The sequence below is a fragment of the Tsuneonella suprasediminis genome (assembly GCF_003605755.1).
GTDB lineage: Bacteria > Pseudomonadota > Alphaproteobacteria > Sphingomonadales > Sphingomonadaceae > Tsuneonella > Tsuneonella suprasediminis.
Window position 1 is genome coordinate 1 of the sequence record NZ_RAHJ01000020.1, and the last position, 57671, is coordinate 57671.

General features: G+C 61.8%; 55 protein-coding genes (1 of these 55 running past the window's edge). 23 read left to right on the plus strand and 32 right to left on the minus strand.

The genetic code is table 11. The features are described 5' to 3' along the window. Positions 1-62: 62 nt before the first annotated feature. Positions 63-872: a site-specific integrase gene (locus D6858_RS11980; protein WP_165859702.1), complete on the minus strand. Its 810-nt coding sequence runs from the start codon at positions 870-872 to the stop codon at positions 63-65. Here D6858_RS11980 and D6858_RS11985 point away from each other — a divergent pair. From D6858_RS11985 to D6858_RS11995, 3 genes are read left to right on the plus strand one after another with little or no spacing between them, the layout of a single operon-like run. Continuing rightward, positions 871-1092 carry a nuclear transport factor 2 family protein gene (locus tag D6858_RS11985; RefSeq protein ID WP_120111239.1) on the plus strand — a complete coding sequence of 74 codons (222 nt, stop codon included), beginning with the start codon at positions 871-873 and terminating at the stop codon, positions 1090-1092. The two genes, D6858_RS11980 and D6858_RS11985, sit on opposite strands and share 2 nt — an antisense overlap. Further along, the gene (locus D6858_RS11990; protein WP_240623841.1) at positions 1049-2026 is read left to right on the plus strand and encodes a PepSY-associated TM helix domain-containing protein; all 978 of its coding nucleotides are present in this window, start codon (positions 1049-1051) and stop codon (positions 2024-2026) included. The genes D6858_RS11985 and D6858_RS11990 overlap by 44 nt, the downstream gene beginning before the upstream one ends. A gap of 19 nt (positions 2027-2045) precedes the next feature. Beyond that, positions 2046-2366, plus strand: coding sequence for a DUF3325 family protein (locus D6858_RS11995; RefSeq protein ID WP_120110796.1), 321 nt, complete (start codon positions 2046-2048; stop codon positions 2364-2366). Positions 2367-2469: 103 nt separating this feature from the next. Here the strand turns inward: D6858_RS11995 and lpdA are convergent, their stop codons facing one another. The 5 genes from lpdA to D6858_RS12020 all read right to left on the minus strand — a co-directional run bounded on the left by lpdA (position 2470) and on the right by D6858_RS12020 (position 6905). Next, the gene (gene lpdA, locus D6858_RS12000; RefSeq protein WP_120110798.1) at positions 2470-3882 is read right to left on the minus strand and encodes a dihydrolipoyl dehydrogenase; all 1413 of its coding nucleotides are present in this window, start codon (positions 3880-3882) and stop codon (positions 2470-2472) included. A gap of 281 nt (positions 3883-4163) precedes the next feature. Further along, positions 4164-4505 carry an endonuclease domain-containing protein gene (locus tag D6858_RS12005; RefSeq protein WP_120110801.1) on the minus strand — a complete coding sequence of 114 codons (342 nt, stop codon included), beginning with the start codon at positions 4503-4505 and terminating at the stop codon, positions 4164-4166. Between the two features lie 164 nt (positions 4506-4669). After that, positions 4670-5050, minus strand: a complete 381-nt coding sequence (locus D6858_RS12010) for an acyl-CoA thioesterase (protein WP_120110805.1) — start codon at positions 5048-5050, stop codon at positions 4670-4672. Next, positions 5047-5598, minus strand: coding sequence for a hypothetical protein (locus D6858_RS12015; RefSeq protein ID WP_120110808.1), 552 nt, complete (start codon positions 5596-5598; stop codon positions 5047-5049). Before D6858_RS12015 ends, D6858_RS12010 begins: the two co-directional genes overlap by 4 nt. Next, the gene (locus tag D6858_RS12020; RefSeq protein ID WP_120110810.1) at positions 5595-6905 is read right to left on the minus strand and encodes a pyruvate dehydrogenase complex dihydrolipoamide acetyltransferase; all 1311 of its coding nucleotides are present in this window, start codon (positions 6903-6905) and stop codon (positions 5595-5597) included. The genes D6858_RS12015 and D6858_RS12020 overlap by 4 nt, the downstream gene beginning before the upstream one ends. A gap of 131 nt (positions 6906-7036) precedes the next feature. Between D6858_RS12020 and D6858_RS12025 the strand changes: the two genes are divergently transcribed. Continuing rightward, positions 7037-7489, plus strand: coding sequence for a universal stress protein (locus tag D6858_RS12025; protein ID WP_120110813.1), 453 nt, complete (start codon positions 7037-7039; stop codon positions 7487-7489). A 242-nt stretch (positions 7490-7731) separates the two neighbouring features. On the opposite strand, the gene rnr is transcribed toward D6858_RS12025, so the two are convergent. The 10 genes from rnr to radA form a co-directional block, all read right to left on the minus strand. After that, positions 7732-10056, minus strand: coding sequence for a ribonuclease R (rnr, locus tag D6858_RS12030; protein ID WP_420823834.1), 2325 nt, complete (start codon positions 10054-10056; stop codon positions 7732-7734). Between the two features lie 21 nt (positions 10057-10077). After that, positions 10078-11454, minus strand: coding sequence for a M28 family peptidase (locus D6858_RS12035; protein WP_120110818.1), 1377 nt, complete (start codon positions 11452-11454; stop codon positions 10078-10080). 38 nt (positions 11455-11492) lie between these two features. Continuing rightward, positions 11493-12074 (minus strand): DUF805 domain-containing protein, encoded by a 582-nt coding sequence (locus D6858_RS12040; RefSeq protein WP_120110820.1) that lies wholly within the window; start codon positions 12072-12074, stop codon positions 11493-11495. A gap of 63 nt (positions 12075-12137) precedes the next feature. After that, entirely contained in the window at positions 12138-13682 is a 1545-nt protein-coding gene (locus D6858_RS12045) for an aminoacyl--tRNA ligase-related protein (RefSeq protein WP_120110822.1), read from the minus strand. 99 nt (positions 13683-13781) lie between these two features. After that, positions 13782-14345: a polyhydroxyalkanoate synthesis repressor PhaR gene (gene phaR, locus D6858_RS12050; protein ID WP_120110825.1), complete on the minus strand. Its 564-nt coding sequence runs from the start codon at positions 14343-14345 to the stop codon at positions 13782-13784. Between the two features lie 107 nt (positions 14346-14452). After that, positions 14453-15493: an alanine racemase gene (gene alr / locus D6858_RS12055; RefSeq protein WP_120110828.1), complete on the minus strand. Its 1041-nt coding sequence runs from the start codon at positions 15491-15493 to the stop codon at positions 14453-14455. Continuing rightward, complete coding sequence (locus D6858_RS12060) at positions 15490-17199, minus strand: MFS transporter (protein WP_120110831.1); 1710 nt, start codon at positions 17197-17199, stop codon at positions 15490-15492. Before D6858_RS12060 ends, alr begins: the two co-directional genes overlap by 4 nt. Before the next feature lie 37 nt (positions 17200-17236). Beyond that, on the minus strand, positions 17237-17677 hold the full coding sequence (locus tag D6858_RS12065) for an iron-sulfur cluster assembly scaffold protein (RefSeq protein ID WP_205664940.1): 441 nt from the start codon (positions 17675-17677) through the stop codon (positions 17237-17239). Then, entirely contained in the window at positions 17674-18213 is a 540-nt protein-coding gene (locus tag D6858_RS12070; RefSeq protein WP_120110834.1) for a CvpA family protein, read from the minus strand. The genes D6858_RS12065 and D6858_RS12070 overlap by 4 nt, the downstream gene beginning before the upstream one ends. A 22-nt stretch (positions 18214-18235) precedes the next feature. Next, complete coding sequence (gene radA / locus D6858_RS12075) at positions 18236-19597, minus strand: DNA repair protein RadA (RefSeq protein ID WP_120111243.1); 1362 nt, start codon at positions 19595-19597, stop codon at positions 18236-18238. A 71-nt stretch (positions 19598-19668) separates the two neighbouring features. Here radA and D6858_RS12080 point away from each other — a divergent pair, with 71 nt between their 5' ends. Then, the gene (locus D6858_RS12080) at positions 19669-21981 is read left to right on the plus strand and encodes a patatin-like protein (protein ID WP_120110838.1); all 2313 of its coding nucleotides are present in this window, start codon (positions 19669-19671) and stop codon (positions 21979-21981) included. 838 nt (positions 21982-22819) lie between these two features. Here the strand turns inward: D6858_RS12080 and dnaJ are convergent. Further along, on the minus strand, positions 22820-23953 hold the full coding sequence (gene dnaJ, locus D6858_RS12085; RefSeq protein WP_120110841.1) for a molecular chaperone DnaJ: 1134 nt from the start codon (positions 23951-23953) through the stop codon (positions 22820-22822). Between the two features lie 67 nt (positions 23954-24020). Next, positions 24021-25946: a molecular chaperone DnaK gene (gene dnaK / locus D6858_RS12090; protein ID WP_120110843.1), complete on the minus strand. Its 1926-nt coding sequence runs from the start codon at positions 25944-25946 to the stop codon at positions 24021-24023. A gap of 169 nt (positions 25947-26115) precedes the next feature. Here dnaK and D6858_RS12095 point away from each other — a divergent pair, with 169 nt between their 5' ends. From D6858_RS12095 to D6858_RS12110, 3 genes are all read left to right on the plus strand, one after another. Then, positions 26116-26604 carry a copper chaperone PCu(A)C gene (locus D6858_RS12095; RefSeq protein ID WP_120111246.1) on the plus strand — a complete coding sequence of 163 codons (489 nt, stop codon included), beginning with the start codon at positions 26116-26118 and terminating at the stop codon, positions 26602-26604. Between the two features lies 1 nt (position 26605). Next, positions 26606-27103, plus strand: coding sequence for a vgr related protein (locus tag D6858_RS12100; protein ID WP_120110846.1), 498 nt, complete (start codon positions 26606-26608; stop codon positions 27101-27103). A 556-nt stretch (positions 27104-27659) separates the two neighbouring features. After that, positions 27660-28823 carry a PrnB family protein gene (locus D6858_RS12110; RefSeq protein WP_120111249.1) on the plus strand — a complete coding sequence of 388 codons (1164 nt, stop codon included), beginning with the start codon at positions 27660-27662 and terminating at the stop codon, positions 28821-28823. A 9-nt stretch (positions 28824-28832) separates the two neighbouring features. On the opposite strand, the gene D6858_RS12115 is transcribed toward D6858_RS12110, so the two are convergent. The 3 genes from D6858_RS12115 to hrcA form a co-directional block, all read right to left on the minus strand. Continuing rightward, a complete protein-coding gene (locus D6858_RS12115) occupies positions 28833-29474 on the minus strand; it encodes a hypothetical protein (protein WP_120110850.1) in 642 nt (213 codons plus the stop codon). Between the two features lie 72 nt (positions 29475-29546). Continuing rightward, positions 29547-30140, minus strand: a complete 594-nt coding sequence (locus D6858_RS12120) for a nucleotide exchange factor GrpE (protein WP_120110852.1) — start codon at positions 30138-30140, stop codon at positions 29547-29549. Between the two features lie 19 nt (positions 30141-30159). After that, entirely contained in the window at positions 30160-31203 is a 1044-nt protein-coding gene (gene hrcA / locus D6858_RS12125) for a heat-inducible transcriptional repressor HrcA (RefSeq protein ID WP_120110855.1), read from the minus strand. Between the two features lie 82 nt (positions 31204-31285). Between hrcA and rph the strand changes: the two genes are divergently transcribed. Both rph and rdgB read left to right on the plus strand, forming a co-directional pair. Then, complete coding sequence (gene rph, locus D6858_RS12130; protein ID WP_120110858.1) at positions 31286-31999, plus strand: ribonuclease PH; 714 nt, start codon at positions 31286-31288, stop codon at positions 31997-31999. Further along, positions 31996-32625 (plus strand): RdgB/HAM1 family non-canonical purine NTP pyrophosphatase, encoded by a 630-nt coding sequence (gene rdgB / locus D6858_RS12135; protein ID WP_120110860.1) that lies wholly within the window; start codon positions 31996-31998, stop codon positions 32623-32625. The genes rph and rdgB overlap by 4 nt, the downstream gene beginning before the upstream one ends. Positions 32626-33021: 396 nt before the next feature. Here rdgB and D6858_RS12140 read toward each other — a convergent pair whose 3' ends face one another. Further along, the gene (locus tag D6858_RS12140; RefSeq protein ID WP_120110863.1) at positions 33022-33564 is read right to left on the minus strand and encodes a CAP domain-containing protein; all 543 of its coding nucleotides are present in this window, start codon (positions 33562-33564) and stop codon (positions 33022-33024) included. A gap of 60 nt (positions 33565-33624) precedes the next feature. Here D6858_RS12140 and hemW point away from each other — a divergent pair, with 60 nt between their 5' ends. Both hemW and D6858_RS12150 read left to right on the plus strand, forming a co-directional pair. Then, positions 33625-34776 carry a radical SAM family heme chaperone HemW gene (gene hemW / locus D6858_RS12145; protein ID WP_120110865.1) on the plus strand — a complete coding sequence of 384 codons (1152 nt, stop codon included), beginning with the start codon at positions 33625-33627 and terminating at the stop codon, positions 34774-34776. After that, complete coding sequence (locus D6858_RS12150; RefSeq protein ID WP_120110868.1) at positions 34773-35666, plus strand: tyrosine recombinase XerC; 894 nt, start codon at positions 34773-34775, stop codon at positions 35664-35666. The genes hemW and D6858_RS12150 overlap by 4 nt, the downstream gene beginning before the upstream one ends. A gap of 794 nt (positions 35667-36460) precedes the next feature. Here the strand turns inward: D6858_RS12150 and D6858_RS12155 are convergent. The 4 genes from D6858_RS12155 to rsmI form a co-directional block, all read right to left on the minus strand. Continuing rightward, positions 36461-37066, minus strand: a complete 606-nt coding sequence (locus tag D6858_RS12155; RefSeq protein WP_120110871.1) for a DedA family protein — start codon at positions 37064-37066, stop codon at positions 36461-36463. 77 nt (positions 37067-37143) lie between these two features. After that, positions 37144-38094: a glutathione synthase gene (gshB, locus tag D6858_RS12160; protein WP_120110873.1), complete on the minus strand. Its 951-nt coding sequence runs from the start codon at positions 38092-38094 to the stop codon at positions 37144-37146. Positions 38095-38118: 24 nt separating this feature from the next. Continuing rightward, positions 38119-38469: a YraN family protein gene (locus tag D6858_RS12165; protein ID WP_120110876.1), complete on the minus strand. Its 351-nt coding sequence runs from the start codon at positions 38467-38469 to the stop codon at positions 38119-38121. Next, complete coding sequence (gene rsmI, locus D6858_RS12170; protein WP_120110879.1) at positions 38466-39311, minus strand: 16S rRNA (cytidine(1402)-2'-O)-methyltransferase; 846 nt, start codon at positions 39309-39311, stop codon at positions 38466-38468. Before rsmI ends, D6858_RS12165 begins: the two co-directional genes overlap by 4 nt. 40 nt (positions 39312-39351) lie before the next feature. Between rsmI and D6858_RS12175 the strand changes: the two genes are divergently transcribed. Next, a complete protein-coding gene (locus D6858_RS12175) occupies positions 39352-40518 on the plus strand; it encodes a penicillin-binding protein activator (protein ID WP_120110882.1) in 1167 nt (388 codons plus the stop codon). Positions 40519-40585: 67 nt separating this feature from the next. Continuing rightward, entirely contained in the window at positions 40586-42562 is a 1977-nt protein-coding gene (gene parE, locus D6858_RS12180; protein WP_120110885.1) for a DNA topoisomerase IV subunit B, read from the plus strand. Positions 42563-42598: 36 nt separating this feature from the next. Here parE and D6858_RS12185 read toward each other — a convergent pair whose 3' ends face one another. Further along, positions 42599-43789 (minus strand): glycosyltransferase family 87 protein, encoded by a 1191-nt coding sequence (locus tag D6858_RS12185; protein ID WP_120110888.1) that lies wholly within the window; start codon positions 43787-43789, stop codon positions 42599-42601. Between the two features lie 153 nt (positions 43790-43942). Here D6858_RS12185 and D6858_RS12190 point away from each other — a divergent pair, with 153 nt between their 5' ends. The 4 genes from D6858_RS12190 (at position 43943) to D6858_RS12205 (ending at position 48230) form a co-directional block, all read left to right on the plus strand. Beyond that, positions 43943-45238, plus strand: coding sequence for a serine hydrolase (locus tag D6858_RS12190; RefSeq protein ID WP_165859703.1), 1296 nt, complete (start codon positions 43943-43945; stop codon positions 45236-45238). Between the two features lie 68 nt (positions 45239-45306). Continuing rightward, the gene (locus tag D6858_RS12195; RefSeq protein ID WP_120110893.1) at positions 45307-46161 is read left to right on the plus strand and encodes an AAA family ATPase; all 855 of its coding nucleotides are present in this window, start codon (positions 45307-45309) and stop codon (positions 46159-46161) included. Continuing rightward, positions 46154-47041, plus strand: coding sequence for a DUF817 domain-containing protein (locus D6858_RS12200; protein WP_240623828.1), 888 nt, complete (start codon positions 46154-46156; stop codon positions 47039-47041). The genes D6858_RS12195 and D6858_RS12200 overlap by 8 nt, the downstream gene beginning before the upstream one ends. A gap of 7 nt (positions 47042-47048) precedes the next feature. Continuing rightward, the gene (locus D6858_RS12205; protein WP_120110895.1) at positions 47049-48230 is read left to right on the plus strand and encodes a vWA domain-containing protein; all 1182 of its coding nucleotides are present in this window, start codon (positions 47049-47051) and stop codon (positions 48228-48230) included. A gap of 16 nt (positions 48231-48246) precedes the next feature. On the opposite strand, the gene D6858_RS12210 is transcribed toward D6858_RS12205, so the two are convergent. Both D6858_RS12210 and D6858_RS12215 read right to left on the minus strand, forming a co-directional pair. Continuing rightward, the gene (locus tag D6858_RS12210) at positions 48247-49446 is read right to left on the minus strand and encodes an exo-beta-N-acetylmuramidase NamZ family protein (protein WP_120110898.1); all 1200 of its coding nucleotides are present in this window, start codon (positions 49444-49446) and stop codon (positions 48247-48249) included. Continuing rightward, a complete protein-coding gene (locus tag D6858_RS12215) occupies positions 49443-49985 on the minus strand; it encodes a DOMON-like domain-containing protein (RefSeq protein ID WP_120110901.1) in 543 nt (180 codons plus the stop codon). The genes D6858_RS12210 and D6858_RS12215 overlap by 4 nt, the downstream gene beginning before the upstream one ends. A 32-nt stretch (positions 49986-50017) precedes the next feature. On the opposite strand from D6858_RS12215, the gene tyrS reads away from it, so the two are divergent. From tyrS to D6858_RS12240, 5 genes are all read left to right on the plus strand, one after another. Further along, positions 50018-51226 carry a tyrosine--tRNA ligase gene (tyrS, locus tag D6858_RS12220; protein ID WP_120110904.1) on the plus strand — a complete coding sequence of 403 codons (1209 nt, stop codon included), beginning with the start codon at positions 50018-50020 and terminating at the stop codon, positions 51224-51226. Positions 51227-51337: 111 nt separating this feature from the next. Beyond that, a complete protein-coding gene (locus D6858_RS12225) occupies positions 51338-51676 on the plus strand; it encodes a PilZ domain-containing protein (RefSeq protein WP_205664941.1) in 339 nt (112 codons plus the stop codon). A gap of 119 nt (positions 51677-51795) precedes the next feature. Continuing rightward, complete coding sequence (locus D6858_RS12230; RefSeq protein WP_120110908.1) at positions 51796-53079, plus strand: MFS transporter; 1284 nt, start codon at positions 51796-51798, stop codon at positions 53077-53079. Further along, complete coding sequence (gene cysK / locus D6858_RS12235; protein WP_120110910.1) at positions 53076-53996, plus strand: cysteine synthase A; 921 nt, start codon at positions 53076-53078, stop codon at positions 53994-53996. The genes D6858_RS12230 and cysK overlap by 4 nt, the downstream gene beginning before the upstream one ends. Next, a complete protein-coding gene (locus tag D6858_RS12240) occupies positions 53993-54688 on the plus strand; it encodes a dienelactone hydrolase family protein (protein ID WP_240623829.1) in 696 nt (231 codons plus the stop codon). The genes cysK and D6858_RS12240 overlap by 4 nt, the downstream gene beginning before the upstream one ends. On the opposite strand, the gene D6858_RS12245 is transcribed toward D6858_RS12240, so the two are convergent. The 3 genes from D6858_RS12245 to dnaE all read right to left on the minus strand — a co-directional run. Next, positions 54685-55116: a DUF1330 domain-containing protein gene (locus D6858_RS12245; protein ID WP_120110913.1), complete on the minus strand. Its 432-nt coding sequence runs from the start codon at positions 55114-55116 to the stop codon at positions 54685-54687. The two genes, D6858_RS12240 and D6858_RS12245, sit on opposite strands and share 4 nt — an antisense overlap. Further along, positions 55116-56726 (minus strand): long-chain fatty acid--CoA ligase, encoded by a 1611-nt coding sequence (locus D6858_RS12250; RefSeq protein WP_120110916.1) that lies wholly within the window; start codon positions 56724-56726, stop codon positions 55116-55118. The genes D6858_RS12245 and D6858_RS12250 overlap by 1 nt, the downstream gene beginning before the upstream one ends. Before the next feature lie 104 nt (positions 56727-56830). Beyond that, positions 56831-57671: the final stretch of a DNA polymerase III subunit alpha gene (dnaE, locus tag D6858_RS12255; protein ID WP_120110918.1), read on the minus strand. 2726 nt of this gene lie beyond the right edge of the window; the window shows 841 of its 3567 coding nt (coding positions 2727-3567); its start codon lies off the right edge, out of view; its stop codon occupies positions 56831-56833.

Consider the following 57671-nt stretch of genomic DNA (forward strand, 5'->3'; position numbering starts at 1 on the left):
CTCTTAATCAGCGGGTCCTAGGTTCGAGCCCTAGTGCGTCCACCATTTTTCTTCCTTGACAATCAAGAGTTTACGTCGAGGCCGGCGACAAGCTTGAGCCGCGGGCGGCTCTCACTGTGACCATTTTTGTGACCTGAGCTTTCCAGCTTTTCCGGGCAGTTAGACTTTTTCGTGTCTGTGACCGGATTAATCAGCGGGTCTGTGCCCGGTACAATCAGCTGGTCGGCATAAGGCTGGAGATGCTTCACCGACATGTGCGCATAACGCCGCACCATCGATTCCGATTTCCATCCCCCCAGTTCCTGAAGCACCCAGGTGGGCACGTCATTCTGCCGGAGCCAGGTCGCCCAGGTGTGCCGCAGATCGTGCCAGCGAAAATCCTCGATCCCGCAGGCCTTCAATGCCGCACGCCAGGTCCGCGTATTCGCATTGGCAAGGCGCTTGCCCCGAAATGTGAACACATGAACCGGATGCTTGCCCTTCTGCCGCCGTAATACGCCAAGAGCCGCCTCGTTCAGGGGCACGCCGAGCGCCTCCCCGTTCTTGGTCTCGCCATATCCGATCGTGACGATGCGCCGGGTCATATCGACCTGATCCCATCGCAGATGGAGTATGTTGCCCTGACGCAGGCCGGTCGACAATGCGAACAGCACCACCTCGCGCTGGTGTTCAGGAAGCCGACCCATGAGCTCGGCGGCCTGATCGTGGGTGAGAAACCGCACCCTGACCCGGCCACTGCGCGCATAGGTCTTGAACGCCGGCACATGCGCGATCCATTGGCGAGCTTGAGCATCGCGGCTCTCCTTGTCTAGCGAGCGCCTGCCCATGGCCGCAGCACGATGTCCTTGTGGACAATCACGCGCAGCCGCCATGGAGATGTTCGCGGCGAACTGGATTGCCAACTGGAACGCGCGCGATCTCGACGCCATTCTGGCGCACTTTGCCGAAGACGCGCGCTTCATCAGCCCATTGGCCGCGGAACTGACGGGATCTCCCATCATCGAAGGCAAGGCCAGTTTGCGCGCCTATCTTTTCGGACTTTTTCACTCTGCGCTGGGGCAAGGGGCAGCGCAGCTGGCTCGACGCGCATAATGTGACGGCTGTTGTGGCTCTGCCCTATCACGCGATGATCACCTATACCGGGCTGATCACGCTGGCTGTGATGTACATGCCTTGGCCAATTCTCGCGAACTACGGACAGTCGGCCGCCTTCGAGGAGGATGCCTATGGCGCTCTGCCAACCAGCGAAGCCTCAGGCCGCCCCATAGTGCTCGCGCCGATTGACCCGATGGTTGACGCCGCTACCCGGCAATGGGCGGGCACCCCGCCCCGTACTCTTGTCATTCGCCACCCCTGTGACGCTGCCGCAACCGTCATGCTGACACGCGCCCGGACCAACCGGCTCAATGCCCTTGGGACATCCATAACCTATTCCGGCGCGAGCGGAGACAAGCTGTCGCAATCGCCCTCGCCCGGAGCCGCAGCCACGACAGCCGGGGTTTTGCTGGGGCTTCATCTGGGCGCATTTGCCGACCCGCTCATGCGATGGACGTTCTTCGTTCTGGGCCTGACCGGAAGTGCCATGGTCGCCACCGGCCTGTCTCTCTGGACAGTCAAACGTAGTAGCCGGTCCAGCTGGGGTCTGTGGCTTGTCGAGCGGCTGAATATCGGCGCTGTCGCGTGCCTCCCCGCCGGCATGGCGGCCTACCTTCTCGCGAACCGTCTGATCCCGACGGAGATACCGAACCGGGCAGGTCTGGAGGTCGACACAATGTTCTGGGTCTGGTTCGGGCTGGCAATAGCCACGCTTGCGAGGCCCGTGCGCCGAGCGTGGATCGAGACCCTTGCTATTGCCGCGTTCCTGTTCGCAGCGGCGCCGCTTGTCAGCATTGTGATGACGGACAGAGGACTGATCCAGAGTTTGTCCAGCGGGGATTGGTTGTTCGCCTCGTTCGATTGCGCGCTGCTTGCCATCGCCGGGCTCCTCAGCTTTACGGCCTGGCGTATTTGGCGTTCGTCTGAGTGACCCACGGAGAGAGCATCAGATGACGCTTGAAGCCGGACTGATCGGATATTGCGCATTGACGCTGTTGGCATTGTCCATGCCGAAGCATCGTCGGCCCTTGGGCCTTGCCCACCTGCCTTCCGAAAGGATGGCTCGTTGGTCGGGTTGGCTGGTGTTGGGAGTATCCGCCATCATCGCATGGCACGGCCTCGGCTTTGCCTTGGGAAGCACTTTGGCTGGGGCAGATCTGCCTGTCTGCCCTTGCGCTGACCTTGCTCATGTCATGGAAACCACAGCGATCATTTCAGTTAGCTGGGGTGACAGTCGCAACTGGCATTATTGCATTGGTATACTAAAATAACTGAAACCGCCCTCTCTCCCCAGATTTTGCGCGGCAGGTGGCGCAGCGGCGGGGCGCCCTGCCGCCACTTCGCCGCCACCACCCCGCCGCCCCACGCAGGTGGTCAGATGTGCAGCGCACGTCCGTATGCGGCCAGTACGCTTTCGTGCATCGATTCGCTGATCGTCGGGTGCGGGAAGATGGTCTGCATCAGTTCCGCTTCGGTCGTTTCCAGCGTCTTGCCAACGACATAGCCCTGGATCATCTCAGTCACTTCCGCGCCCACCATATGCGCGCCCAGCAGTTCGCCGGTCTTCGCATCGAACACCGTCTTGGTGAAGCCCTCGGCTTCACCCAGCGCGATGGCCTTGCCGTTGCCGATGAACGGGAACATGCCGACTTTGACCTGATACCCCGCCTCTTTCGCCTTTGCTTCGGTCATGCCGACGCTGGCGATCTGCGGGTGGCAATAGGTGCAGCCGGGGATGTTGTTCCGGTCGAGCGGGTGCGGGTGGACATCCTTGTTGCCCAGTTCCTTCGCAATCGCTTCGGCGGTGGTCACCCCTTCGTGGCTGGCCTTGTGCGCCAGCCAGGGGCCGGGCGTGCAATCGCCAATAGCCCACAGGCCCTTTGACTTCGTGCGACCATAGGGATCGATCTGGATGAACCCGCGGTCAAGTTCGACCAGCTTCTCCAGCCCGACATTCTCGGTATTGGGCACGATGCCGATGGCGACGATCACGTGGCTGAACTCGCCATCCACGACCTTGCCATCCTTGCCCTTGATCTTCGCTTTCACTCCGGCCTTGCCCACGTCGAGCGCTTCGACACCGGCGCCGGTCATCACCTTGATGCCTTGCTTGGTCAGGCTCTTTTCGAGGAAAGCGGACACGTCGGCATCTTCCACCGGCACGATCCGGTCGAGCATTTCAACGACTGTCACTTCCGCGCCCATATCGTTGTAGAAGCTGGCGAATTCGATGCCGATCGCCCCACTGCCGATCACCAGCAGCTTGCCCGGCATTTCCTTCGGCGTCATCGCGTGGCGGTAGGTCCACACCCGCTCGCCATCGGCCTTGGCAAACGGCAGATCGCGCGCACGGGCACCGGTGGCGACGATCACGTGTTTGGCGGTCAGCTTTTCTTCGCCCTTATCGCTCTTCACGGTCAGGCTGGTGGGGCCAGTCAGAGTGCCTTCGCCCATGTGGACGGTAATCTTGTTCTTCTTCATCAGGTGGGTCACACCCTGATTGAGCTGTTTGGCAACCCCGCGCGAACGCTTCACCACGGCCTCCAGATCTGCCTCGATCGCACCGGCGATCTTCAGGCCATAGTCCTTGGCGTGCTGGGCATAGTGGAGGATCTCCGCCGAACGCAGCAGCGCCTTGGTCGGGATGCAGCCCCAGTTGAGGCAGATACCGCCGAGGTTTTCCCGCTCCACAATCGCCGTTTTCAGCCCCAGTTGCGCGCAGCGGATCGCCGCGACATAGCCGCCGGGGCCGGAGCCGAGCACGATCACGTCATATTGGTCAGCCATTCAATTCCTGCCTGTTTCCTGATTTCGACGCATCGAAAGCAACACATCCGGGTGACGCTCGATGCATTTTTGAAAAGTGTGACTTTTGCCCGCCCCTATCCGTAAATCGCCCGTTTTGGAGCGCGCGAGTGTGGACTTTGCCGGGCCGCGATCCGCCGCCAGGTGTGACTTTTGCCAAGCCGCCCTGCACGTCTTGCCCGCCCTGTCGGAAGCCGCCGAAAGAAGTGCCGTTGTCCGCATCGCGGGCAGAATGCCACCGCCAGCGGGCTGTAGGAAAGCGATCATGGCGCACCGCCTGCCGCATCATGGCCGTGAGCGCCGGAGACTTCGAGCGCGACAAGAATGGCGGCCGCAACTCCATCAGCATTCGTAAGCACATCGTTGTTCCAGAAGCGTATTACGCGGAAACCCTGCATTTCCAGCCAGGCATCGCGCGTCATATCGTCAGCATTTTCGGCGTGCTGGCTGCCATCGACCTCGACAATCAATCGCGCCTGAAAACATACAAAATCAACGATATAGTCGCCGATCTGCTCCTGCCGTCTGAATTTCCATCCAGCTATGCGTTTGCCGCGCAGCATCGACCATAAACGCCGCTCTGCATCGGTTGGCGCTCGCCGCATACGTTTCGCCAGAGGGAGAAGGTCTCGCCTTCCCCCTCTCCTTCCCACACGCTGATGCGTGCGGGCCCCTTCCTCTCCCGCAAGGGGAGAGGAGGTTGGTCCATCTTTAAGCCCTTCTCCCCTTGCGGGAGAGGGGTTGGGGAGAGGGGGATGCAGCGCCTCGGTCACAGCGCCGCTTCGCCCACCGCCCGGGGGCGGTTGTTGTCATCGAGCAGCACGAATTTGAATGTCCCGCTGCACACTTTGGTGGTCGCTTCGCCATTGCGTTCGCGGGCGATGCCTTCGGCGGCTATCGTCAGCGAAGTATTCCCGGTGGCGACGATATCGCAATAGATGCTCAGTTCATCCCCCACCGCCATCGCGCCGGGAAACGCGAAATCGGTGGCGGACACGACCACGGCCTTGCCCTTCCCCACCCGGCTCGCCAGCGCGCCTGCGCCCAATGCCATCTGGCTCATCAGCCAGCCGCCGAACACCCCGTCATACGGGTTGGTATCGGTCGGCATCGCCGTGACGCGGATGAGGGGATCGCGTATCTCGCTCATGAAGCGCGCCGCAATTCCAGCGTTACACCGTCGAACCAGCGCACAGTCAGGTTATCGTCGCCTTCGAGCTGCAAGGTCGGCTCTCCATCCGCATCGGGCGGACCGAACCGCTGACCGTCGGCGCAAGTCAGCTCGACCCCGCCTGCGCTGCCGCTCTCGCGCGGCGCGGGATTAGCGCAGGCGGAAATAAATGACGAATAGGCAGCAGGATCGCCAGCGATCGCAGAGCCGCTCCATTTGGCCGAATTGCGGCCGATGCTCAGCCATAGCCCTTTCAGCGCTGCCAGTTGTGCATCGCCATACGCCTGCACTCTGCCCGATGGATCGGTCAGGCGAGCCTGCGTGACTTGCCACTGGCCGTAAATCGCCGCCTGAACCGGCTCTCCCGCGGCAAGCGTTGCCGTGTCGGCGGGTGTCGCAACGGGCGCGGTCGATGCCGGGGCAGCGGAGGCATTATCGCCCGCTGCCGCATTGTCGGCAGTCGTGTTATCGGCACAGGCGGCAATCAGCAGCGCGCCCGCCACCACTGCCGCTGTCCGATAGATCATGCCACCAGCCCCAGCGGCGCCTCGCACAATTCCTTGAACACTTTCATCAGATCGGCCCCATCTGCGCCATCGATGGCGCGGTGGTCGAAGCTGCCCGTGGCGCTCATCACAGTGGCCACACCCAGTGCATCGTCGATCACCCACGGGCGTTTTTCCCCGGCGCCAACAGCCAGAATCATGCCCTGCGGCGGATTGATGACAGCATCGAACTGCTTGATGCCGAACATGCCAAGGTTCGAAAGGCTGGCGGTGCCGCCCTGATATTCGTGCGGCTGCAGCTTCCCGTCGCGCGCCTTGCCCGCCAGTTCCTTCATCTCTGTGCTGATCGCGCTGATCGATTTGGCACCGGCATCGGTGACGATAGGCGTAATCAGCCCGCTGGGCGCAGCGACTGCGACCGAGATATCGGCGCGGCTGAATTTCCGCAGTTCGTCACCCGCGAAGCTGACATTGCATTTCGGCACCTGCACCAGCGCCCTGGCCAGCGCCTTGATCAGCAAGTCGTTGACCGACAGCTTCACCCCTTGCGGTTCGAGCGCGGCGTTGAGTTCGCCGCGCAGCTTGAGCAGCGCATCGAGCCGGACATCGACCGTTAGATAGATATGCGGGATCGTCTGCTTCGCTTCGGTCAGGCGGCGCGCGATAACCTTGCGGACATTGTTGAGCTTTTCGGCTTCGTAAGGAATGCCGAAATCGGGCACCGATGCAGCGGTCGCGGTCGGTGCGGGAGCCGATGCGGCGGCTTGCGAGGGCGCACTCGCTGCATCTGCCTTAGCCGCGGTGCCGGGGCTGGCCGCTTCCACGTCCGCCTTCACGATACGGCCGTTGGGGCCGGAGCCGGTGACAGCGGACAGGTCGATACCCTTCTGTTCCGCGATGCGTTTGGCGAGCGGCGAGGCGATAATGCGATCGCCATCGGCCTTGGGCGCGGTACGCGCGGCGGGAACCGCAGCTTCGCCCTGTGTCGCGGAGGCCGATTCGGATTTCTTCGGCGCTTCCTTCGCTGGAGCGGCGGCTGCTTCTTCCTTCGGGGCGGCAGAGGCGGCGACTTCGCCTGCATCCTCGCCATCGCCTGCCAGCAGGGCGATCACTGTGCCGACCTTAACGCCTTCACTGCCTTCGGGAATTTCGATCTTTGCAATCGTACCTTCGTCAACCGCTTCGAATTCCATCGTCGCCTTGTCGGTTTCGATTTCGGCCATGATATCGCCAGCGGAAACGGTGTCGCCTTCTTTCACCAGCCATTTGGCGAGCGTGCCTTCCTCCATCGTGGGGGAAAGGGCGGGCATCTTGATCGGCGTCGGCATAGGGATTGGCAGTCCTTCGCTTTGGTATGCGGTTTACGTTACGTCGCTTTGGCCCAACGCGCCGTTTGGGGCAAGGTTCTTGCCCTGAATACGATTTCGGCAGATACCTGCACGCCAGAGAAGGAGCATCGATGCGCGTATATCTCGTTATCATGGACGAAACGCCCGAAGCGGAAAAGGCGCTGCGTTTTGCCTCGCGCCGGGCGATGAAGACGGGCGGCAGTGTCCACATTCTGGCAATCGTGCCGCGGGAAAACTTCAATGCGTTCGGCGGCGTTCAGGCCACTATCGAACAGGAAGCGATTGACCGCGCCGAAGTGATCGCCAACAGCGCGGCAGGCAGTATCTTTGCCGAAAGCGGCAAGATGCCCACGATCCTCGTCCGCAGCGGCGATCCGCAGAAAGTGATCCGCAAATATCTGGAAGAACACCCGGAGGTGGCCGCGCTGGTGCTGGGCACCGCGGCGGAAGGCGGGCCGGGGCCGCTGGTCAGCTATTTCAGCGGCCATGCGGGCGCCCTGCCCTGCCCGGTCTATCTGGTGCCGGGCATCTTCACGGAAGAGGATATCGACCGGCTGGCGTAGCGGGTTCGGGCGAATGGGCGGCGGTGGGCGGCCGACGAGAGGCGCGTCGCTGCGCCCCTCACAATGACGAGGGCTAGAGGATACCGGACCCCACTCCCCAACCTCGTCATTGCGAACGCAGTGAAGCAATCCATCGTGTGACGGTCCCGCCATTTACACCGGTTGCGATAAACCCAACGGCGTGCCCTGGATTGCCGCGCCACTCCGCTCCTCGAAATGACGAAGGTGAGAGCGAGAGCCCGTTACCGCTTGCGCCCCTGATGGCGGATATTCTTCGGCCGCCCGGGCTGCCCCTGCATATGTTTGCCGCGCGGTTTCCCCGCTCGTTTCGGATCGGGTCGCCCGCCACGCGGTTCGATGCGGCCTTCGCTGTCGGGCAGTTCGAACTTTAGCGCCCCGGTCAGCGCGTTGGCCTCTGCCAGACGCAGTTTCAGCTTGTCCCCCGGCGCGTATTTCGTTCCGCTGTCGCCGCCGGTCAGCGTCTGCGATGCCTCGTCATAGGCGAAGTATTCGCCGCCGAGCGTGGATACAGGCACCAGCCCGTCGCCCCCCAGCCCGACAATCGTAGCGAAGAAGCCGAAGCCCTGTACCCCGGTGATCCGGGTATCGAACACCTCGCCCACCCGACCTGACAGCCACGCGGCGACATAGCGGTCGATCGTCTCCCGCTCCGCCTCCATCGCGCGGCGTTCGGCCTGACTGATCGCATCGGACACTTTCGACAGATTTTCCCGGTCGCGGTCCGACAGGCCAGAGGTCGGCGGCAGCACCCCCTTGGGTGCGGGCTGTTCCAGATGGAACGCATCGACCAGCGCACGGTGCACCAGCAAGTCCGCATAACGGCGGATCGGTGAGGTGAAATGCGCGTAAGAGCCGAGCGCCAATCCGAAATGCCCAGCATTGGCAGGACCATAGTACGCCTGCGTCTGGCTGCGGAGCACCGCCTCCATCACTTGCGCTTTCTCGTTGTCGTCCCCCACGTCTTTCAACATGCGGTTGAACAGGCTGGGGGTGATGACTTGCCCCAGCGCAAGATTGTGGCCGAACGTCTTCATATAATCGCGCAGAGCGATCAGCTTCTCCCGGCTGGGCGGTTCGTGAATGCGATAGACCACTGGCGCGGTCTTGCTTTCCAGCGCCTTGGCCGCCGCGACATTGGCCGCGATCATGAAATCTTCGACTACCCGGTGCGCGTCGAGCCGTTCGCGCATAACAATTTCCGCGATCTTGCCCGCTTCGTCGAGCACCACACGCCGTTCGGGCAGGTCGAGATCGAGCGGATCGCGCGCCGTCCGCGCATCGGCCAGCAGTTTCCACGCGCCCCACAGGTTTGCCAGCCATTCGGGGGCCTCGCCCGCGTCGATGTTCGCCTGTGCATCTTCGTAAGCGATATTGTGCGCGATGCGGACCACCGCGCGGGTAAAGCGCCACTTGGTCACTTTGCCTTGCGGCGAAATGCGGATGTGGCACGCCATCGCGGCGCGATCTTCCCCCTCTTTCAAAGAGCAGACATCGGCGCTGAGCACTTCGGGCAGCATCGGCACCACCCGGTCGGGGAAATAGACCGAGTTGCCCCGCTTGCGCGCTTCGCGGTCGAGCTTGCTGCCGGGGCGGACATAGAAGCTGACATCGGCAATAGCGATCACTGCGCGATAGCCGCCTTCGCCATCGGGTTCGGCCCAGATCGCATCGTCATGGTCGCGCGCGTCGGCGGGGTCGATGGCGACAATCGGCAGATCGCGCAAATCCTCGCGATTGTCGTGCGACAGTGGCAGCTTTGCCGCCAGTTCACCTTCGGCCAGAACATCTTCGGGAAAGATATGCGGGATGCCGTGCTTGGCGATGGCGATCAGGCTGAACGCTTTGGGCGCCAGCGGGTCGCCCAGCACTTCCACCACTTTCACCCCGGCGCGCGGAGAGCGCCCCGCCGGTTCGGCAATCACCAGTTGCCCGGCCTCCGCTCCGCCCAGATCGGCAATGGGAGACGAATTGCGCACCCGCTTGTCCACCGGGGCGAGCCAGCCTTTACCGCTCTTGTCGATTTCGACTACGCCCATCAGACCATCGGTGCGCGCGGGCAGCTTCTTCATCGGATGCGCGGTCCACCCGCGCCCGGTTTCCTCGGTGCGGGCAAGGATGCGGTCGCCCACTTTCAACGCGGCCTGCCGCACTTTCTTTCCCTTCGCCTCCACCACGCGCAGGCGCGGCGGCGGGCTGGCATCGTCGGGGCTCCACGTATCGGGGATCGCGAAAGCTTCGCCATCTTCGATTTCCAGCACCCGCAGCACAGTCACTTTGGGCACTCCGCCCATCCGGTGATAGGCGGTCTTCTTGCCGTCGATCAGCCCTTCTTCGGCCATATCTTTCAGCAGTTTCTTGAGTGCGATTTTCTCCTGTCCCTTCAGCCCGAACGCCTTGGCGATTTCACGCTTGCCCGCCGGGGTGGGCGAGGTCTGGATGAATTCGATCACTTGCGCGCGCGTGGGCATTCCCGGCTGAGGGCGGGAAGACGGGCGCGATTTAGGAGAGCTGGATTTCGGAGTGCTGGGTTTGGGAGTACGGGCCATTTCAGCCGCCTACGCCATTCGTTACTCCGCGTCATCCCCTGCCAGCGGGTGATACCCACCGCCGGGCACCGCGCTGGCGACCGGACTTTCGTTGCCATCGTCCGCGACGGAGCTGACACCGAAAATCCAGTCGTCGCCGCGCACCCCTTCCAGTTTCGCACTGGTGGCCACGACATTGGCGATGACCGGCTTTGCTTCCCAAGCGGGCTGATCGGACCGGCGGCGCCATATCGAATAGGCTGCCGCACCCGGCACAGCATCCCACTTTATTGTAGTGAAAGTCTGCACAGCGGCCTTCGCCACCGGGCTGGGCGGCATTGGGGCGCGGGCAAGCCGGTCGAGAGCGCGCACGTTCAGCCGGGTGACATTAGCGAGATAGGGGAAATCCATCGCATCGATCGTGTCGCCGTAAACGGTGCCATTTTCTGTTCGCAGATCCTGATGCTGCCTGTCGTAATTCTCGACCGAGACGGAGAACCGGACCGCGGGGAATCCGTGTTCGAGGAACGGAATTTGATCGCCGCCCCGCCCCATGCGGTCTGTGCGCCAGACCTGCCGCACTGCAAAGCCATCGCCATCGCTCGCCGCCAGATCGGCCAGCCAGCGCGAGATATTGCGGCTGGGGCTGTCGTTCTCGCCCCCGTCGCGCCGCTGTGCCGCGCGCGCCCTGTCATCCAGATCGGCGCGCGGCCCTTCGGAAAAAACCCGGACATGCGCCGAATCGCAGAACCCATCGGACCCGCACGAATTGCCCACGATGTCGTTGTTGAGCACGGCCTTGACCGTCCACCCCTGCTTCGCGGCGTAATCGGCCAGCAGCTTGCCGCCCAGCAGCCCCTGCTCTTCCCCCGACAGCAGAGCATAGACGATAGTGGTGGGATATCTGTGCCGCGACAGCACTCGCGCCGCCTCCAGCGCCAGCGCGGTGCCGCTGCCATCGTCGTTTGCGCCGGGGGCATCGCTGATAAAGTCCATCACGTCGGACACCCGGCTATCGATATGCCCCTGAACGATTACCACTTCGTTGGGCCGTTCGCTACCGCGCTGGATAGCAATCACATCACGCAGCCGGGTCGGTTCAGGCACGCGCGGTCCCTGCACTGTGGTTTCAGGCATCACCACAGTCAGGCAACCACCGCAGGCTTTCGAATAGCGTTCGAACTCAGCCGCGCCCCAGTTGAGTGCCGCACCGATCCCGCGCCGGGGATCGGTTTGCGATGACAGCGTGTGGCGCGTGCCGAAGCTGACCAGCGTTTCTACGGTGGAGCGCAGTTGCTGTTCCGACACCTGCGCCTCAGGCTCCGCCCCCGCCGATGCCACATCCTGCGCGGCCAGCGGCCCGGCGGTGAAACAGGAGGCGATCAGCGCGGCAGACGCGGTCCAGCGAGTTGTTTTCATAGAGGACTTGTCGCGCAAGACCCCACCGCTGGCAAGGGTCAGGCTGCGGGCGGTTCGCCCCAGCGGTTGGTTTCGGGCTGCGACTTACGCACCCCGAAGCCGATCAGCAGAACCAGCGGCATCCAGCCAAGCAGGCTTTGCAAGGCACCCGATTGCGGCGTCTGTTCCAGCGCATCTGCCGATGACGCAGTCACCGCCTGCGTCATTGCCGCGACGGTTTCGGGAATACTGGTCACTGCAATCACGGCACTGGCCAGCAGGCAGCCCAGCGGCAACAATACAAACCAGCCCGACAGGCCGGTGTCGTGCAAACGACGGACAAATGCCGCGCCGAGCAGGATCGCGTTCAGCGCGCTGATTGCGACCGAACTCCACACCAACATGCCCACTTGCCCCGACATACCTTGCGCGACCGCCGCTTCGATTGCGGCCTGATCGCCTCCCGGCCCGGTCTGAATTGCCGCATCGACAGCAGTCATCGCCATTGGGATGCTGATCACGATCGTCGCAACGATATTCAGTACGGCCACCGCCAGCACCCAATACCAGAACGGCGGCCGCGCCTGTCGCCCCCCAAAATCGCTCAGATGCGACAGGTTATACTTGATCGCTTCCAACATCGTTTATTCCCCCTCAAACGACCCGATTATAGTTCTTTATAATTCACTATAGCGAACTATAATTCAATATGCGCGCGCCACCAGCACCCGCTCTGTCGCCGGCTCGCCTGTAAAGATGCAGGTGCCGTTTGCGGGCGGCGCATCGATAGGGACATTGCGGAATGTCAGCTTGAGCGTCTTGAGCCGTTCGACCACGGCGTCCAGCGCGGCCCCGGTCGGTTTCGACCATTGCACTTCGACCCAGCCGGGGTTCTTCTGACCCTCGGCAAAGTGCGCGGCGACTTCGTCCATCGTGCTCACGCCGCGGGTAATGTTGGCATCGCGCCGCGCGGCAGCTTCGGAATAGAGCACCTGCTGAATCTCTGCCAGCAGGTCTGCCGCCCCGGCGATGAAGTCTTCCCGCTGCGGGTAAGTAAAGGCGCTTTTGCCGGTTTCCATGTTCCAGATCGCATCGCGACGCAGCACAGCGAGCTTGCCGCCTTCCATGTCGCGTGAGCCGACCTCGATAATCACCGGCGCGCCCTTGCGCACCCAGTCCCAACGTTTCGCCGCTGCCTTGCCCGGACGCTTGTCGAGCAGCACGCGCACCGGCTCGCCCAATGCCGACAGCCCGGCCAGCGCGGCGCGCACTTCCTCGCAATAGGCCAGCAGCGGCTCGTCCTCAGGCTTGTCGCGCAGCATCGGCAGGATCACGATCTGGTGCGGCGCGATTTTGGGCGGCACGCGCAGGCCATCGTCGTCACCATGCGTCATGATGACACCGCCGACGAGCCGCGTGGAAACGCCCCAGCTGGTGGTGTGGCACAAAGCCTCTTTGCCTTCGCGGTCCTGATACTTGATACCCGCAGCATCGGCAAAATTGGTGCCGAGATAATGGCTGGTGCCCGCCTGCAGCGCCTTGCCATCCTGCATCATCGCCTCGATCGACCATGTCTCGACCGCACCGGGGAACCGCTCGTTCTCAGGCTTCTCACCGGCGACCACCGGCATGGCGAGATCATCCTCTACACAGGCGCGATACATCTCCAGCGCGCGGAGCGTTTCGGCCCGCGCATCCTCGCGGTTCTCGTGCGCGGTATGTCCCTCCTGCCACAGGAACTCGCTGGTACGCAGGAACATGCGGGTACGCATCTCCCAGCGCACGACATTGGCCCACTGGTTGGTGAGCAGCGGCAGATCGCGCCAGCTCTGGATCCAGCGCGCCATCGCATCGCCGATAATCGTTTCGGAAGTGGGGCGCACCACCAGCGGCTCTTCCAGCTTGGCAGCGGGATCGGGGATCAGGCCGCCCTTGCCGTCGGAAATCAGGCGATGGTGCGTGACCACCGCCATTTCCTTGGCAAAACCCTCGACATGCTCGGCCTCGCGGGTGAAGTTCGCCAGCGGGATGAAGATTGGGAAATAGCAGTTCTGCACCCCGGCGGCCTTGATCCGGTCGTCCATCAGGCGCTGAATCCGCTCCCAGATGCCGAATCCCCACGGCTTGATAACCATGCAGCCGCGCACACCGGATTCTTCCGCAAGGTCGGCGGCGGAGATAACCTCCTGATACCACTGAGCAAAATCATCGGACCGTTTGACCGACAGGGCATGGCGAATCTGGGACACTTGGCTGGTCTTTTCGTCTGTTTTCAGGAGGCGCCGCCCTAGCCGGGCGAAGGGGCATGGGTCCAGAGGCGAGTTGTGCGAACGCCCCGCCCCTGTCGATCAGTTGCCCAGCTGATCGAGCTTCTTTTGCATCGCCGCCATCTGAGCGCGCAGTTCGGACAGTTCGTCACCCGTCTTCGCTTCGCCCTCTTCAGCGGCGGGTTTGGCGGGCGCAGTCTTGGGGATGAACGCCTCGGTCGCGGCGCGCATCATCGCCATGTTGGTTTCGGCCAGCTTGGCCAGCGGGTTTTCGCCAGTCTTCTGCGCGAACGCTTCCTGAAACTTGGCCTGATTTTCGCTGAAATTGGCCATCATCGCTTCGAGGTAGCTGGGCATCATGGTCTGCATCGAATTGCCGTACATCGCGATCAGCTGGCGCAGGAAACTGACCGGCAATAACTGCTCGTTACGGTTCGATTCTTCTTCCATAATGATCTGCGTCAGAATCGAATGGGTAATGTCTTCGCCCGATTTGGCATCCAACACTTTGAAATCGATACCTTCACGCGTCATCTGCGAGAGATCGTCGAGAGTGATATAGCTGGAAGACGCCGTGTTATAGAGCCGCCGGTTGGCGTATTTCTTGATGACGACCATTCCATCGTCGCTGCTGTTTTTGGTCATGCGCGACTCACTCTCCTGCTCTCGTCCAAACCTCTTATTAGCATTTGCAGCATGTGCAGCGCAACAAATGCTGCACGCTGTTGTGCGCGGCAAAGTGTTGGAAACATTCAGCGCTGGAAACGACGGCCGAGCGTGGTGAGCAGCTCGTATTGCGTCAGGCCGGTCGCCTGCGACGCTTGCGGCAGGTCATACGGCACAGCAACCCAATCCCCCGCGCGGACATCGGGCGCGGCGGTCAGATCGACCACGATCATATCCATCGATACTTTGCCCAGCATCGGCAGTTTGGCATCGCTATGCCGCAGCACCGCGCGCCCGCCCCAGCAGCGCAGAAACCCGTCAGCATAACCGAGCGAGACGACACCGACCCGCATCGCCCTGTCGGCCACGAATGCGTGGTTGTACCCCACACCTTCGCCCGCCGCGATCTCGCGGGTCTGCAACACTTCCGCTTCGGGATAGGCAACCGGGCGGATCGCATCGACCAATGCCGGATGCGGCACCCCGCCATAGAGCGCAAGGCCAGGCCGCGTCAGGTCGAACGCATAGTCGCTGCCCAGCGCGATCCCGGCGCTGGCCGCGAGGCTCCGCCGTCTGGCCGGTGTCTGGTCACACGCGGCCCTGAACCGGGTGAGCTGCACTTCGTTAAACGCGCTATCCTCGTCCGCCTTGGCCAGATGCGAGAGCAATGTCTCTATCTCCAGCCCGGCCAGCGCCGGATCGCCCAGCGATGCCATAGACAGGCCGAGCCGGTTGATCCCGGTATCGACCATCACATCGCACGCCCCGCCACCGCTTTCGCGCCAGCGGGCGACCTGATCGATGCTGTTGAGCACCGGCCGGACCCCCGTGGCGCGGGCGAACGCGCAATCGGCATCGTTCATCGGCCCGTGCAGCACCGCGACCTGAGCAGACGGAACATGCGCGATCAGATCGGGCACTTCGCTCCAGTGCGCGACAAAGAAATCGCGCGCCCCCGCCGCCGCCAGCGCCGGCGCGACATGCGCCACGCCCAGACCATAGGCATCGGCCTTCACCGCTGCCCCTGCCTGCGCCGCGCCCGACAGCCGGTCGAGCGTGCGCCAGTTGGCGGCCAGAGCTTCTTTATCGAGACGCAGCCGCAAGGCAGGCGGCGGAAGTGGTATCACGGATTACTCGCAGAAACGGGCAGATCATGGTCCGACGACTCAAAGTCCGTCGGTGGCCCACCCCTGAGCCCCCACCACGCCACGATCAAGCCGAATGCGACGACTGCCCATGTGTACCACAGCCCGGCATAAGCATTGCCGGTGGTGGCCACGATATAACTGGCGATCAGCGGCAGAAACCCGCCGAGATAACCCGCCCCGATGTGATAGGGGATCGACATCGAGCTGTAGCGGATTTGCGGCGGGAACATTTCCGCCAGCAGGGCCGCCACCGATCCGTATGTCAGCGCAGACAGCATCCCCAGCCCGCAGATCAGCGCCACGATCCCGGCAAGCCGCGCGAATGGCGGAAACTGCGTCGAAAAATCGTAGCCGTTTTCTTCCAGCGCTTGCCTGACTGCCGCCTTGTGCGCGGCGGGATCGTTCCAGTCGATCTGCTTACTCCCGTCACCCAGCGGATAGAGCGTAAAACCAACCTGCATCGTCAGGTCGAGACGGCCTTGCGCCTGAGACGGATCGAACCCCGCCGGGGTGCCCACGATATCGTAAGGCACGCCCAGCGTTGTCAGATCCTGCAACAGTCGCCCGCATCGCGTGGTCTGAACATCCGCGAACGGATCGTAGCTGCAATCGGCACCCGATACGATCACCGGTGCCTCTTCCGCAGCTTTACTCAATCCCGGATTGGCCAGCGCGCCGATCCCCCAGAAAATCGGGAACAGCAGCACCAGCGACAGCGCAGCGCCGATAATTATCGGCTTCTTCCGGCCCACTTTATCGGACCATTTGCCGACCAGCAGGTAGAACCCCATCGAAATTGCCCCGGCGATCAGCATCACGATTTCGACGACCTGTTCATCCACCCGCATCGGCCCGCGCAGGAACGACAGGCCGGAAAAGAACGCGGTGTACCATATCGTCGTCAGCACCCCGGTGATGCCGAACAGCGCAACGAAAATCCGTTTCTTGTTGCCCGGATACGTGAAGCTTTCGACAAAGGGATTGCCTGCGGTTTCGCCCGCTTCCTTCATCGCGCGGAACACCGGGCTTTCGCTCAGTTTCAGGCGCATCCACAGCGAAATGCCCAGCAGGATCAGCGACAGCAGGAACGGTACACGCCAACCCCACGCTGCGAATTCCTCTGGCGGAATCGCCCAGCGGCAGACGATCACGACAATGATCGAAAGCACGAACCCGCCAACAACGCTCGCCTGAATGAAGCTGGTGTAATAGCCGCGTTTTTCCGGTGGCGCGTGTTCGGCCACATAGATCGCCGCACCGCCGTATTCGCCGCCCAGCGCCAGCCCTTGCAGTATACGGAACAGGATCACGATCGCCGGGGCGATCAGCCCGATCGTTTCCGCATTGGGCACCAGCCCGACCCCCGCGGTGGCGATCCCCATCAGCGTGACAGTGACCAGAAACGTATATTTGCGCCCCAGCCTGTCCCCCAGAAAGCCGAACAGGATCGCGCCCAGCGGGCGAAAGCCGAAGCCAACTGCAAACCCGGCCCATACCAGCAGCAATTGCAGCGTTTCGTTGCCAGACGGAAAAAACGCCTTGCCGATCAGCGCGGCCAAAGTCCCGTAAATGAAGAAATCATACCATTCGAACACTGTCCCCGCCGATGAAGCGGCGATAACCAGCCGAATTTCCTTGGCGCTCGGTTCGTGATCGTGAACGTTCGCTGTTGCGCTGTCGCTCATTTCCGTTGTGGCTCCCCCTCTGAAGCAGAGGGATGGTTTAGCTGCGGGCAGGAAGCTTGGAAAGCGCGTCGTGCGCGGCGATCCACGGCAACAGGATCGCGCCATGCCGCCCCGGATAGGCGCGGGCGGGCTCCAGAATGGCCAGTTCGGGCCAGTCGGGCAACGGCCCTTCGTCCGCCAGCCACCGTTCGAACTCCGCCAGAGTCGCGGCGATATGCGACGCATCGCTGCCGACCGCCGCACGCGCGAACAGGGCTGCCGATGCCTGCCCCACTGCGCACGCGGCCACGCGCAGGCCCAGCCGTTCGATCCGCCCCGCCGAATCGCAGGCCAGACCCACAGACAGTGTGCTGCCGCAGGTGCGCGAGCGCGCCTCGCCAGACAGCGGCAGATCGGTGAGCAGCGGATACCCCGCCAGCGATACCGCCAAAGCCAACAGATCAGGGGTATAGAGCGCCCCGCCGCCCCGCGCCGTCACTGCTCGCCAGCATTGGTTTGCAGGTCGGCATCGGTTGTGGCGAGCGCTTCACGCCGTTCGGAAATCAGTTTCACCAGAGCATCGGCGCTCGAATTCACCAATGGATAGGTGCGCGCCTGGGTGATCCAGTCGGGCCTGCCTGCCACGCCCCACACGGTATCGTAACCCAGCACCAGCAATGCAAAGGCGCATGTCACCACGATCCCGCCCTTGATCGCGCCGAAGCCAAATCCCAGCACCCGGTCGATCGGGCCGAGGAACGAAGAACGGCTCGATTCACCCATCCGGCCCGCGATCAGCTTCATCGCGGCATAAGGGATCAGCAACAGCAGCGCGAAAGCGAGCGTGGCCGCGCCGGTTGTAGTTTTAACATAGGGGAGGAGGAATTCGTACACCGGGGTGTGCAGAGTGTTGATCGCAACAATCGCCAGTCCCCACGATACCAGCGACAGAACTTCCTGCACGAAACCGCGCAGGAAACCTCCGACAGCCGCCACGCCGACGACGATGAGGACAATGATATCAAAACCGGTCATGCGATCGAAGTTCTGGTAAAGCTTATTCCATAACCCGGTCAACGAGGTTTGATAACTGCTTTATCCCCCGATACTTAAGCGCGGCTGAATCGGGTTCCACTTCGCCCGGTCCGCAGCCCAGCGAAAATCCCAGCTTGGCAGATTCGCGCAGCCGCAGCCCGGCATGGGCCACCGGCCGCACTTCGCCCGCCAGCGATACTTCGCCAAACCACACCGCCTGCCGCGCCAATGGCTTATCGGCCAGCGCCGATACCAGCGCAGCGGCAACCGCCAGATCCGCCGCCGGATCGGACAGACGATAGCCACCTGCCACGTTCAGATAGACTTCGGCAGAGCTGAAATTCAGCCCGCAGCGCGATTCGAGCACTGCTAGCAACATCGCCAGCCTGCCGCTATCCCACCCCACCACCGCACGGCGCGGAGTGGCGCCCGACTGCAACCGCACGATCAGCGCCTGAATTTCCACCAGCACGGGCCGCGTCCCTTCCAGCGCGGGGAACACCGCGCTGCCGGCCAGCGGCTCCTCCCGCCCGGACAGGAACAGCATCGACGGGTTGGCGACTTCTTCCAGCCCGTCGCCCGCCATCGCGAACACGCCGATTTCGTCCACTGCGCCAAAGCGGTTTTTGAGCGCGCGCAGGATACGATACTGATGGCTGCGCTCTCCTTCGAAGCTCATCACCACATCGACCATGTGTTCCAACACACGCGGCCCGGCAATCGTACCATCCTTGGTCACATGGCCGACCAGCACCAGCGCAACGCCGTTTTCCTTGGCATAACGGATCAGTTCGAACGCACAACCGCGCACCTGACTGACTGTGCCCGGCGCGCCTTCAATCGTGTCCGAATGCATCGTCTGGATCGAATCGATCACCAGTAGGGCGGGCGGTTCACCCTGCCCCAGCGTAGTGAGGATATCGCGCACCGAAGTCGCCGCCGCCAGCCGGATCGGCGCATCCGACAGGCCCAGCCGCGCAGCCCGCATCCGCACTTGCCCCGCGGCCTCTTCCCCGCTGACATAGACCGCTTGCGCGCCGCTGCGCGCGACAGTGGCGGCTGTTTGCAGCAGCAGCGTGGATTTGCCGATCCCCGGATCGCCGCCCATCAGCACCGCCGAACCCGGCACCAGCCCGCCACCCAGCGCGCGGTCGAATTCGGCCAGCCCGGTCGGTCGGCGCACCAATGGTTCGGACGGCGCATCGAGTGCTTCGAACACCACCGCCCGGCCGCCGCTCGACAGATCGTGCTTCTGCGAAAACACCGTCGCGGGCACGTCTTCCGCCAGTGTATTCCACTCGGCACAATCGGGGCACTGCCCCTGCCAGCGATGACTGACAGAGCCGCAGGCCTGACACACGTAGCGCTTTTTCACTTTCGCCATAGCGCGCGCATAAACAGAACATTTGTGGAACGCAATTGCCTTGGGCGCATTTGCCCGCCACAATCGCCCCGATGCACCACAAGGAACTCAGAATTGCATTAGTCTGCTATGGCGGGGTCAGCCTGGCGGTGTACATGCACGGCGTTACGAAAGAGATCTGGCACCTCGCCCGCGCAAGCCGGGCGTTCCTTGGCGGCAAGGATACCGACGGGGTGCAGGCGGTCTATCGCGACCTGCTGACCGCTGTCGAGCAACAGCACGAGCAACGCCTGCGGGTGCTGCCCGACATCCTCACCGGAGCGAGCGCGGGCGGAATCAACGCGGTGTTTCTGGCGCAGGCGATCCATTCCGGGCAGAGCCTCGAACCGCTGACCGAGCTGTGGCTGGAAACGGCGGACGTCGATAAACTCGTCGCACCGGAAGCATTGCCGGGCTGGCGCTTCGCCAAATTCTGGGCGCAGCCATTCGTGCGCTGGGTGCTCAGCCGCCCCGGCAACGCCGTGTCCGAAAGCGTCGCGCCCGAAACCCGCACCGAAGTGCGGCGCAAAGTCTCGCGCCTGATCCGCGGTCGCTGGTTCGAACCGCCGTTTTCGGGGATCGGTTTCTCTCAACTGCTGCGCGATGCGCTATCCGCGATGGCGGCGGCCCCGGCGGAAGAGCCATTATTGCCGCGTGGCCATCCGATCGATCTGATGGTGACCGCGACCGATTTTCGCGGCTATCTCTCGCTGCTGCGCCTGCACAGCCCGCCGGTTGTGGAAGAGAGCGAGCATCGCATGCCGATCTCTTTCCGCGTCCGAACGCCGGGCGATGCCGGGCACTCGCTGGCCGATCCGCTGGAACTGACGCTGGCCGCGCGGGCGACCGCCAGTTTCCCCGGCGCGTTCCCTCCATTGCGGCTGGAGGAAATCGACGAACTGGCGAAACGCACCGGGCAGGAATGGCGCGGCCGCGATGCTTTTCTCGAACGGATCATGCCGATCCATGTGCGACAGGGGAATAGCGAGCATGTCTCGCTGATCGATGGATCGGTGCTGGTCAACGCACCGTTCAAAGGGGCGATAGACGCGCTGCCCGCTCGCCCCGCGCAGCGCGAGGTGGACCGCCGCTTTGTCTATGTCGATCCGCGCCCCGACCGGTTTGGATCGCTGGAAGAGCGGATCGACCGCCCGGTCGGCTTCTTCGGGGCGATTTTCGGTTCGCTGTCGACTATCCCGCGCGAACAGCCGATCCGCGACAATCTGGAAGCGATCGAGGAACAATCGCGCGAAGCGCTGCGTATCCGCCGGATTATCTCCGGCCTGCGCCCCGAAGTGGAGGCGGCAGTTGAAAAACTGTTCGGCAAAACCCTGTTCTTCAGCCGCCCGACCCCCAAACGCCTCGCCGCATGGCGGGCCAGGGCGCAGCAGGCCGCTGCCGAACAGGCGGGTTATGCCTTCAGCTCTTATGCTCAGGCGAAACGGTCGGGAATTATCGAGACGCTGGGGCACATGGTGTACGATGCCGCTCCGTCGCTGAAGCTGCCGGGGCCGGAACCGGTGATTGCCCGGCTGCGCGATGAATTCATGGCCCGCGGTCTGGGCACCCTGTCCTACCCCGTCGGGGGTGCCACGCCCGAAGCGATCACGTTCTTCCGCGCGCACGACCTCGCCTTCCGTGTGCGCCGCCTGCGCCTGCTCGCCCGCCGCCTTTCGCGGGAATGGGAAGCCGACCCCGATATGCCGGACGATGCGCTGCAATCTGCGCGGGAAGCGATCTACGAAATCCTCGCGCTTTATTTTGCGCGCGAAGACATGGCCCCGCTCGGCGGCGATTTCGCGGCGCTCGCGGCCAATGTGATGCAGGAACCGGGCGCTGTGATCGATGCGTTGGCAGCGCAGCGGCTCTTGCCGGAAACCGATGTTAAGGCAGAAGAAATGCTCTGCGCCGCGCTGGATGCGATGCCCAAGGAGCTACGGCGGCGCATCCTGCTCGCTTACCTCGGCTTCCCGTTCTACGACGTGGCGACGCTGCACCTTTTGCGTAACGAGGGGCTGACGGAATTCGATGCTGTGAAAGTCGACCGGATCAGCCCGGACGACGCCCGCTCGATCCGCTCCGGCGGAACACGGGCGACTTTGCGCGGGACCGAGTTCTATAATTTCGGCGCGTTTTTCTCCCGCGCATACCGCGAAAACGATTACCTGTGGGGGCGCCTGCACGGGGCCGAACGGATGATCGATCTGGTCTGTTCGACAGTCGACGGATTTGCCGATGGCGACTGCGCCACATTCAAAACCCGCGCCTTTCTGGCCATTCTTGACGAGGAAGAAGGTCGCCTGAAAGCCAATCGCGGATTGGTGCAGCGGATCAGAGAAGAAGTGCTGGAACGCGCCGCGCGTTAGTGGTTCGGTAGGCCGCGCAGCACCGGCTGATCGGCCCGCGGCGCAGAACGCACCCCGCCCGCATCGCCGTGCAACGTCGCCCCGGACCTGATCCGGGACCCCGCTTTTCCTTCCAGCGCGGTGCGCGAAGAAGCTGGACCCCGGCTCGGAGGCCGGGGTGACGGTGGGGAAAGGGAGCATGGCGGGACATGGGCAGGATCAGGACTCCACTCCCCGTCCCCACCCTCGTCATTGCGAGGAGCGCAGCGACATGGCAATCCACGGGCCGCCGGTTGCCTCTGCCACAATCGCTACGACGGGCGAGACTGTCCCACCATTGCTTACTTCACTGCATTCGCAATGACGAACAGGTGGATGGCGCAGGCGGCGCGTTAAAAGGTGTGCATGCAGAGGATGGATCAGGCCCGGCAGATCGGCCCGCGGCGCAGAACGCGCCCCGCCCGCATCGCCGTGCAACGTCGCCCCGGACCTGATCCGGGGCCCCGCTTTACCTTCCAGTGCGGTGCACGAAGAAGCTGGACCCCGGCTCCGAGGCCAGGGTGACGGTGGGGAAAGGGAGCGCCGCACGGCATGGGCAGGATCAGGACTCCACTCCCCGTCCCCACCCTCGTCATTGCGAGGAGCGCAGCGACGTGGCAATCCACGGGCCGCCGGTTGCCTCTGCCACAATCGCTGCGACGGGCGGGACTGTCGCACCGTGAATTGCTTCACTGCGTTCGCAATGACGAACAGGTGGATGCGTGGGTGCAGCAACACACCGCCCCGACTGAGATTAGGGGCGGCGACCATCCGCGCGCGCGAATCGCACCGCTATGCAATCCGCGCCGATGCCCGCGATCTACCCGCCGAACGCTTCCTTCAACCGGTCGAAGAAACCGCGGCTTTCGGGGCATTCGTCCCCGGTTTCGGTCGCGCGGAATTGTTCGAGCAGCTCTTTCTGTTCCTTGCTCAATCTGGTCGGAGTCTCGACCGCGATTTCGACCACCAGATCGCCGCGCCCGCGCCCTTGCAACACAGGCATACCGCCGCCGCGCACGCGCAACTGCTTGCCCGACTGGATGCCCGCCGGAATCTTCACCGAACGGCTTTCCCCGCCAAGATCGGGAATTTCGAGCGTGTCGCCCAGTGCCGCAGTCGTGAAGCTGATTGGAATACGAGTGATCAGCGTGGTGCCTTCGCGGCTATACACCGAATGCTGGCGCACGTGGACGAAGATATACAGGTCACCGGGAGGTGCGCCGCGCGGCCCCGCCTCGCCCTTGCCCGACAGGCGGATGCGCGTGCCGGTGTCGACGCCGGGGGGAATTTCCACGTCGATAGTCTGCGGCATATCGACCCGGCCTTCGCCGCGACAGGCCTTGCACGGGTCTTCGATCACTTCGCCGCGACCGTGGCAATTGGGGCATGGCCGTTCGACAACGAAAAAGCCCTGCTTCGCCCGGACTTTGCCGATCCCGCCGCACAGATTGCACCCGCGTGTGCCGGTGCCGGGGGTTGCCCCCGACCCGTTGCAGGTATCGCAAGTCTGGCTGACTTCGATCTCTATCTGGCTGGTCTTGCCATGAAACGCCTCTTCCAGCGTGATTTCCATGTCATAGCGCAGATCGGCCCCACGGCGCGGTTGCTGTCGTGCAGCCCCGCCGCCACCGAAAGCCGAACCGAAGATCGTTTCGAAAATATCCCCGATGTCGCCGAAATCGCCCTGGCCGAAACCACCCGGCCCGCCGCCCATGCCGCCTTGCTGGAACGCAGCGTGGCCATAACGATCGTAGGCGGCACGTTTCTGCGGGTCTTTCAGCACTTCGTAGGCAGCCGAACACGCCTTGAACTGCGCCTCTGCCTCAGCATCGCCCGGATTACGATCGGGGTGATACTTCATCGCCATCTTGCGATAGGCAGATTTGATCGTCCGATCATCCGCATCGCGGCTGACTTCGAGCAGTTCGTAAAAATCGATTTCAGTTGCTGACATGGGGCAAATCCCTAGCCGCCACCGATGCGGAGTGCACCGGCGGCGGCGAGGTTATCCATTATAGCGATCAGTTCTTGCCGTCTTCGTCGACTTCGGAGAACTCGGCATCGACGACATCGTCATCCTTGTTCTCGTCGGTCTTGGCATCCGCAGCAGAGGCATCGGCACCGGCGGCCTGTTCCTTGCTGTAGATTTCCTGACCCATCTTCATCGCAACTTCGGTCAACGCCTGCGCCTTCGCATTGATCGCATCGGCATCGTCGCCTTCGAGCGCGGTCTTCACTTCGGCAATCGCCGCTTCGACTTCACCCTTCAGACCGGCGTCGATCTTGTCGCCGTGTTCTTCGATCTGCTTCTCAGTTGCATGGACAAGGCTGTCGGCCTGGTTGCGCGCTTCGGCGCTGGCGCGACGTTTCTTGTCTTCTTCCGCAAACTTTTCCGCATCCTGCACCATCTGATCGATGTCGGTTTCGGAAAGACCGCCCGACGCCTGAATGCGGATCTGCTGTTCCTTGCCGGTGCCCTTATCCTTGGCGCTGACATTGACGATGCCGTTGGCGTCGATGTCGAACACGACTTCGATCTGCGGCACACCGCGCGGCGCCGGGGGGATACCGACGAGGTCGAACTGACCCAGCAGCTTGTTATCCGCCGCCATTTCACGCTCGCCCTGGAAGACGCGGATCGTCACGGCCTGCTGATTGTCTTCAGCGGTCGAATACGTCTGGCTCTTCTTGGTCGGGATCGTCGTGTTGCGGTCGATCATGCGGGTGAACACACCGCCCAGCGTTTCGATACCGAGCGACAGCGGCGTCACGTCGAGCAGCAGCACGTCTTTCACGTCGCCCTGCAGCACGCCCGCCTGAATGGCCGCGCCCATCGCCACCACTTCATCGGGGTTCACGCCGGTGTGCGGTTTCTTGCCGAAGAATTCTTCAACCACTTCGCGCACCTTGGGCATACGGGTCATCCCGCCGACGAGCACGACTTCGTCCACACCGCCCTTGTCGATACCGGCATCGGCCAGTGCCTTCTTGCACGGTTCCAGCGTGCGCTTGATCAGATCGCCGACAAGCTGTTCAAGCTTCGAACGGGTCAGCGTTTCGACCAGATGCAGCGGAGTGGTGCTGCCACCTTCCATGCGCGCGGTGATGAACGGCAGGTTGATTTCGGTCTGCTGGCTGCTCGACAGTTCAATCTTCGCCTTTTCAGCAGCTTCCTTCAGACGCTGCAGAGCCAGTTTGTCCGAACGGAGATCCATGTTCTCCTTCTTCTTGAACTCGTCCGCCAGATATTCGACGATCACGGTGTCGAAATCTTCGCCGCCCAGGAACGTGTCGCCGTTGGTCGATTTCACTTCGAACACGCCGTCACCGATTTCGAGGATCGAGACGTCGAACGTACCGCCGCCAAGGTCATACACGGCGATGGTCTTGCCGTCGTCCTTGTCGAGCCCGTAAGCGAGCGCCGCCGCGGTCGGTTCGTTGATGATACGCAGCACTTCCAGGCCGGCGATCTGGCCGGCATCCTTGGTTGCCTGACGCTGGGCATCGTTGAAGTACGCGGGAACGGTGATAACCGCCTGCGTAACCGTTTCACCAAGATAGCTCTCGGCGGTTTCTTTCATCTTCTGAAGGATGAAGGCGGAAATCTGGCTGGGCGAATAATCTTCCGATCCGGCCTTCACCCATGCATCGCCGTTCTTGCCCTTGACGATGGTGTACGGAACCAGTTCGGTGTCCTTCTTGGTCACCGGATCGTCGAACCGGCGACCGATCAGGCGCTTCACCGCGAACACGGTGTTGTCCGGGTTGGTCACTGCCTGCCGCTTGGCAGGCTGACCGATCAGGCGTTCGCCGTCCTTAGTGAAAGCGACGATCGAAGGGGTGGTACGCGCACCTTCCGAATTTTCGACAACCTTGGGCTTGCCGCCATCCATGACAGCAACGCACGAGTTGGTGGTGCCGAGGTCGATACCGATAACTTTGGCCATGATTTCCCTATTCATTTCCTAGTGTTGGACACCGCCAGCTGGCCCCCTTGGCATCAAGCAGGGCCGGTCGGCAGCTCAGTGGATGCGGGCGATATAGGATTGCTTTTCCTTGGCACAAGGGAATGGGAGCGTTACGGAACAAGGAATTTCGGACAGGAGGGAAATGGTCATGAACAAGTCGCTTTTCGCAGCTTTGCTGCTGGCTGGCACACTGAGTCTTACTGCTTGCGGAAATGACACGCAAACCACTGAAAACGAACCTGAAGCAGCCCAATCGGGCATTCCGGGGCTGACAGTCAGCAACGCCCGCATGGTGCTGAACGCCGTGCCCGGCAACCCGGCGGCGGTCTATTTCGATCTGACTTACGATGGCGACGACTCGTTTGCGCTCGATCGTGGCGCGGTCGAAGGTGCCAAGAAGGCGATGTTTCACGATTACGGCGAGTATGATTTCAAGGTGCAGATGATGGACATGCTGCCCGTGCCGATCAAAAAGGGCGACAAGATCGAATTCAAGCCCGGCGGCAAGCATCTGATGGTGATGGACCCGCCGAAAGATCTCAAGCCGGGGGACAAGGTCAATGTCACGATCACCGTTTCGGGCGGCGCCAACCAGACTTTCCCCGCCGAAGTGAAGGCCGCCGGTTCGGAAGAATGACATGAGCGAGGCGCTCGTATGCCCGGCGGGTGGCGAGCGCCGTCTGACCGCCGGAGAAATCGCGCTGGCGCGCACGATCTTTGGCGATGCCATTGATTATGCCCCGGTCACCATCCGGCGGCGCAAGTTCTTTCCGTTTCAGCCGCGCGGGGTCACGATGGCACCGCGCGGCCACTTGCACTTTCACCCGCTGGGCAATGCCTATTGCGACGATTTCGCCACTGCCCCGCTGCACCTGCAGGCACACTTCATCCACGAGATGACTCATGTGTGGCAGACCCAGACGCGCGGCGAATGGTATCTGGTGCTCCACCGGATGCCATGGGCGCGATACGATTATGCGCTCAAACCCGGATGGCGGCTGGAGAAATACGGTATCGAGCAACAGGCGCGGATTGTCGAACATGCGTTCCTGCTGCGTAACGGCGCGAAGCTGGCGGGCGTGGCGGACAAAGCGGCTTACGATGTCCTGGTCGATTTCGCGGGCGCGCTGCGTTGAGCGATTGCGGCCATATCCACCGGATTTGCACGAGTTGACCAGTTGCCTTTCGGTTTCAACATTGGGCGACTTGGCCGCATTTGCGCCAGCCATACAGTGCCTATATGCTTCGCCGAAAGCAGAGAGACCGTATGACGACACGCACCCGAGAAAAACTGGTTTGCAAATGCGGGCACACCGGCGAGCTACGCACGGCTGAAAACGATCAACCCTTTAGCAAAGAATGGTTTCAGCGGACTGTCGAGGGGTTTATCGATCACGATGAGGGCTTCGGAATAAAAAAATTGACGTGCACGGCATGTGGTCGAAGTGGCGAGGTGTCGCGCGCCTAACGGCCCACGCGCTGAGATGAATTCGGCCGATATAATCCTGAGCGCAGTGAGGGCCGGCAAGATTGTCGAAATGCCCCGGACTTCCGCAAAGCACATCCCCTACAAGAAAAGAAATTCCAACCGAGCGAACACCATTTGACCGGGTTCCTTGCTCAACCCGGTTTCAGTTGATACGATCCGGTTGTCCGGGCGGCCCAACCCGCGCCCGGCCAATGGTTCTCAACATGGAGCTTAAAGACTACGGAATGTCGCGGGAACGCGGCTACCTCTCGCATTACGAAATCGACACCATCACTCTCCCCGCCCAGTTCGACGCTGTGGTCGAGGCCGCCGGAAACCTTTCCGGCCTGCTGTCCTCGTGCCGCGTCCGCCACTGGCTGGACCAGTTGCCCGATCCCGACATTGCCGACTGGGCACGCGAGGCGGCGGAGGAAGAGGTTCGCACCGCGATGGTGCACTACAGTTTTCTGGTCCAATCCTATGTCTGGGGAGAGGCACAGGCACCGGCTCACCTGCCCGCCAATCTCGCCCGCCCAATGGTCGCTATCTCCGACCGGCTGGGTCAGGCGCCGCTGCTGCCCTATTCGGGCTATGTGCTCGACAACTGGGCGCGGCTGGATAAATCGGGGCCGATCACGCTGGACAATATCTACATGTACCAGAACTTTGTCGGCGGGGACGATGAGAACTGGTTTGTGATGATCCACGTCGCGATTGAGGCCGAGGCAGGCGTCCTGCTCGACAACGCCGCGAAACTGGTCACTGTCGCGAAACAAGGCGACGCGGCCGAGGCGGAGCGACTGCTGGTCGAAATGGATCAGGCGTGGGAACGGATGTATGGCCACTTTGCCCGCATGGGCGAACGCTGCGACCCGTATATCTATTTCCACCGGGTGCGCCCCTATATCCACGGATGGGCCAACAACCCCGCGCTGGATGGCGGGCTGATCTATGAAGGGATCGAGAAGTTCGGCGGCAAACCGCAGGCCCTGCGCGGGCAGACCGGCAGCCAGTCGAGCATCGTTCCGGCAATGGATGCGCTGTTTCAGGTGCGCCATAGCGAAGACCCGCTGAAGTCGTTCCTCGACGAACTGCACCACTATCGCCCGGTGCAGCATCGCCGCTTTATCGAAGACATTGCCGCGCAATCGACGCTGCGGACTTTCGTGGAAGCGAGCGGTAAGCAGTCGCTGAAAGATGCCTTCAACGCCTGCGTTCAGCAGGCCGCGCGGTTCCGCACCCGGCATCTGGAATATGCCGCCAGCTACATCAACAAACAGATGAGCAGCGAAGCGGGCAACGATCCCGATGTCGGCACCGGCGGTACGCCGTTTATGAAATACCTGAAGAAACACCGCGACGAAAATCGCGAACAGGTCGTCGGCTGACCGGTCAGGTCAGCACAGATAGGTCTCTCGATCGACCTGCGGACATTCGCCAATGTCCAAGGTATCGAGGTAATGGCGCTGGGGCTCAATCGAGCTCCAGCGCACTTTGCCTTTGGCCTCGCCATCGATTGAGTACGGGCTGACTTTCTTGCGCAGAGTCAGGAAATTGACGCTGATCTGTTCCCCGCTGCCCGTGTTCCGCATGAATTCGGTCTTGTCGAAGCCGATCAGACGGAAGCGATCCCCTTCCATCCGGAACTTGTAGGTATTGCTCGCTGTCCCCCAGCTTCCGCACGAAGTCCAGACCCGCAGGTGGAGCGACAGGACACGGCGCGACACGGACAACCCGCCATCCTCCAGCGGATCGGCCAGACACGGCGTTTCCTCGCTGCCCGACGGTGGCACCGCGTGGTCACTGGCGGCGATCTGGCGAAAACCGCCAGCGGTCTTTTCAAACACCAGCAAGCGACGCGGATTGATGTCGAGGCTTCTGGCCCCCAGCCCGTCGTTGGCGATCACCCGCGCGGGATCGGTGCCGCGGACAATCAGCACCGTTTCGGGCCGACCATCACCGGTGAGATCGCCGCTGGCGCGCAAGTCCTCTACCCAGCCGGGCGGGACAGCCGGGCCATCCGTCGATTGCGCCGCCACCGGTGCCGAAACGGCGGCGGCAGCGGCGATTGTCAGCGAACAGAGAGCGAGGCGCGCGATGACGCGAAGCCCTTAGTCGGGCTTCTTCGCCACCCCGACCATCGCCGGGCGCAGCAGACGGTCGCGGATCATCCATCCGCTCTGCATTTCCTGCACCACGGTGCCCGGCTCTGCTTCGTCGGTCGGAATTTCCATCATCGCCTGATGCTGGTTCGGGTCGAGCGGCAGCCCTTTGGCCGCGATGCGGCTGATACCGTGCTGCGCGAACACCTTTTCCACTTCGCGCTGAGTCGCTTCGATCCCGGCGACGAGGCCTTTCAGCCGATCTTCCTCCCGCAGTTCAGCGGGAATCGCTTCGATTGCGCGGGTCAGATTATCCGCCACGCTGAGAATATCGCGGGCAAAGCCGGTCGCGGCATAGGCGCGCGCGTCGGCAATATCCTTTTCCATCCGGCGGCGGACGTTCTGGGTTTCCGCCTTGGCATAGAGCACTTCCTGCTTCGCGGCTTCCAGATCGTCTTTCAAACGGCCCAGCGCTTCGTCCAATGGCGAAGTGCTGTCGTCTTCCGCACCATCGGCGTCGCCTTTATCGAGGAATTCTTCCGGCACGCCATCCAGTTCCTTTTCCATCGCCGCATCCTGCGGGTTGGTTTTATCGTTTTCCATGTCGTTCAAAATCGTCCAGCTAACCGATAAGTTTGCCCAAAGACTGGGCGGTGAAATCCACGATGGGGACGACGCGCGCGTAATTCAACCGCGTCGGGCCGATCACCCCCAATACACCGACCACCTTACCCTCGCGATCGCGATAGGGCGAGGCGATGATCGACGATCCGCTGAGCGCGAACAGCCGGTTTTCGCTGCCAATGAAGATTCGCGTCGAATCCGCATCGCGCGCTGAATCGAGCAGTTCGGCAACCGACTGCTTGCTTTCCAGATCGTCGAGCAAAGAGCGCACCCGATCGATATCGCTCAGCGCGGTTTCATCCAGCAGATTGGCTTGCCCGCGCACGATCAGCACGGGGCGGCGCGCGGCGTCTTCGCTCCACACCGCCAGCCCGCGTTCGACCAGATCGCGGCTCGCTTCGTCGAGCTGGCTGCGGCCATTGGCCAGTTCGGCACGCATCGCCGCCGCCGCCTGCGCCAGAGTGCGCCCGTTGAGCCGCGCGGTGATGTAATTGCTCGCCTGTTCCAGCGCGCTGGCCATAACTGGTGACGACAACGTGATAACCCGATTCTCGATCCCGCCATCTTCGCCCACCAGCACCGCCAGCGCTCTGTCGGGCGACAGCGGGACAAGGCTCAACTGCGCCAGCCGGGGTTCGCGGCGCGGCACCATCACCATGCCCGCCGCGCCGGAGATATCCGACAGGATCGCGCTGGTCGCTTCCAGTGCCGCCTCTATCGGGCCGGGGGCGGACAGGCGGCGTTCGATCGCCTGCCGTTCGGCATCGCTCGGCTCGGCCACCTGCATCATCCCGTCCACAAACAGGCGCAGCCCGCCTTCGGTCGGCATCCGCCCCGCGCTGGTGTGCGGCGCAGCCAGCAGGCCCAACCCCTCCAGTTCGGCCAGTACCGACCGGATCGACGCAGGCGACAGATTCAGCGCGCCGTCGCTGGCCAGCGTTTTGGAGCCAACGGGCTGGCCGCTGGTGAGATACCCTTCCACCACGAGACGGAAAATCTCGCGGGCACGGGTGGATAGTTCGGTGACGGGCGGTGTCTGCATCGTGTCTTATCTATACGCTACCCTTGCAGCCTCAAGGGGCAAGCGCCTAACGCGCTGCCACGACTCAACAAAAGGATATTTCATGCGACCTTCCGGCCGTGCGCCCGACGAAATGCGCGCCATTACCATCGACACCGGCTTCACCAAACATGCGGAAGGGTCCGTGCTCGTATCGTTCGGCGATACGCGGGTGCTGTGCACCGCCAGCGTGGAAGACCGCCTGCCGCCCTGGCTGCGCGGCAAAGGCGAAGGCTGGGTCACCGGCGAATATTCGATGCTGCCCCGCGCCACCCACACCCGCGGCCAGCGCGAAGCGGCCAAGGGCAAGCAGAGCGGACGGACACAGGAAATCCAGCGCCTGATCGGCCGCTCGCTGCGCGCGGTGGTCGATCTGAAGAAACTGGGTGAACACCAGATCACGCTCGATTGCGATGTGTTGCAGGCCGATGGCGGCACCCGCACCGCATCGATCAGCGGCGCGTGGGTCGCGCTGCGTCTGGCGGTCAACGGTCTGCTCGCCAGCGGCGCGCTGAAAGAAGATCCGATCACCGGCAAGATCGCCGCGATCAGTTGCGGCATCTGCGACGGCACCCCTGTGCTCGACCTCGATTATGCCGAAGATTCGAGCGCCGATGCCGATGCCAATTTCGTGTTGATCGAAGGTGGCCAGATTGCAGAAGTGCAGGCCACCGCCGAAGGCGCGACGTATGACGAGGAAGGGCTGCTGCGCCTCCTCCGCCTGGCTCAGATCGGCTGCGCGCAGATCTTCAAGGCACAGGATGCCGCTGTAAAATGACCCGCCGTATCGGTTCCGGCAAGCTGGTGATCGCCACCCATAACGCAGGCAAGCTGAAAGAGATTTCCGCGCTGCTCGATCCCTATGGGGTCGAATGCGTCAGCGCGGGATCGCTCGGCCTGCCGGAACCGGCGGAAACCGGCACCACTTTCGTTGAAAACGCGCTGATCAAGGCACGCGCCGCGGCGGAGGCATCGGGGCTGGTGGCGCTGGCGGACGACAGCGGGCTGTCCGTCACCGCGCTGGATGGCCGCCCCGGTGTCTATACCGCCGACTGGGCGGAACGACAGTGGTTCGAAGGCGAGCCGGGCCGCGACTGGTACATGGCGATGGGCAAAGTCGAAGGGCTGTTGCAGGCCAAAGGGCCGGATACTCCGCGCGATGCGTGGTTTTCCTGCACCCTCGCGCTCGCCTGGCCCGATGGCGAATATGCGGTGTACGAAGGGCGGATCGACGGTTCGCTGACATGGCCGCCGCGCGGCACGCTGGGTTTCGGATACGATCCGGTGTTCGTGCCCAATGGCCGCGATCAGACCTTTGCCGAAATCGATCCGGCGGAAAAACACCGCATCAGCCACCGCGCCGATGCCTTCGCCAAACTGGTGGCCGATCAGTTCGGCGGTTGATCCCTTCGGTATAGGGAGTTGGTGAGTTGGCAGGAAACACTCCTGCCCTCATCACACTCCCTCACTCGTCATTGCGAACGTAGTGAAGCAATCCACCAGGCGAGGGCTCCACCCATTATACCGGCCGTGATGGAGGGGGGTGCGGGCCGTGGATTGCCACGTCGCCTGCGGCTCCTCGCAATGACGAGGAGTGGGGATACACGCGATAGTATTGGCCAACCATCGGCATTGTGCCCCCTATCCCCCCGAACCAAGCCCTCTTCGTGCCTTCGCGTCTTCGTGTGAACCAGCCTCCCCCCCGACGCCCCCCCATCATAACGGTTGTAGCCTTGCTCCAGAGATTGCCACGTCGCCTAACGGCTCCTCGCAATGACGAGCGGTGCGGAAGCGCGAGAGTTACTCCACCCGTTCGCCCCAGGTATTGCCTGCCGGCCAGTATCGGCACACCAGAAAGTCGTTCTGCCCTCCCCGCGCGACAGCGCAGCCGACCTCGTGCGTGCCGGGCCACACGACTTGCGTATAATGCGCGACATCGGCCCAGTTGCCGGTGCGCGATACGTTGGGGAATTTGCCGGGCCGGAACTGAGCGCGCTCGGCATTGAAAGCGCCGATCATCGTTTCGGGGCTGTAGTATCCGGCATAGCCCATCCACAGGTTCTCGCCCGCCCCACCCCGCTGCTGCGGCGATGCGTGGTACATCCGGCCATCGCGCGCCAGTTGCCGCGCCCACACCTGCGCCTCGCCCGCCAGTTTCTGCGACCAGTTGAGCGGTGCACGGCCGATCCGTTCGCGTTCCGCATTGTGCGATGCCAGCAGGCGCGCGGCAAAGGCGTTGACCGCGCCCTGCGAATGCGCGACCTGCGGCAACACCGCGATTGCAGCAGTGGCGGCAAACGCTGCCGTGCCCGCTATGACTGTGGCGACCCGTCCGTTCCTCATAGTATGGTATAATGCATTCAACCGCTTAACCGATTCTGAAGGGTAGCTGCGAAAGCTCACATGGCCCAAGCGCTCTATATCCACTGGCCATTTTGCCTGAAGAAATGCCCGTATTGCGACTTCAACAGCCATGTGCGCGACGGAGTCGACATCGCGTTGTGGCAAGATGCCCTGCTGGCCGACATGCGGCACGAGGCGGCGCTGGCCGGGGGGGAGCCGCTGGCGTCGATCTTCTTCGGTGGTGGCACGCCCAGCCTGATGCCGCCTGCACTCGTTGCCACTTTGCTGGCCGAAGCGGAGCGGTTGTGGGGTTTTGCCGAGGGGATCGAAATTACGCTGGAAGCGAACCCCTCTTCGGTGGAGGCGGATCGCTTTGCCGGGCTGACCGCTGCCGGGGTCAACCGCGTCTCACTCGGCCTGCAATCGCTCGACGATGCCGCGCTGCGATTTCTCGGGCGGCTACACAATGCCAGCGAAGGGCTGGCCGCGCTGGCCACCGCGCAAGCGTGCTTCTCGCGGATCAACGCCGATTTCATCTACGCCCGCCCCGGCCAGACCGCCGATGGCTGGCGCCACGAACTGGAAGCGGCGCTGGCGCTGGGCACCGACCACCTCTCGCTGTACCAGCTCACCATCGAACCCGGCACCCGCTTCGCCACCGATGTGCGGCGCGGCGAATTTGTGCCGCTGGATGACGATCCGGCCGCCGATCTGTTCGCTTTGACCCGTGAACTGACAAAGCAGGCGGGCTTACCTGCATACGAGGTATCCAATCACGCGCGCTGTCAGTCGGAAAGTCGGCATAACCTGACGTATTGGCGGTATCACGACTACTCAGGGATCGGACCCGGCGCACATGGCAGGCGCAATGGCGTGGCCACCGTGCGCCATAAGAAGCCGGAAAACTGGCTGGCCGAAATCGCCAGATCGGGCCACGGCATCGGCGAACAGCGCATTCTGGGCCAGCGCGAACAGGCCAGCGAAGCGCTGCTGATGGGCCTGCGCCTGACAGAAGGTATTGATCTGGCGGATATCTCTGCGCGCTTTGCCCTGCCGCCTGCCGATCTGATCGATCATGATCGGGTGGACTTTTATCGCGGGCTCGATCTGGTCTGGCAGCGCGATACCCGGATCGGCGTAACCGAAGCGGGGATGCCGCTGCTCGATGCCTTGCTGGGCGAACTGGTACACGAAGAACTGGTTACGACGTGAGCAAGGCGGACCTTCTCGAAGCGTGGCAAAACCATCTGGCGGACGGGCGGCGGCGCTCTCCGCATACCGTGCGGGCCTATCTGGCGGCGGCCAATCGCCTGCTCGAAGCGACTGGAATCGTTGATTTCGCCAGCGTTGCCGCACTGGAGGGGCCGGACTTGCGTCGCCAGCTCGCTGCGCGGCGGGCGGACGGATTATCCAACGCATCCACCGCCCGCGAACTGTCGGCGCTGAAAGGGTTTGTCGCCTTCGCCCGCACCCAGATCGGGCGCGACGGCGCCCCGCCCCGGCTGCGCGGCCCGCGCCTCAAGAAAGGCCTGCCGCGCCCGATAACCCCTGACGATATAAGCAATATTGCCGACCTGATCGAGGGCGATGCCAGCGAAGCATGGATCGGATCGCGCGACCGCGCGGTGCTCTACCTGATGTACGGCGCAGGCCTGCGTATTGCCGAGGCACTGTCGCTGAAAGGCAGCGACCTGCCCCCCGGCGAAACGCTGCAAGTCACGGGCAAAGGGGGAAAACAGCGGATCGTGCCGCTGCTGCCCATCGTGCGCGCGGCGATCACCGACTATGCCGCCAAATGCCCCTACCCGCTTGATAGCGACGGACCATTGTTCCGCGGGGCCAAGGGCGGCGCGCTGGGGCAAGGCATGGTGCAGAAGGCAATGGCCCGCGCCCGCGTCGTGCTGGGCCTGCCGTCAACCGCGACACCGCACGCGCTAAGGCACAGTTTCGCAACGCATTTGCTGGGCGCCGGGGCCGATCTCAGAAGCTTGCAGGAACTGCTCGGCCACGCCAGTCTGGGTTCGACGCAGATCTATACCAAAGTCGATGCGGCGACCCTGCTCGACACCTACCGCAACGCCCACCCGCGCGAGAAGGGCTAGGCTCAGGCCTCAACGACGCGTTCGTCATTGCGAACGCAGTGAAGCAATCCACCATCCCACGCTTCCGACCATCGCAACGGTTGTGGCAGAGGCAGACCTCCGTCCATGGATTGCCACGTCGCCTAACGGCTCCTCGCAATGACGAGTTATGAGGGATACGCACAGCGGCGGCGAACACCGCCCCCAAATCAAACCCACTTTGTGCCTTCGCGCCTTCGTGTGAACCAAACACTCCATCGCAACGGTTGCAGCAGAGGCAGACCTCCGCCCATAGATTGCCACGTCGCCTGACGGTTCCTCGCAATGACGAATTATGAGGGTTACACATGGCGACGAGGAACACCGCCCCCAAAAAGCCATCGCGTCTTCGTTTCTTCGTGTGAACCAAACACGCCTTCACCCAAAAACCGCCCATCGCAACGGTTGTGGCAGCGGAAGGCCTTGCTCCATGGATTGCCACGTCGCCTAACGGCTCCTCGCAATGACGAAGAGAGATACAGCAAGGCCCCGCTTCTTCACTATTCCCATCAGCGCGCTTGTGTTGAGCAAGCATCCACGGCGTTACACCGACACCCACACCAAACCCCTCCGTGCCTTAGTGCCTTCGTGTGAACCAAACACACCATCGCAACGGTCGCGGCAGAGGCAGGCCTCCGCTCATGGATTGCCACGTCGCCGAACGGCTCCTCGCAATGACGAGTTATGAGGGACAAGCACAGCGGCGGCGAACACCGCCCCGCAAATCAAACCCACTTTGTGCCTTCGCGTCTTCGCGTGAACCAGGCTGCCGCCCACTACCGCAAGTGGCGCGGTTTCCATGTGATAACGCGATATCCATACCAGATCAGCGACACCACGACCAAACCGGCGATCACCCATTGCGCCACGCTTTCATATTGCCCGATTACGCCCGCCAGCCATGTCCCGCCCCAGATCAGCAGCGTGTTCCAGATCGCCGCGCCAACGAAGGTAAAGGTCAGAAAACGCCACACATTCATCCGCGCCAGCCCGGCGGGGAGCGAAATCATCGTGCGCAGGAACGGGCTGAACCGACAGGCGAACACCACCCATTGCCCATGCTTGCGAAAGAACGCGATGGCGCGATCGATATCCTCCCACTCGACCGTCAGCCAGCGGCCCCAGCGGGCGATGAAGGGTTCGAGCCGGTTCCTGCCCCACTTCTCCCCCACCCAGAACCACGCATAGTTGCCCAGTGTCGAACCGACAGTGCCCCAGAACAGCAGCGGCCAGAAGTCCATCTGTCCGCGAGCGACCAGCACGCCGCCGATCCCCATGATGACTTCGGAGGGAACCGGCGGAATGACGTTTTCGAGCACCATCAGGAAGAAGATGCCCCAATATCCGCCCAGCCGGATCGCTTCGATGATCAGATCATGCATGGTCGGGCAACGCGCGGCTCACGATGAAGTTCTCTGAAATTCTCCCGGCGGCGACCTGTCCGCCGTTTGAAAGCGGATCAGGCCAGACGCGCTTCGATCGCGTCCCAGATCATGCCGGGGGTGTCTGTGCCGTTGTAACGGTCGATAGCGACGATCCCGGTCGGGCTGGTCACGTTGATTTCAGTCAGCCACTGCCCGCCAATCACATCGATACCCACGAAGATCAGGCCCAGTTCTTTCAGGCGCGGGCCCATTTCGGCGCAGATTTCCTCCTCGCGCGGGGTCAGCGTGGTCGCTTCGGCGCTGCCGCCGACAGCCAGATTGGAACGGAACTCCCCTTCCCCCGGCTTGCGGTTGATCGCCCCGGCCACTTCGCCATCGACCAGCACGATCCGCTTATCGCCCTGCGCGACTTCGGGCAGGAACGGTTGCACCATGTGCGGTTCGGGCCAGGTCTGGTTGAACACTTCGAACAGCGCCGACAGGTTATCTCCGTCGGCCGGAACGCGGAAGATCGCCTTGCCGCCATTGCCGTGGATCGGTTTGACCACCACCGCGCCATGTTCGCGCTGGAACCGGCGCACTTCGTCCACCGAGCGGGTGACCAGCGTCGGCGGCATAAAGTGCCGGTAATCGAGCACCATCACCTTTTCCGGCGCATTGCGGACGGAAACGGGATTGTTCACCACCAGCGTTTCCCCCTCGATCCGTTCGAGCATATGGGTGGCGGTGATATAGCCCATGTGGAACGGCGGATCCTGCCGCATCAGCACGACATCGATATCGCGACCGAGGTCGATCCGCTGCGTTTCGCCCTTGGTGAAGTGGTCGCCTTCCACCCGCTGCACTGTCACCGGGTTGGCATGGGCGATCAGGCGGTCGTCGGCATCGAGGGTCAGCGATCCCACGTCGTAGTGATACAGGCTCGCCCCGCGCTGTTGTGCGCTGAGCATCAGAGCGAAGCTCGAATCGCCGGCGATGTTGATCGTGTCGAGCGGGTCCATCTGAACCGCAACGCGCAGGGGCATTGGCATTTCCTTCGTTTCGGGCCTTTACGGCATCCAGGCATTGACGATGTGGTCCGGCAGGCGGCCCGGCGCAAGGAGGATCACGTCAATCCGCGTATCTTCCCCTTCGCGCACATATTCGTGCGCCACGGCTTCAGTCGCCGCCGCTACCCGGCGCAGGCGACGGGCATCGATGGCATAGGCCAGCTCTTCCGCCCGGTTGCGCCACTTCACCTCTATGAACGCAACAGTGCCGAAACGGCGGGCGATCAGGTCGATTTCGCCCACCGGCGTCTTGCGGCGGCGGTCGAGGATCGTCCACCCTTTGGCCATCAGGTACAGTTCGGCCCGGCGTTCGCCCCGCCTGCCATCGCGCTCCGCCCGCTGGCGTTTCACTGCCCCTTCAGCTCCATCGCCCGCGCGTAGAGCGTCTTGCGATCGATCCCCGTTTCCTTCGCGACGAAGGCAGCGGCCTGCGATGTTTTCATCGTTTCGAGCGCTTCGCGCAACATGCTCTCGGCATCGTCCTTGCTGACAGCCACCTCTTCCGGCGGAGCGATCATCAGGACGATTTCCCCTTTGGGCGGATGCGCCTCGTAATGCTCCAGCAGTTCGGCGGCGGCGGCGGTGCGGCATTCTTCGTGCAGCTTGGTCAGCTCTCGCGCCACCGATATCATGCGCCCCGGCAGAACTTCGGCAATCGCCGCCAGCGATCTGGTCAGGCGCGGCCCGGTTTCGTAAAACAGCAGCGTGGCATCGACTTGCGCCAGAGAAGCCAGCGTATCGCCGCGCGCCTTGTCTTTCGATGGCAGGAAACCGGCGAACAGAAACCGGTCGTTCGGCAGGCCCGACAGCGTCAGCCCGACAATCGCCGCACAGGGACCGGGCAGCGAAGTGACCGCGACCCCCGAATCGCGCGCATCGCGCACCAGCCGGTAACCCGGATCGGAAATCAGCGGCGTGCCCGCATCGCTGACCAGTGCGATCGCCTGCGTCCGCGCCGCTTCCACGATACGCGCGCGATCCCGCTCGCTGGCATGATCGTCATACCGCCACAGCGGCTTGGCCGATCCGATATGTTTCATCAGCTTGCCGGTGACGCGCGTATCCTCGCACGCTACGGCATCGCAGCCTTTCAACACCTCGGCTGCGCGCAAAGTCACGTCACCGAGATTGCCAATCGGGGTCGCGACTATATAGAGGCCGGGAGAGAGAGGTTTGGTGGAGTGGTGGGACACAACTCGGCCTCATGGACCAGATACGCGGGGAGCGGCAAGCATGAACGGATGGAAAATGAATCGGCGCAAGCTGATGGTGGCAGGCTCTGCCCTGTTGTTGGCAGGTTGTAAGGTCATTCCCGGCGGTGGACCGAACACCACCGGCCCCACCCCGACTCCGACCCCCGAACCCAGCGCGACCACGTTGCCCAGCGACGATGCCCGCCACCGTGTTGCCTTGCTGGTGCCGACGACGGGGACCAATGGCGATGTGGGCCTGTCCATCGCCAATGCCACTACGATGGCGCTGCTCGATACCAATGCATCGAACCTGCGAATCACCACATACGATACCGCCACCGATGCGCGCAGCGCGGCAGCCAGGGCGATTGCCGACGGCAACAGCGTGATCCTCGGCCCGCTGATGGCCGACAATGTGCCGCAGGTTCTGGCCGAAGCGCGGCGGGCGGATGTCCCGCTGATCAGTTTTTCGAACGACAGCGCGATTGCCGGGCCGGACGTGTTCGTGATGGGCATCGCGCCAGGCCAGTCGATTGAACGTTCGGTGAAATTCGCCCGCGACCGCGGGGCCAGCCGTTTCGCTGCCATCATCCCCGATGGCGATTACGGGCAAAGAGCCGCTGCCGCCCTGTCCAGCGCGGTGGCCGGTAGTGGCGGGACAATGGTCGCTTCCGAAACATATGCGCGCGGCAATACGTCCATCGTCAGCGCGGCCACACGCCTGCAATCGCGGGGCGGGTTCGATACCGTCCTGATCGCGGACGGTCCCCGGCTTGCGGCGCAGGCAGCGGGCGTGCTCCGTCCGCGCGGCACCGGCACCACGCAATTGCTGGGCACGGAACTGTGGAGCGGCGATTCCACCGTCACACGGGCAGCGGCGCTGCGCGGGGCGATGTTCTCCGCTGTATCGGACAGCCGATTCAAACGTTTTGCGGATAGCTACAACACCCGTTTCGGCAAACAGCCTTACCGCATCTCGACTCTCGGTTACGATGCCGTGCTGCTGACGCTGCGGGTCGCGCGCGACTGGAAACCGGGCAGGAAATTCCCGATTTCGACTTTGCGCAGCCCCGACGGCTTCCTCGGTCTGGACGGGGTATTCCGCTTCAATCGCAACAACGTGGCCGAACGCGCGATGGAAGTGCGGCAGGTGCAGGATGGCAAAGTCGTCATCATATCCCCTGCCCCCGGCAAGTTCGGCGGCTGACGATAACTCCCCCCGAACGCCACGTGCCGCTTGAAGGGTCACGAATCCGAAGCCTATAGCTGGCGGCATGTCAGATGACCTGTTCGATAACACACCGGCCTCCAGCGGTGACTACGACGCTTCCTCTATCGAAGTGCTCGAAGGGCTGGAGCCCGTCCGCCGCCGCCCCGGTATGTATATCGGGGGCACGGACGACCGCGCGCTGCACCACCTCGCAGCCGAAGTGCTCGACAATTCGATGGACGAAGCGGTGGCGGGCCACGCCACCCGGATCGAAGTCAGTCTGGAACAGGGCAACCGCCTGACCATCACCGACAACGGGCGCGGGATGCCGGTGGGCGAACATCCCAAGTTTCCCGGCAAATCGACGCTGGAAGTGATCCTTGGCACGCTCCATTCGGGCGGCAAGTTTTCGGGCAAGGCCTATGCCACCAGCGGCGGCCTGCACGGCGTCGGCGTGTCGGTGGTCAACGCGCTCAGTTCATATACCCGCGTCGAAGTCGCGCGCGACCGCCAGCTTTATGCGCAGGAGTTTTCGCGCGGCATCACCCAGGGCCCTTTGCAGGAACTTGGCCCTACCCCCAACCGCCGTGGTACGACCGTGACATTCGTGCCCGATACCGAGATTTTCGGGGATCGGCAGTTCAGCGCCAGGCGGCTTTTCAAACTCGCCCGGTCGAAGGCATATCTGTTCGCAGGTGTCGAAATTCGCTGGAAATGCGCCGCCAGTCTGACCAGCGACGATGTCCCGGCGGAGGCGGTGTTCAAGTTTCCCGGCGGTCTGGCCGATCATCTGGCGGAACAGATCGGCGCGCGCGAATGCGTCACCAGCCAGCCCTTCACCGGATCGCAGGAATTTCCCGACGAACAGGGCCGCGTCGAATGGGCCATCGCATGGCCGCTATGGTCCGATGGCGCGACGAGCTGGTATTGCAACACCGTGCCCACCCCCGACGGCGGGACGCATGAACAGGGCCTGCGCGCCGCGCTGACCAAGGGGTTGCGCGCCTTCGGTGAACTGACCGGCGCGAAGAAGGCCAAGGAAATCACAGCCGACGATGTGATGACCGGCGGCGAAATCATGCTGAGCGTGTTCATCCGCGACCCGCAATTCCAGAGCCAGACGAAAGATCGCCTGACCTCGCCCGAAGCGGCCCGTCTGGTCGAAAACGCGGTGCGCGATCACTTCGACCATTTCCTCACCGACAATATGGATCGCGGCAAGGCACTGCTCGGCAGTGTGATGGAGCGGATGGACGAACGCCTGCGCCGCAAGCAGGAGCGTGAGGTCAAGCGCAAGACCGCCACCAATGCCAAGAAGCTGCGCCTGCCCGGCAAACTGACCGATTGTTCGGGCGAAGGTGACGGCGAAACCGAACTGTTCATCGTCGAAGGCGATTCGGCAGGCGGCAGCGCCAAACAGGCCCGCAACCGCAAGACGCAGGCCATCCTGCCGATCCGCGGCAAGATCCTGAATGTCGCCAGCGCCAGCGCCGACAAGATCCGCGCCAACAGCGAAATCGCCGATCTCGCGCTGGCGATGGGTTGCGGCACCCGCAAGGACTGCGACCCGGAAAACATGCGGTACGACCGGATCATCATCATGACCGACGCCGATGTCGACGGCGCGCATATCGCTACGCTGCTGATGACGTTCTTCTTTCAGGAAATGGCCGAAGTCGTGCGCGGTGGATATCTCTATCTCGCGCAGCCGCCGCTCTATAAACTCACCGCCGGGAAAGAGAGCGTCTATGCCCGCGACGATGCACACCGCGCCGAGCTGGAAGCGACTTTGTTCAAAGGCAAGAAAGTCGAAGTGAGCCGGTTCAAGGGTCTGGGTGAAATGAACCCGCAGCAATTGCGCGAAACCACGATGAACCCCGAAACCCGCAGCCTGATCCGCATCACCCTGCCCGCTGAACATGAACAGCGGCACGCGGTGAAGGAACTGGTCGATCAGTTGATGGGGCGCAACCCGGAACACCGGTTCAACTTCATCCAGAACAACGCCGGCGAATTCGACCGCGAGATGATCGACGCCTGACACCGCTCAGGCGGTGGTTGCTCAGGCGACTGCTGCTTAGGTGGGGGATGCCTCGCGCCGTTCCGCAATGATTGCGCGTGCGACTACCGCGAACAGCGCGGCCATTGCGAATGGCATAACCGGCACGCCTGTTGCCAGCGCCAGCGGTCGGGCAAAAATCGGCGTGGCAAAGGCCAGCAGGATCGCGATGCGCTGCCAGTCGCGGTCTGGCTGCGCCGCCAGCCACAGCAGCGGAAACGCCAGTATCACCAGATCGTAATCGAGCACGAACGGTGTCGCCAAAGGTGCGCCAGCCAGCATCAGCGCGCCGATACCCAGATCGTATGTCCTGCGAAATGCGACCGCGATCAGCGTGGCGACCACCGCCAGACTCACCGCCGCCTGCACGGCATAGGCCGCCGCAGTCGTGCCGCCCAGCATCTTCACTCCGGCAAATGCGCTCATCATCTTGCCATAGCCGACCGCACCCGTCGCCATCGCGGCACCCGCCTGATCGCTGATCGCCAACCAGTCCGCCCAGATCGCAGTGCCAAACGCCAGTGTCGAAATCGCCGCCAGCGCCAGCGCGGTGACCCCCGCCGACACGATAGCCCGCCATTGCCCCGTCAGCAGCAAAACGATGGGGATCAGCAAGCCGAACTGCGGCTTGATCGTCGCCAGACCGAAACAGATACCCGCCGCGACCGGCCGGTCCCTCACCAGCAAAGCCCCGCCGCCCAGCAAGGCCGCGAGCAGAAACGACGTCTGCCCGTGGGTGATCGTGATCGCGACCGGCGGGAATGCCAGCGCCAGCAACCACAGCGGCGCCCCCGCCCCCACTTGCCCGATCCACCCGCGCACCGCCGCCAGATACAGCCCGCCGCCCAGCGCGATCCACACCGCCAGCGCCGGAAAATACCCCAGCACCCCCAGCGGCGCGACAAACGGCAAAAACGTGGGTGGATAGAAAAATGCCGTGAAGCCATCGGCAGCTTTGAAATACTGCTGCTGCGTCGCGATGTGCGCCGCCATGTCATACACATTCTGCCCAGCCAGCAGCATCCGCCCCGATGTCCAGAAGCTGATGAAGTCGGTTCCGATCAGAAACCCGTTGCGATCCACTCCGGCCCGTGCCGTGGCCAGCAACCAGATAATCAGCGCAATATTCGCCGCGGCTGCGATAAACAGGTAGCCACGCACGCGTTCTTTGTTCAACCAGGGGGCGGTGCGGATTACGTTTACGCTCATATCCGTATACCCGCCGCCTTAAGTGGAAAACTGCCCTTTAAAAACAATGATATACCCCCCGAATATCGTGGTGAACATCCTGTCATGTTCAAGAGACGAAACAAGCCGGCCACGCGCATTGCATCCATCTGTCGGGACGTTATCCTGTTGGGCATGATCGGAAAATCTCTATTCGCTACCGCCGCTCTGGCATTTCTGGCTGCCAACCCGGCAATGGCCCGGACAGCACCTTCGCAAACCGAGCCGAAATCCGATAGCCTGACTCAGCAAGGGGCGCAGGCCGTCGCGGAATTTCTCCACGGAAAACGCACCGCGGAAGAGGTATTTTCTCCGGGTTTTCTGGCGGTTGTGCCTAAATCTCAGCTTCAGGCCCTGGCTGCGAAACTGGCAGAACAGTTCGGGCCATTCGATGCGGTGGCCTCGGTTGAGGAGAAAAATCCCAATCAGGGAATCGTCACTCTGCGCTACGCCAAAGCGACGATTGCCGGCCCGATAACCATTGATAACGGCGGCAAAGTAACGGGTCTGTTGCTCAACGATGTGAAGCCGCTGGGCGACAGCGTGGCCAAAGTTCAGGCCGACCTGGAGGCGCTTCCGGGAAAGGTCAGCGTCCTGTCCGCTTCGCTGGACGGCAAGCAATCGTCGGTTCTGGAAATCGCGCCAGATCAACAGCTTGCCATCGGTTCTACATTCAAACTCTACGTGCTTTCCGCCCTCGCCCATTCCATCGAACGCGGCGAACACCGCTGGGACGAAGTCGTAAACCTCACCGAAAAATCGCTGCCCAGCGGGCAAATGCAGGAATGGCCCGCAGGCGCGCCCGTCACGCTCCATACGCTGGCCAGCATGATGATCTCGATCAGCGATAATACCGCGACAGATCAACTGATTAGAGTGCTGGGCCGCAAGGCAATCGGCGATGAATTGCGTAAGAGCGGACACTCCACGCCGGACAAGACTCTGCCGTTTTTGACCACGCACGAACTGTTCGCCTTGAAAGGCAACCCGGCGCTTGGGGCGCAATACGCCGCCGCTGACGAAACAGGGCAGGAAGCCATTCTGAAAAGGCTGGATGTGCAAATCAAAACTGATCCGGCATCGATACCGCTACCCCAATATACAGAACCGCACGCTATCGACACGCTCGAATGGTTTGCCAGCGCCAATGATATTGCGGGCATTTTTCGCCGGATCGTTGCGCTGAAAGACCCCACCGCGCGCCAGATTTTGGCAATCTCCCCCTCGATGTCAGCCTCCGACCGCGCGCGATTTGCATATGTCGGATATAAAGGTGGGTCAGAACCGGGCGTACTCAACCTGAGCTGGCTCATGCAGACCAAGAGCGGCGAATGGCGCGTACTGACAATAAGTTGGAACGATCAATCCAGCCCTGTGGACCAAGGCAAGCTGGAAATGCTGGCTACCCGCCTCCTCAAACTGAGCGAATAAGCAAAGCCCCCCTTGCCCTACGAATGCTGGCCGCTTAACGTATACGTAAAGTTGCGAAGGGAGACCCAATGGTCCAGCGTTTTGAAGGCACTAACGATTATATCGCCACCGACGATCTGAAAGTGGCGGTGAACGCCGCTGTCACGCTCCGTCGTCCATTGCTGGTGAAGGGGGAACCCGGCACCGGCAAGACCGTGCTGGCGCAGGAAATCGCCAGGGCGATCGATGCCCCTCTGATCGAATGGAACGTAAAATCGACCACCAAGGCGCATCAGGGGCTGTATGAATACGATGCCGTAGCCCGGTTGCGCGATGGGCAATTGGGCGAAGAGCGCGTCCACGACATCCGCAACTACATCAAGCGCGGCAAATTGTGGGAAGCTTTCACCAGCGAGAAACTGCCTGTCCTGCTGATCGACGAGATCGACAAGGCCGATATCGAATTCCCCAACGATCTGCTGCACGAACTCGATCGGATGAAATTCGACGTGTACGAAACGCAGGAAACAATCGAAGCGAAAGAGCGCCCGATTGTCGTCATCACCTCGAACAACGAGAAGGAATTGCCCGACGCATTCCTGCGTCGCTGTTTCTTCCATTATATCAAGTTCCCCGATCACGACACGATGAGGGAAATCATCGAAGTCCACTTCCCCGGCATCCAGAAAGCTCTGGTCACCAAAGCAATGGAAGTGTTCTATGAACTCCGCGAAGTGCCGGGCCTGAAGAAGAAGCCGAGCACCAGCGAATTGCTCGACTGGCTCAAGCTGTTGCTCAATGAAGATATGCCGCTGGATGTCTTGCAGAATAAAGACCCGACCAAGGCTATCCCGCCGATGCACGGCGCGTTGTTGAAAAACGAACAGGACGTGATGCTGTTCGAACGTCTGGCCTTTATGGCCCGGCGCAATCCGGGTGGCTGACAGGCTGAAACCGCGCGAAACAACCCGCTTTGCCGCCATCCGTGCGCGGCTCGAAACGTTCGAGCCGCGTGCTGGCATCTATGCATGGTTATACGAATTCGCGCTGTTCGGCTTCAAACAAGGCTGGGCATGTCTGTTCGGCGGACTGATGCTGGCGCTGCTGGTGGGTACGCACCTGTTCTATCCCGCCGATGCCGCGCTGGCCCGGTATGATTTCCTGACACTGGCCGCGTTGGGAATACAGATCGCCATGCTGGCTCTGCGTCTGGAAACATGGGGCGAGGCCAAAGTGATCCTCGCCTTTCACGTCGTCGGCACTGTGATGGAGCTGTTCAAAACCGCCTACGGATCATGGATATATCCTGAGGCGAGTATCCTGCGGATCGGGGCAGTGCCGTTGTTTTCCGGCTTCATGTATGCCGCCGTCGGCAGCTACATCGCGCGGGTTTGGCGAATTTTCGATTTCCGCTTCACCGCCTATCCTCCACGGTGGGCGACATGGGTTCTGGCAGTGGCTATCTACGTCAACTTTTTCACGCATCATTGGCTGCCCGATGTTCGGATGGCTTTGTTTGCGGCGATGATCGCGCTGTTTGCCCGCACCCGGATTTACTTCACTGTCTGGCGCGAACCACGCTGGATGCCGCTGTTGGTTGGGTGGCTGCTGGTCGCGCTGTTCATCTGGTTTGCGGAAAACCTCGGCACCGTTGCACGGGCGTGGACTTATCCCGATCAGGCGCATGGCTGGGCGATGGTGTCTCCGGCCAAGCTCGGCGCGTGGTATCTGCTGATGTACATCAGCTTCGTTCTCGTCAGCTGGGTCGCGACCATACGCGCGCCCTTTGTCAGCGCTGCCCCCCCTACACAACAAGCGGTATGAAATCCCCATGTTCCTGAACTTCATCGACGAACTGCGTGCCGCCGGGATCAAGGCGAGTTTTAAAGAGCATCTCACTCTGCTCGAAGCGCTGGACAAGAACGTGATCGAGCATACGCCAGAGGCATTCTATTACCTTGCCCGCGCCACCTTCGTGAAAGACGAAGGGCTGATCGATCGCTTCGATCAGGTGTTCCAGAAGGTCTTCAAAGGGATCATGACCGATTATGGCCAGAACCCGGTCGATGTTCCCCAAGACTGGCTGAAAGCGGTTGCCGAGAAATTCCTCACGCCAGAAGAAATGGCCGAGATCGAGAAAATGGGTTCGTGGGAAGAACTCATGGATACGCTTAAGAAACGTCTGGAAGAACAGGAAAAACGCCATCAGGGCGGCAACAAGTGGATCGGCACTGGGGGCACCTCGCCATACGGTAATTCCGGCTACAACCCCGAAGGGGTGCGGATCGGCGGCGAGAGCAAGCATAAGCGCGCCGTGAAAGTGTGGGAGAAGCGCGAATTTCGCAATCTCGACAACACCCGAGAACTGGGCACACGCAATATCAAGGTTGCACTGCGTCGCTTGCGCCGCTTTGCCCGCGAAGGTGCGGCCGACGAACTCGATCTGGATGCCACCATCGAAGGCACCGCCAAGCAAGGCTGGCTCGATATCCATATGCGGCCAGAGCGGCACAATGCCGTCAAACTGCTGCTGTTCCTCGACGTTGGCGGATCGATGGACCCGTTTATCAAAGTGACGGAAGAACTGTTCAGCGCAGCGACCAGCGAATTCAAAAACCTCGAATTCTTCTACTTCCACAACTGCCTTTACGAAGGGGTATGGAAGGACAACCGCCGCCGCTGGGCCGAACGGACCAAAACGTGGGATATCCTCCACAAATATGGGCACGATTACAAAGTCGTATTTGTAGGTGACGCAGCGATGAGCCCCTACGAAATCACCCACCCCGGCGGCAGTGTCGAGCACATGAACGAGGAAGCCGGCGCTGTTTGGATGCAGCGGGTGACCAATACTTATCCGGCGACCGTCTGGCTCAATCCCGTGCCTGAAAACCAGTGGGGATACTCACAATCGACCAAAGTCATGCGGCAGTTGATCGATGATCGGATGTATCCGCTCACGCTCGAAGGGCTGGATGATGCGATGCGGGAATTGAGCCGCAAACACGGCTGATAACTCCGCAAATCGCTCAATAAAGCAATAGCGGCGCAACACTTTCACGCCATCCCGCTTCGTCGGCGGCGGCGCGAGCATCAAGGTCGAACGGTTCGGCGCTGGCATCGTCGACCCATTCGCGCAAAGCCGGGCCACCGTTGATGACGTCGATCGCCAATCGGTCGAACTCGTACTCATAGGGGAAATCACGCCACAGCGCATATTCAGGGTAAAGCCGCCGGATCGCCTTGAACGCCAGCGCCTGCAATCGCCAGGGGCGGAATGTGCCATGATTGTAAAACCCATGTTCGGCATGGATCATCAACGCGCTGCACAATTCGTGCGCGTGCTTGTGGAATGTCGGCTCGAAGTAACAAGGACGGATCGCGCAGCCTGCCAGCCATTCCGGCGCCAAACGGCGCATTTCCGCCAGCACCGCAATCCCATCGATATCCGGCGCGCCGAACAATACCTCCAGCGGTCTGGTCGTGCCCCTCCCCTCGCTCAGATTGGTCCCTTCGAGCATGACCGTGCCAGCATAAGCTCTCGCCATATTGATATTGGCGGCATTCGGGCTGGGGTTGATCCATACCCGTTCGGCAGGCCAGCCATATCCCGGCCCCGCTTCGGGCAGCCAGTGGTGCATCTCAATCACCCGATAGGCTACGTCCAGATTGAATTCGCGAATGAACCATTCACCCATTTCACCCATTGTCAGGCCGTGACGCATCGGCATCGGCGCTGCACCGACAAAGCTCTCCTGACCGTGGACGAGCAAAGTCCCTTCCACCGGGCGGCCAGCGGGATTGGGGCGATCCAGTACCCACACTTCCTTGCCGTGCTCCGCCGCAGCCTGAAGCAGATAGAGCAACGTGGTGACGAATGTGTAGATACGGCACCCCAGATCCTGCAGGTCGAACAGGAAGACATCGGCCGTGCTCATCATCTGCCCGGTGGGGCGACGCACTTCGCCGTAGAGGCTGAAAACCGGAATCCCCAAAACGGGGTCGGTTTCGTCAGCCGTTTCGACCATGTTATCCTGCTTATCACCCTTCAGCCCATGCTGCGGGCCAAGCGCGCTGGTAATATTGACACCGGCGCCAATCAGAGCATCGAGGCTATGAGTCAGGTCCGCCGTGACCGAGGCGGGATGCGCCACGAGCGACACGCGCCTGCCTTCAAGCGGTTTCCTAAGGTCGGGGTCGGCCAGCAGCCGGTCAATGCCGAATTTCATGAACCTTGCGGTGCCGCAAGCGTGGCCGCGAAGCAAGCCGGATCGTGAAAGTCAGGCTTTGCCTGAGGATGCACCATCGCCCAATAGGATTTCGTGCCGCCCTCTTCTTCGAGAATTGCGGTAATCGCCATCGCAGCAGGCAATTGCGGCAGAACGTCCCGTGGAATCGCCGCATCGAAAATGGCAAACGTCGATCCCTCACGCAGCCCGATCTCCGGCTCTCGAGAAGCCGGCCGATTGCTCATCCCATCACGATAACCGCTGAACTGATACGCTGCCCAGCGACCCGATGGCGACAGGTTGATCTCGACATATTCCTGCCCACCTTCGGGCCTCAAAAACAGCTCGAAACAGGTTGTCCGCCACAGTTCGTCCTGCCGCCCGCGCCCCGAATAAGGGGGAACGACCAGACTGCCCGATCCATCCACCCTCCACCGGATGCGAACCAGATGATCGTCGAAGCCGATTATCTGCGCTTCGACCCGTGTAATCGCTCTGGGCGGAAAATCGGGATGAAAGTGAAGTTGATACGTTTGCATGTCCACGCCCCCGTGCTAACCGCCCGCCCGTTATGAGCGAGTACACATCAGACCTTCTCCGCCTGCTCGACGAGCGCGGCTATGTCCACCAGATGACCGACGCGACGGGGCTGGATGCCCTTGCCGCGCGCCAGATCGTGCCCGGGTATATCGGGTTCGATGCGACCGCCCCTTCGCTGCATGTCGGATCGCTGGTGCAGATCATGATGCTGCGCCGCCTGCAACAGACGGGACACAAGCCAATCGTGCTGATGGGTGGTGGCACCACCCGGATTGGCGACCCCAGCGGTCGCGACGAAAGCCGCAAAGTGCTCGACGATGCGACGATCGCGGAAAACATCGCCGGGATACGAACAGTCTTCGAACGCTTGCTGACGTTCGGTGATGGCCCGACCGACGCCATCATGGTGAACAACGACGACTGGCTTTCCCAACTCGGCTATATCGATCTGCTCCGCGACGTAGGCCCGCACTTCACCGTCAACCGGATGCTGTCGTTCGATTCCGTCAAACTGCGGCTTGAACGCGAACAATCGCTGACTTTCCTCGAATTCAACTACATGATCCTGCAGGCATACGATTTTGTAGAACTTGGGCGGCGCCACGGCTGCCGGTTGCAGATGGGCGGCAGCGATCAGTGGGGCAATATCGTCAACGGCATCGAACTGTCCCGCCGCATGGAAAGCCGGGAGGTGTACGGCCTCACTACACCGCTTCTGACCACTGCCGATGGCGCCAAGATGGGCAAGACCGCAGCAGGTGCGGTATGGCTGAACGAACCGCAACTGCCCGCCTACGACTTCTGGCAATACTGGCGCAACGTGGACGATCGCGATGTCGGGCGTTTCCTACGCCTGTTCACCGACCTGCCGCTCAGCGAAATTGCACGACTGGAATCGCTCGAAGGGGCAGAGATCAATGCGGCGAAAATCGTACTGGCGAACGAAGTCACTAAACTGGTTCGCGGCGAGGAAGCTTCGGCATCGGCAGAAGCTACCGCTTCGCAAACATTTGCCGCGGGCGGCGCGGGTGACGACCTCCCTCGCCTGATGATTGCGGCGGAGATGACTGTCGCCAATGCATTGAGAGAGCTAGGTTTCGTCGCATCGGGCGGCGAAGCCAAACGCAAGGTGGCAGAAGGCGCCGTAAAGATCGATGGCGAGACAATCACCGATCCTGCGGCACCGGCACGACCAGGCAAACTCAGTCTGGGCAAGAAGCGCCACGCTATCCTGAGCTAATTTTCCATTTAGGTTACAATCGCTTGTCTCAAAATGGGACAAGCGATCTTAACTCTAAATCAGCATTTGGCGGTCATATTTCATCCTCCACGCACAGGGAGGATTTGGCACGTGTCCGCAGGAGCTCAGCTTTCCGTCACCGATATGCGGCGCGCAGCGCGGCATCCGGTCGATTACACCGTGATCGCTGAACATTTCGATCATGGCGACATGAGCGTACACATTGCCAATATTTCGGCACACGGCTTCATGATCGACGACGCACAAAAGCTGGCGCGCGGAGATCGGCTGATCGTCCGCCTTCCCGTGGTAGGCCGGATCGAAGCCTATTGCATCTGGGTGCGCGATGAACGCGCCGGCTTTCAGTTCGAGCGGATCATCCGCATCGACGACTTCATAGGCATGATCGACGAACTTCAACCCAATCCGCGCTTGCGCCGCCGTCGCTAGGGTGCTGCAAAGCCGTCGTTTCTGCGCCCGGTCTGGCGTTCCCGCACTATAAAAGCAGAATAATTGCGTAGGGTGAAAGCGGCTCTCGCTTCCCATCGATCACATGCGCTGCCATTGCAGTGCATGTGAAAGACATCCCTCATCCGCTGACTATCGCCAATTTTCGCGCCTATTTCGTCGCCCGACTTGCCAGCACCGTAGCGGTGAGCGCTCAGGCAATTATCATTGGATGGCAGGTCTATGCCATCGCGCGGCAAACGATGGATATCAAGCAGGCCGCCTTTTTGCTGGGCATGATCGGCCTGCTCCAGTTTGTGCCGCTGTTCCTGCTGACACCAGTCGTAGGGCTGGTTGCCGATACATATGACCGGCGATGGATCGCACGGGGAACCACGGCGTTGCTCACGATCAACGCGGCGGCTCTGGGCCTGCTGACCTGGGCGGGTATGCTGACGCTGCCCTATCTGTTCGTCGCGGCCGTTCTGATCGGGATTGCCCGCGCATTTTCGGGACCGGCATATTCCGCGCTGGCCCCCAACCTTGTCCCACGCGAAAGCCTGCCGACAGCGATCGCGGTCAGTTCGATTGCCTGGCAGGCGGGTATGATTGCAGGGCCGAGCGTGGGCGGTGTGCTCTATGCCATCCATCCGGACGTCGCTTACGGCTCGATTTCGGTGATGCTCGCGTTCTCTCTGACCATGGTTTTCCTGATCGGGAAAGTACCACAGCCTGCCGCGCAAAAGGATCGCCGCCCGCTCCACCGCGTGATCGATGGGTTTTCTTATGTTCGCGACAACCGGCTGGTACTTGCTGCAATTACCCTCGATCTGTTTGTCGTACTGCTGGCCGGTACGACTGCCCTACTGCCTGTGTTTGCCCGGGATATTCTCCATGTCGACGCAGCCGGGTTCGGTATATTGGCGGCAGGCATGGGGATCGGTGCTGCAACCGCATCGATCTGGTTTTCGTTCCGCCCGATGAAGACCGAAGTCGGGGTCAAGATGCTTGGCGCGGTTGTCCTGTTTGCTCTTGCGATCCTCACATTCGGGATATCGCGCTGGTTCTGGCTGAGCTTCGGCGCACTTGTCGTGGCGGGGGCGGCCGATATGGTTTCGGTTTATGTTCGCCAGTCGTTGATCCAGTTGCACACCCCCGATGAAATGCGCGGCCGTGTCGGGGCCGTTTCGGCACTGACCATTTCCGCCTCCAACGAATTGGGCGAAGCGGAATCGGGTTTTATGGCTTCGATCCTCGGACCGGTAGGTGCGGTGATCTTCGGCGGGGTCGCAGCAATCGGAATTACGCTTGCATGGGCCTGGCTTTTCCCGGAACTCAGACACGCGCGAACCTTTGATCCAAAGGATCATTCTTCACCCGAGAAAAACAAGGAGGCAGTTTCATGAAAGCCGACAGCGTTCTCGCCACTATCGGAAACACCCCGCATATCCGCCTGTCACGACTATTCCCCAACCACGAAGTGTGGGTAAAGTCGGAACGTACCAATCCTGGTGGATCGATCAAAGACCGCATCGCACTGGCCATGGTCGAAGATGCAGAGCGATCAGGGGCGCTCAAGCCCGGCGGCACAATTATCGAACCGACCAGTGGCAACACAGGGATCGGGCTGGCGATGGTCGCCGCGGTCAAAGGTTATAAGCTCGTTCTCGTCATGCCGGAAAGCATGAGCATCGAGCGTCGTCGCCTGATGCTGGCCTATGGTGCCAGCTTCGACCTGACTCCCAAGGAGAATGGGATGAAAGGCGCGCTCGAACGGGCCAGTGAACTGGTTGCGCAAACCGACAATTCATGGATGCCGCAGCAATTCGACAATGCGTCGAACCCAACGATCCATGCGCGCACTACGGCGCAGGAAATTCTCGCTGATTTCGCTGATACACCGATTGACGCTTTGATTACGGGCGTGGGCACCGGCGGCCACCTGACCGGCTGTGCTGAAGCGCTCAAGAAATCCTGGCCTGAGATGAAGGCTTTTGCGGTGGAGCCAGCTCTGTCGCCCGTCATCAGTGGTGGTCAGCCCGGCCCTCACCCGATTCAAGGGATCGGCGCCGGTTTCATTCCGGAAAACCTGCACACGCAGGCTATCGACGGTGCCATCAAGGTCGATGCAGAGAAGGCGAAGGAAATGGCTCGCCAATGCGCCGCCAAGGAAGGCTTGCTGGTGGGTATTTCGAGTGGTGCCACACTGGCCGCGATTGCAAGCAAGCTGCCCGATCTCAAAGAAGGCAGCCGCGTGCTGGGCTTCAACTATGACACCGGCGAACGGTATCTGTCGGTCCCGGACTTCCTGCCCGAAGCATGATGTCGGAAGCCGTCTCCTATTGCGATGGCGACACCAAGCTGACCGGGTATGTTTATCGCCCGGTCGGCGCACCGCGCGCATCGGTTGCGGTATTTCCCACCATCATGAACCCGACGCCCGCGGTCGTCGCCAAGGCGGAAGCTCTGGCCAAGGCCGGATATCTGGCATTTGTTTGCGATTTCTATGGCCAGGATCCACATGACTTTGCCGCAGCGCAAGGACTGGCCAGCGAGCTACGTCGCGATGCCACGAACTATCGCCAACGATTGAGCGCAGGCCTCGCTACCTTGCGTGCGCTGGCCCCCGATCTGCCACAGGCGGCAATCGGATTTTGCATGGGAGGACAAGCCGTTCTGGAACTGGCTCGAAGCGGCGCGAACCTTGTGCTGGTGGCCAGTTTCCACGGGTTGCTCAACACCGATCTCCCTGCGCAGCCTGGCACCGTGAAAGCCCGTATTCTGGTATGTCATGGCGATGCCGACGAACTTGTGCCGCGGGAACAGGTTATTCGGTTCTGGGAAGAAATGGACCGCAGTGGGGCCAACTGGCATTTCCATTCGTACAGCGGTGTCAAACACGGGTTCACCAACCCGAATGCCCCACCCAACGGCGACATGGTAGCATATGATTCCAGTGCAGACCGGCAGAGCTGGTCGGCCCTGCTCAGTCTGCTGGACGAAGTGCTCGATTAGAACCTGTTCCCGCTACCCTTGCCGGGGTTGAAACGGATCAGGCGGCTATCGAGTACGGCGGCGGTGCGATTGACCACTGCCTTGCGGTACTCGGGATCGGTAACCATCTCCAGAAACGCTGCGCTGTTGGGATATTCGGCCACAAAACCATCATCCCACTGCCGGTCTTCCGGCCCGATCAGCATGACCTGAAATGCTCCGCGCCAGGCGATACGGCCACCGACTCGCTGAAAAATCGGGCCGCTGGTATGGCCATATTCGGTGTAAGCTTCCTGCCCCGACCATCCTTTTCCCGCATTGGGATGGTCGGCGGGATATTCCGCCCGATCGCGAAATCGCAGAAGATTCAGCATGTGGATCGGTTCATCTCGCGGCAGAGCCTTGAATGCAGCGAAACCCGCTGCGCTCGGATCGAGATAGCAATCCATTATGCAGCGTCTTCCAGAGTATAATCTTTGAACCGTTCGCGCAGATCTTTCTTACTGATTTTGCCTGTCGCCGTATGCGGGATCTCATCCACGAATTCGATCGCATCCGGCAACCACCATTTGGCGACTTTGTCCGTGAGAAACTCGCGCAATTCTTCGCCACTAACCGAAAGACTCTCCTTCACGACCACGAACAGCACCGGGCGTTCATCCCATTTGGGATGCGGCATCCCCACTGCCGCCGCTTCCGCTACTGCAGGATGACCGACCGCGGCATTTTCCAGCTCGACCGAGCTGATCCATTCGCCGCCCGATTTGATAACGTCCTTTGTCCGGTCAGTGAGCTGGAGCGAACCATCAGGGTGAAGAATCCCGACATCGCCGGTATCGAACCAGCCATCGGCGTTGATCGCATCGCGATCCGCCTTGAAATACCGCTTGATGATCCACGGGCCGCGAATTTGCAAAGCACCGCTTGTCTTCCCATCGCGAGGAAGCTCGGTTTCCATGTCGTCCAGATTGACGGTGCGTAGCTGGACACCGAAGATCGGGCGGCCCTGCCGTGCCGTGCGATCCACCTTCTCTTCGAACGTCAGCTGATCCCAGTCCGCGCTCGGCCCTCCGACAGTGCCGATCGGGCTGGTTTCAGTCATGCCCCACGCGTGCTGCACGCGCGTACCGTTTTTCATCAGGCGTTCGATCATGAAACGGGGCGCGGCCGAACCGCCGATAGTGGCGGCTGTTAGTTTGGGCAGTTCCAGCCCGTTGGCATCGCAATACTGGAAATGCGCCAGCCACACCGTCGGCACCCCGGCACTGTCCGTCACGCCTTCGCGCTTCATCAGATCGTCCAGAACGGCGGGATCGTTGACTGCGGAAAACACGAATTTGATGCCTGCCATCCCCCCTGCGTAGGGAAGGCCCCAACTTGCCGCGTGGAACATCGGCACCACAGGCAACATCACACTGGCAGCGCTGAAGTTGAATGCGGCGGTCTGCAGGCCTGCCATAGCGTGCATAACCGTAGAACGATGTTCGTATTGCACGCCCTTGGGATTACCGGTGGTCCCGCTGGTGTAACACAGCATGCAAGGATCGCGTTCGCTTCCCTGCACCCATTCGTAATCCCCATCGTGTTGTCCGATCCAGTCTTCGAACGCCACCGCGTCTGATCCGGCAGGCGGATCGTAGCAGATATAGTGCTCGACTGTCGGCCAGCGGTCGCGCATCCGGTCGACGATCGGCTGAAAAGCCGCATCGTACATCAGCACACGATCTTCAGCGTGATTGACGATATAGTCCAGCTGATCGTCGAACAGGCGTGGGTTCACGGTGTGAAGAACACCACCCATGCCCGCCACGCCAAACCAGCTTACCAGATGGCGAGCATGATTCATCGCCAGGCTGGCCACACGTTCGCCGGGTTTGATCCCGACAGCTTCCAGTGCCTGAGCGAGTTTCAGAGCATCGCTGCGGACGTTCTGCCAATTGGTGCGCGTTTCGCTGCCATTTGCCCAATGGGTTACAATTTCCCGATCCCCGGCCTCGCGCGCGGCATGATCGATCACATGCGTCACGCGCATGGTCCAGTCCTGCATTGCTCCCAGCATATGCCTCTCCTGCAAAAGATGCCCATTCGAATGGGCGGTATGGCTTTCAGTCAGATTGCTTCGCTTAGTTCGTCGGTGCAAGGAAAACCCGACACAAAGTGTGTTCAGGCAACCAGACGCAAGCGAGCAGGCCCCCGCTGCGTGGTCAGCGAAACGTTGCTGAGCCCATCGATCGCGGCAAGACGCTCTGCCAGTTCGCCGTCCAGCTGATAGCTCCAGCCAAGCCGCACGACAGGTTCCCGCCCCTCGCCGGTTTTCAGGCGAACGCACACCTCCCCTCTCCCCTCGGGGCCGGGAGCAAGTTCCATCTTTAATGCGTCAACCGCATTCACATCGAACAGATCAAGGGAGAGACGCATACGCGCCCCGGCCTTCACGTCTTTCAGCGGACGTCCGCTGCGCACAGTGATCCGCGGCGGTTCATCCGGGCTGGGGGAATCGAGTTCGACATTGAGCAACACACAGGTGCCGTCTTCCGCCCATTTCTGAAAGCTGGCCACCAGCCCTTCTTCAAAGCAGGCGGCAGAGAATTGTCCGGTTGCATCGGAGAAATCCGCCCGGACGAAATCCTTGCCCTTGCGAGTGCGCCCTTTGTTCACCTTCTCGACCATCACAGCCATAACGGCTTGTGCCCGGCCACCCCCAGGCGCCCCGCCGTCCATCAATGACGCGTAACTGCGTGCGCCGTTGGCCGATGCAATCTCGCGGAACTGCTGCACCGGGTGTGCGGAGAAGAAGAAACCAAACACCTCCCGCTCTTTCGCCATCCGATCGGCACGAGGCCATTCTTCGACTTCGGCAAGCCGCAGGCTGTCGGCATTGTGATCGTCCCCGCCGAACAGGCCCTGCTGGCCACTGGTGCGCTCCCGCGCGGCAGCATCGGCCACCGCCATCAGCATTTCCGCGTTGTCATGCACTTTGGCGCGGTTGGGTTCGAGGTGATCC

Excerpts from the sequence above, each read along its gene's own strand:
- D6858_RS12190 (WP_165859703.1), top strand. The coding sequence starts at position 43,943 with ATGATCGGAAAATCTCTATTCGCTACCGCCGCTCTGGCATTTCTGGCT.
- D6858_RS12185 (WP_120110888.1), bottom strand. The coding sequence starts at position 43,789 with ATGAGCGTAAACGTAATCCGCACCGCCCCCTGGTTGAACAAAGAACGC.
- D6858_RS12060 (WP_120110831.1), bottom strand. The coding sequence starts at position 17,199 with ATGAGCGACAGCGCAACAGCGAACGTTCACGATCACGAACCGAGCGCC.
- D6858_RS12240 (WP_240623829.1), top strand. The coding sequence starts at position 53,993 with ATGATGTCGGAAGCCGTCTCCTATTGCGATGGCGACACCAAGCTGACC.
- D6858_RS12015 (WP_120110808.1), bottom strand. The coding sequence starts at position 5,598 with ATGATCTATCGGACAGCGGCAGTGGTGGCGGGCGCGCTGCTGATTGCC.
- D6858_RS12215 (WP_120110901.1), bottom strand. The coding sequence starts at position 49,985 with ATGCAAACGTATCAACTTCACTTTCATCCCGATTTTCCGCCCAGAGCG.
- D6858_RS12250 (WP_120110916.1), bottom strand. The coding sequence starts at position 56,726 with ATGCTGGGAGCAATGCAGGACTGGACCATGCGCGTGACGCATGTGATC.
- D6858_RS12025 (WP_120110813.1), top strand. The coding sequence starts at position 7,037 with ATGCGCGTATATCTCGTTATCATGGACGAAACGCCCGAAGCGGAAAAG.
- parE (WP_120110885.1), top strand. The coding sequence starts at position 40,586 with ATGTCAGATGACCTGTTCGATAACACACCGGCCTCCAGCGGTGACTAC.
- D6858_RS12205 (WP_120110895.1), top strand. The coding sequence starts at position 47,049 with ATGTTCCTGAACTTCATCGACGAACTGCGTGCCGCCGGGATCAAGGCG.
- D6858_RS11995 (WP_120110796.1), top strand. The coding sequence starts at position 2,046 with ATGACGCTTGAAGCCGGACTGATCGGATATTGCGCATTGACGCTGTTG.
- dnaK (WP_120110843.1), bottom strand. The coding sequence starts at position 25,946 with ATGGCCAAAGTTATCGGTATCGACCTCGGCACCACCAACTCGTGCGTT.
- rdgB (WP_120110860.1), top strand. The coding sequence starts at position 31,996 with ATGACCCGCCGTATCGGTTCCGGCAAGCTGGTGATCGCCACCCATAAC.
- D6858_RS12155 (WP_120110871.1), bottom strand. The coding sequence starts at position 37,066 with ATGCATGATCTGATCATCGAAGCGATCCGGCTGGGCGGATATTGGGGC.
- D6858_RS12095 (WP_120111246.1), top strand. The coding sequence starts at position 26,116 with ATGAACAAGTCGCTTTTCGCAGCTTTGCTGCTGGCTGGCACACTGAGT.
- radA (WP_120111243.1), bottom strand. The coding sequence starts at position 19,597 with ATGGCGAAAGTGAAAAAGCGCTACGTGTGTCAGGCCTGCGGCTCTGTC.
- D6858_RS12080 (WP_120110838.1), top strand. The coding sequence starts at position 19,669 with ATGCACCACAAGGAACTCAGAATTGCATTAGTCTGCTATGGCGGGGTC.
- D6858_RS12005 (WP_120110801.1), bottom strand. The coding sequence starts at position 4,505 with ATGCGGCGAGCGCCAACCGATGCAGAGCGGCGTTTATGGTCGATGCTG.
- cysK (WP_120110910.1), top strand. The coding sequence starts at position 53,076 with ATGAAAGCCGACAGCGTTCTCGCCACTATCGGAAACACCCCGCATATC.
- D6858_RS11985 (WP_120111239.1), top strand. The coding sequence starts at position 871 with ATGGAGATGTTCGCGGCGAACTGGATTGCCAACTGGAACGCGCGCGAT.
- D6858_RS12110 (WP_120111249.1), top strand. The coding sequence starts at position 27,660 with ATGGAGCTTAAAGACTACGGAATGTCGCGGGAACGCGGCTACCTCTCG.
- D6858_RS12040 (WP_120110820.1), bottom strand. The coding sequence starts at position 12,074 with ATGTTGGAAGCGATCAAGTATAACCTGTCGCATCTGAGCGATTTTGGG.
- D6858_RS12100 (WP_120110846.1), top strand. The coding sequence starts at position 26,606 with ATGAGCGAGGCGCTCGTATGCCCGGCGGGTGGCGAGCGCCGTCTGACC.
- rnr (WP_420823834.1), bottom strand. The coding sequence starts at position 10,056 with ATGGCCCGTACTCCCAAACCCAGCACTCCGAAATCCAGCTCTCCTAAA.
- D6858_RS12010 (WP_120110805.1), bottom strand. The coding sequence starts at position 5,050 with ATGAGCGAGATACGCGATCCCCTCATCCGCGTCACGGCGATGCCGACC.
- D6858_RS12210 (WP_120110898.1), bottom strand. The coding sequence starts at position 49,446 with ATGAAATTCGGCATTGACCGGCTGCTGGCCGACCCCGACCTTAGGAAA.
- D6858_RS12245 (WP_120110913.1), bottom strand. The coding sequence starts at position 55,116 with ATGGATTGCTATCTCGATCCGAGCGCAGCGGGTTTCGCTGCATTCAAG.
- tyrS (WP_120110904.1), top strand. The coding sequence starts at position 50,018 with ATGAGCGAGTACACATCAGACCTTCTCCGCCTGCTCGACGAGCGCGGC.
- hemW (WP_120110865.1), top strand. The coding sequence starts at position 33,625 with ATGGCCCAAGCGCTCTATATCCACTGGCCATTTTGCCTGAAGAAATGC.
- gshB (WP_120110873.1), bottom strand. The coding sequence starts at position 38,094 with ATGCCCCTGCGCGTTGCGGTTCAGATGGACCCGCTCGACACGATCAAC.
- dnaJ (WP_120110841.1), bottom strand. The coding sequence starts at position 23,953 with ATGTCAGCAACTGAAATCGATTTTTACGAACTGCTCGAAGTCAGCCGC.
- phaR (WP_120110825.1), bottom strand. The coding sequence starts at position 14,345 with ATGACCAAAAACAGCAGCGACGATGGAATGGTCGTCATCAAGAAATAC.
- D6858_RS12070 (WP_120110834.1), bottom strand. The coding sequence starts at position 18,213 with ATGACCGGTTTTGATATCATTGTCCTCATCGTCGTCGGCGTGGCGGCT.
- D6858_RS12020 (WP_120110810.1), bottom strand. The coding sequence starts at position 6,905 with ATGCCGACGCCGATCAAGATGCCCGCCCTTTCCCCCACGATGGAGGAA.
- hrcA (WP_120110855.1), bottom strand. The coding sequence starts at position 31,203 with ATGCAGACACCGCCCGTCACCGAACTATCCACCCGTGCCCGCGAGATT.
- D6858_RS12035 (WP_120110818.1), bottom strand. The coding sequence starts at position 11,454 with ATGAAAACAACTCGCTGGACCGCGTCTGCCGCGCTGATCGCCTCCTGT.
- lpdA (WP_120110798.1), bottom strand. The coding sequence starts at position 3,882 with ATGGCTGACCAATATGACGTGATCGTGCTCGGCTCCGGCCCCGGCGGC.
- rph (WP_120110858.1), top strand. The coding sequence starts at position 31,286 with ATGCGACCTTCCGGCCGTGCGCCCGACGAAATGCGCGCCATTACCATC.
- D6858_RS12120 (WP_120110852.1), bottom strand. The coding sequence starts at position 30,140 with ATGGAAAACGATAAAACCAACCCGCAGGATGCGGCGATGGAAAAGGAA.
- D6858_RS12175 (WP_120110882.1), top strand. The coding sequence starts at position 39,352 with ATGAACGGATGGAAAATGAATCGGCGCAAGCTGATGGTGGCAGGCTCT.
- D6858_RS12195 (WP_120110893.1), top strand. The coding sequence starts at position 45,307 with ATGGTCCAGCGTTTTGAAGGCACTAACGATTATATCGCCACCGACGAT.
- D6858_RS11980 (WP_165859702.1), bottom strand. The coding sequence starts at position 872 with ATGGCGGCTGCGCGTGATTGTCCACAAGGACATCGTGCTGCGGCCATG.
- D6858_RS12140 (WP_120110863.1), bottom strand. The coding sequence starts at position 33,564 with ATGAGGAACGGACGGGTCGCCACAGTCATAGCGGGCACGGCAGCGTTT.